Genomic DNA, 57,118 nt, shown 5'->3' on the forward strand with positions numbered 1-57,118 from the left:
ATGACATCCCACAGGGCGCGGGCTTCGGGGGTGAGCCAGCCTTCGATGCGGCTCATCCCGTCGGCCTGCTGGCGGCCGACCCGGAGCTCGCGGCGGCGTCGCAGGGTCTGGTGGTTGGGTTCGGTGCCGTCCTGGTCGATGAACCCCAGCAGGGTCTCGGCGACCTGCTTGAACTGATCCGGACGCAACTCGATCGCGTGGCCGACCAGATCGCGTTCGTAGTCGTCACGGCGCGCGGCCGACACCCAGACCGGCAGCTTCCGGATGAAGTCCTGGATGACCCGCACATGCGCAACCCCGATCTCGCCACGCGTCACCGCTTCCGCGGTATGCGCCAACTCGGTCTGCACGCGTTCCCCGTGAATCGTGTAGCGGGGACCCAACTGGGCGGCGTCGGTGATCCGGTTGCGGGCGTCGGTGGGGGTGATGCGCAGGTGGTTGGCCAACACCTCCCGGATCGAGGTGGCGCCCAAAGCGTGGGGGTCGGCGCCGATCAGGCGTGCGGTCAGCCGGTGCTCCACGGCCGGCACCGCCCAGACGGCTTGTTTGATGCGGTCGAGTTCGGCCACCACCTGCGGATCGGTCAGGTCGTCAAGCGAGGCGGTGTGCAGGTCGGCGACCGCCGCCCGCAGACGGTCGACCGCTGCGCTGAAGCCCCCATCCATGTCTCGAACATTAGTTCGAGGGTCCGACAAAGCCTGCCGCTGCGTGACGGCTGAACCAGTGTGGTGCAGGAGGTTTGCCCACCCGGCGCGACGACTTCCGCGCCGGGGTCGAGTGAGCAGCTACATCCGGCCCTCGCGGCGCAACAGGTCCGCCGCGCTCATGCCGCCGCCACGGCGCTTCTGCTCCTCCGGAGCGTTGAGCTTCTCCGTCGACTCGGGATCCTGCTGTGCCGGGATCTTCGTCGTCGCGTCACTGTCCTCCGGCTGGGCCGGCCGCTGCACCGGGATCGCCGTCGTGGGCTCGTTGCCCTCGGGTTCGGGCTTCGGTCCACCGGCCCGCATGGCCGTCGTCGACTCGGCCGACGGCTGCGGGGGCCGGGGCGGCCGGGGCGGCTGGCCGCCACCGGGACCCGACGGGCCGCCCGGACCCGCGGGGCCGCCGCGCAGCTCACCGAGCCAGGACTCGATCTCGCGTTCCTCGCGCTTCGGCGCCGGACCGGTCGGCCGCGGAGCCCGCTGCGTGGTCGCGGTGTTGACCGCACCGCGCACCGCGTTCTTCGCCATCGAGAACCGCGTGGTCGGCGGCTCCTGCCCGGACGCGGGCCGGTTGGTCGGGATCCGGCTCGTGCCGGCGACCGAGGGACCGTTCAGGCGCGGCGGACCCGGGGGGATGCGGGTCGGTCCGACCCGGCCCTCGATACCGGGATGCGTCGGATCGTGCGGGGGACGCGGCCGCGGCGGTACCGGAGCGCCGGCGCCGACGAGGGCCTGATCGTCCGCGGGGTCGCGGACGGCGGGCCGTTTGCGCTCGTCCGGCAGTTCGGTCTCGCCGAGACCGAGCCGCTCCTGCAGTCGCTTCATCCAGCGCGGCGCCCACCAGCAGTCGTCACCGAGCATCTTCATGATGGCTGGCACCAGGAACATCCGGATGATCGTCGCGTCCAGCAGCAAGGCCAACAGCAGGCCGAACGCGAGGTACTTCATCATCACCAGATCGGAGAACACGAACGCGCCGGCGACCACGGCCAGCACCAGCGCGGCGCCGGTGATCAAGCGGCCCGTGGTGGCCGTGCCGACCCGGATGGCCTCCGCCGTGGACAGCCCGCGTTCACGGGCCTCCACCATGCGGGACACCAGGAACACCTCGTAGTCGGTGGACAGACCCCAGATGACCGCGATGATCAGGCCGATCATCGGCGCCATCAGCGGCTGCGGCGTGTAGTTCATCAGCCCGGATCCGTGCCCGTCGACGAACATCCACGTCAGGATGCCCATCGTCGAGCCCAGGGTCAGCGCGCTCATCAACGCGGCCTTGATCGGCAGCACCAGCGAGCCGAACGCCAGGAACATCAGGATCGTGGTCGTGACGATCAGGATCGTGACCATCAACGGCAACCGGTCGAACAGGCTGTGGATGCTGTCCTGTTCGAGCGCCGGGGTGCCGCCGACCCACACGGAGACCCCGCGCGGTGGGGACAGGGCCCGCAACTCGTCGATCTTCTGGGCGGCGTCGTTGCGGTTCTCCAGACCGTTCTGGATCACCCGGACCGACGGGTCCTTGGAGCCGCCCTCCTGGACCGACCGCTCCTGCCACATCTTCGACGGATCGTTCTCCGGATCGATGAAGCCGTTGATCGACATGGCCTTGGCGCGCATGTCGGCCACCTGCTGGTCGGTGACCGGCTCACCGTTGTCGTTCTTGAGCACGATCGTCAGCGGCTCGGTGCGGAAGCCGGGGAAGCTGCGGTCGAAGTCCTCCTGCGCCTGCCGGACCGAGTTGTCCGGGGGCAGGTACTTCTCGCTGATGCCGCCCAGGGACAGCTGTCCCAGCGGGATGACCAGCAGGATCATCACGATGATGATCGGGAAGGCGAAGGCGCCGGGGCGCTTCATTACGCGGGTGACGAGCTTGCCCCAGAATCCGCGCTCCACCTCGGCGCGGGTCTTGGTCTTCTGGGTCTTGTCCGACAGCCAGTTCAGCCACCACACGATGGGGCGACGAGCCAGTGGCACGTACCGCGCGAGGGCGAGGCCGAAGGTGACGATGACGAGGAACAGCACGATGCCGAGCAACATGCCGTAGACGCCGCTGCCGATGACGTCGTCGTTCCGCAACGCGGTGATGCCGTAGGCCATGGCGCCGTAGAGCGCCGTGTAGCCGAGGACCAGGCCGATCAGGGCCAAGTGGGCGCCCTGCTCACCCGTCTGCTTGATGCGTCTGCGGGCGATGTGGCCGAGCGCGATGCCCACGGGCGGCACCAGCAGCCCCAGCGGAATCGACGCGATGGCGAAGGTGTTGGTCTTCTGCACCGCCGGGTCCGACGCGATCGGGTCCGGTTGGGCGAACTTGATCAGCGTCCGGACGCCCAGCGCGTCGACCCTCGGCCCGAGGATGGCCAGGGCGGCGGCCAGCACCGTGATCGACAGGATCGCCGCCAGCATGACCGAGGCGATGATCGCGTAGGTGATCGACTTGAGGAAGCCCTGCGGGAACAGCAGCAGCGGGACCGACGAGGCGACCAGGATCACCGCGGAGAACATCACCGTGCGGCCGGAGGTCATCACCGTGCGGCGTATCGCCGCCTCGGTGTCGTACCCCTCGGCGAGCTCCTCGCGGAACCGGCTCACCATGAACAAGCCGTAGTCGACGGCGATGCCGAGGCCCATGAGCGTCACCACCGGCTGGGCGAAGAAGTGCACCGGGATGAACTCGGCGGCCAGGCGCATGATGCCCAGCGCGCCTGCGATGGTGAGGCCGCCGATCAGGCCCGGCAGCGCGGCGGCGATGACGCCACCGAAGACGAAGAACAGAACCACGCAGACCAGCGGGATGGCGGCGACCTCGGCGCGCTTCTGGTCCTCGCCGATGCTGCCGGTGAGCTCGCTGGCCAGCGGGTTGAGGCCGGCCAGCTGGATGTCGCCGTCGTTGATCTCCTGCAGGGCGGGTTCGACGACCTGGTAGTTCTTCAGGATCTCGTCGTCGGTCTCGCCCTTGAGCGGGATGCTGACGAAGGTCTTCGACAGATCCTCGGTCTTCATCTGCTGCACGGTCTCGCTGGCGGCGTCGGGTGCGCGCAGCCAGCCGACCCAGCTGACCACCTGGTCCGGATGGTCGGAGACGAAGCTGTCGAGCTGGCCCACGACTTCGCGCTGCCACTCCGGGTTGTCGACCTTCTCGCCGTCCGGCGGGGTCAGGATCGCCACGACGTGGCTCGTGCGGTCGCGGCCGTACACCTCGTCGCCGGCGACGGAGGCCTGCACCGACTGGCTGCCCTCGTCGTAGAACCCGCTCTGCGTGACGTGGTTACCGAGACTGATCCCGTAGATGCCGCCGCCGAGGCACAGCGCCACCATGACACCGATCACTATGTACCGATATCGGTATACGTTTCGACCCCACCAGGCGAACACGTAAGCTCCTTACCAATTCATGTCGACCGCGCTGTGGCCACAGTTGTCACACACGCGAGGTCAGCAGCGCGGACAGCGGCCGGAACGGCTGCAGCCATGCTCCCTGCTCAGGCAGCGAATCGAGTCCGATCCGCGGCAACGGCTCCCGGAAAACACCAGGAATGTCTTCCAGATCGACGAACTCCAAGGTATCCGACGCTAGCGCCCAGCTCGCATGTTCGCGAAATCCGAGCACCTGCACGGGGATCCCCTCGCGGGCGATCTCTTCCAGCGGCAACCGGAACGCCTGACCGTCAGCCGAGGCGACCAGCACGGCGGCCAGCCCCTCGCGGCGGCGCAGCGCGATGTGGTCCAGCATGTCGCTGTCCACGTCGCTGTCCTCGTCGATCTTGGGTTTGGCGAAGACCGCGAAACCCACGTTGCGCAGCGCCTCCACCCAGGGCCGGACGACGTCGGCGCTGCCGGGGGCGATGTTGGTGAACACCGTCGCCTCGGGTTCGAGGGTGACGTCCTCGCGGCCGGCGGACAGGTCCGCCGTGCGGGCGAGCAGCCAGCGACCCAGCGCGTCGAACCGCGGCCGGTGCGCCGCGGTCGGCCTGCCTCCGATGATCGAGCCGAGACCCATGTCGAGGTTCGGCGCGTCCCACACGAGCAGGACGCGCTGCGTGCCGGCGGGCGGACCTGCGGGCGGCGGTGGCGGTGCGACCTGCGGGATGTCCTCGGTGACGCTCACGGCGCCTTCTCCCAGAGAAGTTCGGTGACGTCGGGACCTGCCAGGGCCTTGCGCTCGTACTTGGTGACCGGCCGCTGTGTGGAGATCGGCAGGTCGGCGCCGGCGCTGACCCTGCGCAGGAGCGGTTCGGCGTCACCCACCTCGGCGATCTGCTCGGCGTAGCCGGAGTGGTCGGTGGCCGCGTGCAGGATGCCGCCGGGCCGCAACCGGTCGGCGATCAGCGCCACGGTCGACGGCTGCAGCAGCCGGCGTTTGTGGTGGCGGGCCTTCGGCCAGGGATCGGGGAAGAACACCCGGACGCCGGTCAGCGAGCCGCTCGCGAGCATGTGCTCGAGCACGTCGACGCCGTCACCGCGGATCATCCTGATGTTGCGGACCCCGGCCCGGTCGATGCCGGTGAGCAGCTGGGCGAGGCCGCGCCGGTACACCTCCACCGCGATGACGTCGATGTCCGGCTCGTCCTGCGCCATCGCCAGCGTCGAGGTGCCAGTGCCCGAACCGATCTCCAGCACCAGCGGGGCGGTCCGGCCGAACCACGCCGTGGTGTCGAGCAGCGCCGCGGGCCGGCCGTCGTCGTCGCGGGCCTCGGTGCCCAGCTCGGGCCACCGCCGCTCCCAGGTCTCCTGCTGCCCACCGGACAGCGCCGAACGCCGCGACCGGAAGCTGGTCACCCGGCGGTGGCGGTGCGGTGAGGGAGAGTCGTCCCCGGCCGGGTCATGGGCCGGTTCACCGGCGGTGTGAAGCGCCGGCCCGCCGGCGGTGTCGAGCGGCGGCCCACCGGAGCTGTCCGACTCGCGCGCGTGCATCCGTCCATGGTGTCTCATCGGTGATGGACCACCCCCATCGTGGTACAGATTGATACCCAACAGTTGCCTTCGGCTGGTATGCCAAACATCCGCAAGTGAGGCGCCCCGACGGATGCCACGATTTCCCCGGGACCCGAAAGCCGTGACGGGTCGACAGAGGGAGGGTGCGGCCATGTTCGCTTTCGTCGACGTGCTGACACGCTTCGCGCAGGAGTACGGGGACACCGCGGTGTCGGCGCTGGCCGCCAGGGCGGGGGCGCCGCTGCGGATCGCGGTCAGCGGCCGCGCCGGGGTGGGTCGCACCACGCTGACCCGCGCGCTGACCGGTGCGGGGCGTCGCGCCTCTCTCGCCGGTGACGGTCGCGTCGGTCACCCGGACGTCGTGGTGGTGGTCGTCGCGGAAGCGGTCAAACCGGAGGACGTGTCGTCGGTCGCGGCGTGGCGCGGCGCGGCCGTGCCCGTGCTGGTGGTGCGCAACAAGGCCGACCTCGCGGGGCCGATCCCGCCCGGTCCACTGCGGCGCCTGCTCGCCGGGACGCCGGTGGAGCCCGCGGTCGCGCTGCTGGCCGACGTCCGCCTCGACACCGGCGACCTGAGTGCGCTGCGGACGCTGATCGAGCACCCGGCCGATCTGCGCTCGCCGGACGCCTTCCTCGACGGCGCCCACCCACTGCCTCGCGAGGCGCGCCTGCGTCTGCTGCGCACCCTCGACCGGCGCGGCATCGCGTACGCGGTGCGCGCGCTCCGGGACGGCGCCGACCCGCGGGACCTGCCCGCGCTGCTGCGCGAACTGAGCGGGATCGACCGGGTGCTCGGCCGCGTCGACGCCCTCACCGCACCGGTGCGGTACCGCCGGGTGCGCTCCGCGGTCACGGAACTGCAGGGCCGCGCCGCCGGCGACGAGCGGGTGGCGGAGTTCCTGGCCGGCAACGACGTGGTCCTCGCGGTGATGACCGCGGCGGTCGACGTCGTGCAGGCGGCGGGACTGGAGGTCGACCGCGGCGACGATGCCGCCGCGCACCTGCGCCGGGCGGTGCGGTGGCGCGGCTACAGCCGCGGCCCGGTCGGCCCGCTGCACCGCGCGTGCGGCGCCGACATCTGTCGTGGCTCGCTCCGACTGTTCGAGCGTCGCCGGTGACCGCTGCCCCCGACCCGGTCGCGGCCGCGGACGCCGTGGTCACCGCCGTGGACCCCGCCCTGAGTTCGCCGGGGGTGCGCCGCAGCGACGCCGTCCTGGTCACCGGTCCATGGCTGGCCGGGGTCAGCAGCCTGATCGCGGTTCTGCGCGCCCGCCTGCCGGAGGTGTCGTTCGTCGAGGCCGACGAACTGCCCCCAGGCGCCGCACCGCTGGCCGTGGTGTTCGCCGTCTCGGCGGTGTCCGCGCTGGCCGACTCCGACTGCGAACTGCTCGACCTGGCGGCCGAGCACACCGACTGCGTGATCGGCGTGGTCACCAAGATCGACGTCCACCTCGACTGGCGTGAGGTGCTGGCCGCCGACCGCGACCGGCTCGCCGCGCACCGCCCGCGCTACGCCGGACTGCCGTGGGTCGGGGTGGCGGCCGCCCCCGAAGACGGCGACCCTGCGGTCGACGATCTGGTCGTGCTGCTGCGCGGGATCCTCGGCAACACCGAGGTGGTGCGTCGAAATCGCTTGCGAGCGTGGGAGAGTCAACTCGAGAAGGTGATCGCGCGCCATCGTGCCGACGGTGACGGCGCCGACCGTCAGGCGCGGGTGTCGGCGTTGCGGTCCCAGCGCGACGAGATCCGCCGCGAACGACGGCTGGAGAAGTCGCAGCGCACGATCGCGCTGCGAAGTCAGATCCAGCAGGCCCGCGTGCAGTTGGCGTACTTCGCGCGCAACCGCTGCGCGTCGGTGCGCGGCGAACTGCAGGAGGACATCGCCGAACTCGGCCGACGGCGGCTCACGGGCTTCGAGGACGTCGTGCGCGGGCGCGCCGCCGAGGTGATGGCCGAGGTCGACGACGGCATCACCACCCACCTCGCCGCCGTCTCCGCCGACCTGCACCTGGACCCGGCGCCGCCGCCCACCGAGCCGGTCGCCGCACCCGACTTCGCCGGGCCGCCGCTGCGGGGCCGTCGCCTGGAGACACGGCTGATGATGCTGTTGGGGACCGGCTTCGGGCTCGGGGTCGCCCTCGCGGTGAGCCGCCTGTTCACCGGGGTGGCCCCGGGCCTGGCGGTCGCCGGCGTGCTCGCCGGTGCGGCGGCCGGTCTGGCGGTCGCGTTGTGGGTGGTCGGCATCCGCGGCCTGCTGCACGACCGCGGTGTCCTGGACCGCTGGGTCGCCGACGTCACCGCGACGCTGCTGTCGGCGGCCGAGGAGGCGGTCGCCACCCGGGTGCTGGCCGCCGAGGCGGCGCTGACCGCCGAGCTGGCCGCCGTGGAAGAGGCCGACGCCGATTCCGCCGCCGTACGGATCGCCGACATCGACGCCGAGCTGCGGGAGCACGCGGCCGCCACGGCCCGCGCCGCGGCCGTGCGAGACCGTCGGCTGCCGGGCTTGCTGCGCGTCCTGGAGGCCGTCCGCGCCGAGTTGTACGACAAATCACCCGACGAATTCACCGATGCGAGCGAACGAAATTCCGGAAAATCCGTCGGTTACTGATCGGTACGTGCGTTATTTGCTTTTCTGAATCGTTCCTGTGAGTCATCGGACATAGATCCGAATTCCTTCGGGTATGTCACCCACGTTAACCTCGGGAACAAGGGACGACCGTGATCGCCGTTGATCTCGTTCTTCGGCGTCATCGTGGGCCTGCGTCCTGGCGGAACCTAGTGCAGGAAGATGCAGGAGAATCACAGTATGACTTCAGCCACCATTCCGGGTCTGGACACCGCTCCGACGAAACACGAAGGACTGCTGGCCTGGGTTCGGGAGGTCGCCGAACTGACCCAACCCGATCGTGTGGTGTTCGCCGACGGTTCCGAGGAGGAGTGCGCACGACTGACCCAGCAGCTGGTCGATGCGGGCACCTTCAAGAAGCTCAACGACGAGAAGAAGCCGAACTCCTACCTCGCGCTGTCCGATCCGTCGGACGTGGCTCGGGTGGAGTCGCGCACCTACATCTGCACCGAGCGCGAGGTCGACGCCGGTCCGACCAACAACTGGATGGACCCGGCCGAGATGCGCGGCATCATGACCGACCTGTACCGCGGGTCCATGCGCGGCCGGACCATGTACGTCGTCCCGTTCTGCATGGGGCCGCTCGACGCCGAGGATCCCAAGCTGGGCGTCGAGATCACCGACTCCGAGTACGTCGTCATCTCGATGCGGACCATGACCCGCATGGGGCAGGCCGCCTTGGACAAGCTGGGCACCGACGGGTTCTTCGTCAAGGCGCTGCACTCCGTCGGCGCCCCGCTCGAGGCCGGCCAGCAGGACGTGCCGTGGCCCTGCAACGACACGAAGTACATCACCCACTTCCCTGAGACCCGCGAGATCTGGAGCTACGGGTCGGGTTACGGCGGCAACGCGCTGCTGGGCAAGAAGTGCTACTCGCTGCGGATCGCCTCGGCGATGGCGCACGACGAGGGCTGGCTCGCCGAGCACATGCTGATCCTCAAGCTGATCTCGCCGGAGGACAAGGCGTACTTCGTCGCCGCGGCGTTCCCGTCGGCGTGCGGTAAGACCAACCTGGCGATGCTGCAGCCGACCATCCCCGGCTGGCGCGCCGAGACCGTCGGCGACGACATCGCCTGGATGCGGTTCGGCAAGGACGGCCGGCTCTACGCCACCAACCCCGAGTTCGGGTTCTTCGGCGTCGCGCCGGGCACGAACTGGGACTCCAACCCGAACGCGATGAAGACCATCGCCGCGGGCAACACCGTGTTCACCAACGTCGCGCTGACCGACGACGGCGACGTGTGGTGGGAGGGCCTGGAGGGCGAGCCCGACCACCTGATCGACTGGAAGGGCAACGACTACATCCTGCGGGAGACCGAGACCAAGGCGGCGCACCCGAATTCGCGGTACTGCACGCCGATCTCGCAGTGCCCGACGCTGGCGCCGGAGTGGGACGACCCGCAGGGCGTGCCGATCTCGGCGATCCTGTTCGGCGGTCGCCGTAAGACGACGGTCCCGCTGATCACCGAGGCGCGCGACTGGCAGCACGGCGTGTTCATCGGCGCCACTCTCGGCTCGGAGCAGACCGCCGCCGCCGAGGGCAAGGTCGGCACCGTCCGTCGCGACCCGATGGCGATGCTGCCGTTCCTCGGCTACAACGTGGGCGACTACTTCCAGCACTGGATCAACATCGGCAAGCAGGCCGACGAGTCGAAGCTGCCGAAGGTGTTCTTCGTCAACTGGTTCCGCCGCGGCGACGACGGGCGATTCCTGTGGCCGGGCTTCGGTGAGAACAGCCGCGTGCTCAAGTGGGCCATCGAGCGCATCGAGCACAGGGCCGACGGTCGCAGCACCCCCATCGGCATCGTGCCGACGGCCCAGGACCTCGACCTCGAGGGCCTCGACGTCGACCCGGCGGACGTGGACGCCGCGCTCGAGGTCAAGCCCGAGGAGTGGCGTGAGGAACTGCCGCTGATCGAGGAGTGGTTCGAGTTCGTCGGCGAGAAGCTGCCCACGGGTATCCGCGACGAGTTCGACGCCCTCAAGCACCGCCTGGCGTAGTTTTTTTCACCGCGAGCGTGCGTGTCGGATCATCGACACGCCGCTCGCGGTGTGTTTTCTGCGCACGTTCGCGCTCGTCGACGGGTGTGCTCGCTGCCACAGTCGGGCTCTTGACACCTGTCAATTCACCCCTAGTACAGTCAGCACATGCAGATCCGTGACACCGCCGTCGCCACCCCCGACAAGCCCGCCGTCATCATGTATCCCGCCGGGACCGTCGTGACGTTCGGTGAGCTCGAGGCGCGGGCGAACCGGTTGGCGCACCTGTTCCGCGATGCCGGCCTGGTCGAGGGCGACGCCGTCGCGATCCTGATGGAGAACAACGAGCACATGCACGCGGTGATGTGGGCCGCGCGCCGCGCCGGGCTGTACTACGTGCCGATCAACACCCATCTCACCGCGCCCGAGGTGGCCTACATCGTCGACAACAGCGGCGCCAAGGCGATCGTGGGGTCGGCGAAGCTCGCCGAGACCCTGAGCGGACTCGGCGCCGAACTCCCGCACGGCCTGCCGTCCGTCCTGCTGATCGTCGGAGCCGATTCGTCGGCGACGGGTGCCTCCGCCGGCGAACTCGACGGCTGGCAGAGCTACCCCGAGTGCGTGGCCGACAAGCCGGACACCCCGATCGCCGACGAGATCGAAGGCGATCTGCTGCAGTACTCCTCCGGCACCACCGGACGCCCGAAGGGGATCAAACGCGAACTACCGCACGTCCCGCCCTCGGAGTCGCCCGGGATGATGGCCGCGCTGGTCGAGTTCTGGATGCACCCCGGCGCGGTGTACCTCAGCCCCGCCCCGCTGTACCACACCGCGCCGTCGGTGTGGTCGATGCAGACGCAGGCCGGCGGTATCACCACCGTGGTGATGGAGAAGTTCGACGCCGAGGGCGCGCTCGACGCCATCGCCAAACACAAGGTGACCCATGGTCAGTTCGTGCCGGTGATGTTCACCCGGATGCTGAAACTCCCGGAGGAGGTGCGCACCTCCTATGACGTGTCGAGCCTGGAACGGGTCATGCACGCGGCGGCTCCGTGTCCGGTGGAGATCAAGAAACAGATGATCGACTGGTGGGGCCCGATCATCGACGAGTACTACGCCTCCTCGGAGGCGCACGGTTCCACGCTCATCACCGCCGAGGAGTGGCTGACGCACCCCGGCTCGGTCGGCAGGCCGCTGACCGGCGTCCTCCACATCGTCGGGGAGGACGGCAGCGAGCTGCCGCCGGGGCAGGCCGGTGAGATCTACTTCGAGGGCGGCTACGACTTCGAGTACCTCAACGATCCGGAGAAGACCGCCTCGTCACGGCATCCGCTCGGCTGGAAGACCGTGGGCGACATCGGATTCCTGGATGAGGAGGGCTATCTGTACCTCACCGACCGGCGCCACCACATGATCATCTCCGGCGGGGTGAACATCTATCCGCAGGAGGCCGAGAACATGCTGGTGACCCATCCCAAGGTGATGGACGCCGCGGTGTTCGGTGTCCCCGACGACGAGATGGGTCAGAGCGTCAAGGCCGTGGTCCAGACCGTCGACCCCGCCGACGCCACCGATGCCTTCGCCGAGGAACTGATCGCCTGGCTGCGGGATCGGCTCGCGCACTACAAATGCCCGCGTTCGCTGTCGTTCGAGCCGCAGCTGCCCCGCACCGACACGGGCAAGCTCTACAAGCAGGAGCTGATAAACAAGTACTCGTGAGCGATCTGGTCGAACTGGGCGGTGGCATCCGCGTCGCCGTCGAAACCCCCTGCGACGACGCCTCGTTCACGCTGACCGAGGCGCCGTCCGACGACCGGCGCGTGGTCACGGTCGCCTCGGTGGCCGACACGCTGGCCGAACTCGACGAGCGCTGCCGTCGGTGGCCGCAGGCCGCGGCCGTGTGCGACGACGTGCTGAGGGCCTTCGATCCCGCGCGGTCCACGTTCGCCGGCGTGATCACCGAATCGCTGGCCTACTCGACGCTGCAGTCGGGGCGGGAGTTCGCCCGCTGGCTCGCCGAACGCGGCCCGGCCCGGGTGCCGGAGACACCGGATCCCGTTGTGATGGCACGCCACGACGGACGCCTGACCATTCGCTTCAACCGGCCCGGCCGCCACAACGCCTTCTCGACCCGCGCCCGCGCCGCACTGCTCGAGGCCCTCGAGGTGGCCCGCCTCGATCCCTCGGTCGAGGAGGTGGTGCTCGGCGGTGTCGGCCGATCCTTCTGCAGCGGAGGCGATCTCGCCGAGTTCGGCAGCTTCGAGGATCCGGCCTCGGCCCACCTCGCCCGGACCCGGCACAGCCCGGCGCTGGTGCTCGACGAGGTGGCGGCACGTCTCGGCCGCAGTTGCCGCGCACACGTGCACGGTCAGGTGCTGGGCAGCGGATTGGAGATGGCGGCCTTCTGCGGGTGGCTCGTCAGCGCCCCCGACGCGGTGTTCGGCCTCCCGGAACTGGCCCTCGGCCTGATCCCCGGCGCGGGCGGCACGGTCAGCATCACCCGCCGCATCGGACGGTGGCGCACCGGCTACCTGGTGCTCTCCGGGCGCACGATCGATCCGGCGACCGCACTGCGCTGGGGCTTGATCGACGCCGTCGAGTGACGGATACGGGGCGAGGAGCGCCCGGGGGGATGGGCGCTCCTCGCGTTCCGGGGAGGGTCGGTACCGACCCGTCCGCAAGTATCTAAACGGGTGTGGACCCGTTTTGGTTCCGATGGCAGTGATTTGTTGATCGAACGGAAACCGCCACCGCAGTCAGCGCTGGCGCGCCGGCCGCACGATCACCTCGTTGACGTCGACGTCGTCGGGTTCTCCGACCGCGTAGGCGACGGCACGGGCGATCGCCTCCGGCGGGATCGCGGCCGCGCGGTACGCCCGCATCGCCTCGGCGGCGCCCGGGTCGGTGATGGTGTCCGCGAGCTCGGATTCGACCACCCCGGGTGAGACGGTCGTGACGCGGATCGAGGGGTCGGACTCCTGCCGCAGCCCCTCGGTGATCGCCCATGCGGCGTACTTGGTCGCGCTGTAGACCGCGGACGTCGGCACCACCTCGTGGGCGCCGATCGACGCCACGGTGACGAAGTGTCCGCCGCCGAGCCGGTGGAAGTGCGGCAGGGCCGCGGCGATGCCGTGCAGCAGACCACGGACGTTGACGTCGATCATCGCGTCCCACTGGTCGACCAGCAGGGCGTCCAGACGCGAGAGGGGCATGATCCCGGCGTTGTTGACGATGACGTCGATGCGGCCGTGGGTCTCCACGGCGCCGTCGACGAAGGCCGCCGTGTCGGCGCGGTCGGTGACGTCGAGCCGACGCACCGACAGGCTGCCGTGCTCGAGATCGGCGGTGTTGTCGGCGAGTTCGCGCAGGCGGTCCTCCCGGCGCGCGCCCGCGACCACGTGGTGGCCGGCGCGGGCGAGGTGGGTGGCGACGGCGGCGCCGATGCCGCTGCTGGCTCCGGTGACGAGGATGATCTTCGAATCGGTCATGGATCCCAGCTTCGGGCGGTGCGCGGCGCGCAACCAGGTTGCGGTCTGCCTGGGTGCGCCACACCCAGGCAGACGCCGCGGCGCGCCCCTATCGTGGGGACATGTCCGATCTGGGTGACTATCTGCGCAGCCGGCGGGCGCAGGTGCAGCCCGCCGACGCGGGACTGGTGTCGACGGGCACCAGGCGGGTGCCCGGGCTGCGCCGCGAAGAGGTGGCGTGGCTGGCCGGGCTCAGTGTGGACTACTACGTGCGGTTGGAGCAGGGCCGGGAGCGTTCGCCGTCGGCATCGGTCCTCGACGCCCTCGCCGCGGCACTGCGCCTCGACCACGACGGCCACCGGCACCTCTTCCGGTTGGCCGGTCTGGCGCCGCGGCTGGAGACCGTGACGACCTCCGAGCGGGTCGACCCGGCGCTGCTGAGGTTGATGACGGCCTGGCCGGACAACCCCGCCCTGGTCTACAACCGGGCCTACGACGTCCTGGCGGCGAACCCGTTGGCGCACGCGCTGTTCGGCGACTTCGGATCCGGCGGCAACCTGATGCTGCTGGTGTTCGGGGAGCCCCGAGCACGCGAGTTCTACGTCGACTGGCAGGACGTCGCCGACAACGCCGTCGCCGGATTCCGGTTGAACCACACTGCGGCGCCCGCGGATACACGCGTCCGGGCGGTGCTCGCCGAACTGCTGACCCACAGCGCCGAGTTCCGCACTCTTTGGGAGCGGCACGATGCCCGCGGTAAGTCGTTGACGCGCAAGGTGTTCCGACATTCAGACGTCGGGGTGCTCGAGCTGACGATGCAGACGTTCGACGTGCGGTCCGCGCCCGGCCAGGAACTGGTGGTGTACGACGCCGAACCCGGCAGCCCGAGTGCCGATGCGCTCGCACTTCTCGGCAGCATCGCCGCCACCGCCGCGGCCGCCGAGTGATCTCGCGTCAGCTCGAGCGGCGCAACGTCACCCGGTAGGTGTACTGCTCGGGAAGGAAGTGGCTGACCGACAACTCGACCGGCCGGTCCGCCTCGTCGGAGTAGAGCCGGTCGACGCGCAGCATCGGGTGCCCCGGGGCGCAGCCGACCGCATCGGCGACCGCCTGGTCGGCCGTTGCGACCGTGATCGACTGCGCTGCTTGGGCGATCGGTGCGGTGAGGTGCGGTTCGAGCAGCCCGATGACGGTGTGCGTGCTCACCGCACCGGTTCTGAGCGCCTCGTCACCATCGACGTGACCGGCGACGTCGGGCGGCAGGTGCACGGTCGTCGACACGAATGGCACGCCGTGGCCGGGCGGTCCGTGCAGCCGGCGGAAGACCACCGTGTGCACAATGTCGTCGTCGAGGCGCAGCCGGCTCGCGGCCTGGACGTCGACGCACCGACCGAGCCCGCGCACCACCTCCATCGTGGTGTCCTGGGACAGGCTCATCAGATCCTCGATGGAGCCCAGTTGACGCAGATAGCGGCCGGTCTCGCGGGCGTAGGTGCCCCGCCCCGGAACCCGGTACACCACCCCCTCGGCCACCAGGTCCTGGAAGGCCCGCCGCACCGTCTGACGCGAAAGGCCGTGCCGGGCGACGAGTTCGGACTCGGTGGGCAGCCGGACGCCGCCGCGGTAGCGGCCCGCGGCGATGTCGCGGCGCAGCTGGTCGCGCAGCGCCCGGTAGGCCGGCTCGGCTTTGATCGCAGGCTCCTAGATCCCGCCCCTGGCCACCAGCTGGGCGGCGATCACGTTGCGCTGGATCTCGTTGGTGCCCTCGCCGACGATCATCAACGGGGCGTCTCGGAAGTAGCGTTCGACGTCGTACTCGGTGGAGTAGCCGTAGCCGCCGTGGATGCGAACGGCGTTGAGCGCGATCTCCATCGCGACCTCGGAGGCGAAGAGCTTGGCCATCCCGGCCTCCATGTCGGCGCGCTCCCCGCTGTCGTAGCGTTCGGCGGCATAGCGGGTCAGCTGCCGGGCGGCGGTCAGCTTGGTCGCCATGTCCGCGAGGTAGTTGCCGATCGACTGGTGCTTCCAGATCGGTTGTCCGAAGCTCTCGCGCTCCTGGGCGTAGCGCAGCGCATCCTCGAGCGCGGCCGTGGCCACCCCCAGAGCGCGTGAGGCGACCTGGATGCGGCCGGTCTCCAGTCCCTTCATCATCTGCGCGAAACCCCGGCCGGGTTCCCCGCCGAGGATCGCCGACGCGGGCACCCGGCAGTCGTCGAAGACGAGCTCACAGCTCTCGACGCCCTTGTAGCCGAGTTTGGGGAGGTCGCGCGACACCGACAGCCCGGTCGAGCCCTGGTCGACGAGCACCACCGAGATGCCCCTGTGCCGCGGCGTGGCGGCCGGGTCGGTCTTGCACAACAGCGCGATCAGTCCGGACCGGCGGGCGTTGCTGATCCAGGTCTTCGACCCGTTGATGACCAGGCCGCCGCCCTCCGAGGGCGCCGCGGTGGTGGTCATGTTCTGCAGATCGGATCCGCCGCCCGGTTCGGTGAGCGCCATCGTCGCCCGGATCTCGCCGGTGGCCATACCGGGCAGGTAGGTGCGTTTCTGTTCCTCGGTGCCGAACAGCGTCAGCAGTTTGGCGACGACGGTGTGCCCGCCCATCGCACCCGCCAGGCTCATCCAGCCGCGGGACAGCTCCTGGGTGACCTCGACGTAGCAGGGCGTCGACACGGGAGAGCCGCCGTACTCCTCGGGGATCGCCAGGCCGTAGATGCCGATGCGCTTCATCTGCTCGATCCACGCCTCGGGGTAGTCGTTGGCGTGCTCGACGTCGCGCACGGTGGGTTTGACGTCGCGGTCCACGAACGTGCGGACCGTGTCGACCAGCATGGTCTCTTCTTCGCTCAACCGGCTCATGGATCCCCTCGTAAATGTACGGCCATATTGACACAGCGAACCGAGCACTGCCAGCATGTGCGGCTGTGACTTTGTACGGCCATATCGCCGGGGGGCCCTACTTCGACGACCTCACGCACGGGCAGGTGTTCGATTCGGCGCCGACGATGACGCTGTCGGCGGGGGCCGCCGCGGTGCACCAGTCGATCCTCGGCGACCGCCTGCGGCTGGCGCTCGACGCCGAACTCGCCGCCGCGGTCACCGGTGCGACCGCCCCGTTGGCCCATCCGGGCCTGGTGTGCGACGTGGCGATCGGCCAGTCGACGCTGGTGACCCAGCGGGTCAGGGCGAACCTGTTCTACCGCGGGCTGGCGTTCCACCGCTATCCGGTCCTGGGCGACAGCCTGTTCACCCGCACCGAGGTCGTCGGGCTGAAGCAGAACTCAGCGAAACCGGGCCGCGCGCCGACGGGGTTGGCGGCGTTGCGGATGACCACCGTCGACCAGCTCGGCCGGCTGGTGCTCGACTTCCACCGCTGCGCGATGCTGCCCCTGCGCGACGGCGCCCCCGACACCGGCCACGCCGACGACCTGTCGGCCATCGGCGCGGACACCCCGACACCCGATCCGGCAGCGGACTGGGACGCGCTGGCCTACCGGACGCGCGTGCCGTCCTCGTCGTTCGACGCCGGGCTGGTCGGCACGGCCCTGCGCAGCACCGCCGACGTGGTCAGCAGCGCGCCGGAGCTGGCCCGGCTCACCCTCAACATCGCTGCCACACACCACGATTCGCGTGTCGGCGGCGGCAGGCGGCTGGTCTACGGCGGGCACACCATCGGGCTGGCGCTGGCGCAGGCGACGCGCCTGCTGCCCGATCTCGTGACCGTGCTGGCGTGGGAATCGTGCGATCACACCGGCCCGGTGTACGAGGGCGACACGCTCTACAGCGCCCTGCACGTCGAGGGCGCCAGGCCGCTGCCCGGCGGGCGTGGCGAGGTTCTGGACCTGCGGTCGCTGGTGTACGCCGTCGACGACCCGGCGGACCGCCCCGCACTGGACTGGAAGTTCTCGGCGCTCCACTTTTGAGCGCGAGCAGACAGAGAATCGCGTGCTGGCCACCGGTTTCGCGCGATTCTGCGTCTGCTCGCGGGGTGCCGCAAGCCGCGCGGGACAATGGAGCGGTGAGTGTATTCGCGATCCCGGCCGCGGTGCTCACGCACGCCACCCGCACCGCCGAGGCGCTGCCGGTCGAGGTCGACATCCCGGAACTGCTGACGGGGCGCGCCGCACTGCTCGGCCTGCCCGCACCCGGGCTGATCTCGGCGGGTGGAGCGTCCCGGCTGATGCGGGCGCGCGACGGGTGGTGTGCGCTCACGCTGTCCCGGCCCGACGACGTCGCCGCGGTCCCCGCCCTCGTCGAGGCCGACGGCCTCGGCCCAGACCCCTGGCGGGCGGTGGGCGACTGGGTGGCCACCCGGTCCGCGGACACCGCCGTCGAGCGGGCCCGTCTGCTCGGCATGCCCGCGGCCGTGCTCGCCGAGACGGCCCCGGCGCAGCCTGTCGTCACCCGGATCGCCGCCCCGGCCCCGCCGCGTCCGTGGGCCGATCTGCTGGTGGTCGAGCTCGCGTCGATGTGGGCCGGACCGCTGCTCGGCCGGGTGCTCGCCCGGGCGGGGGCGGCCGTCGTCAAGGTGGAGAGCCCGTCCCGCCCGGACGGCACCCGCGGCGGCGCACCCGAGTTCTTCGACTGGATGAACAGCGGAAAACACTGCATCACCGTCGATTTCGACCAGACCTCGGAGCTGTCGAGTCTGCTCGCGGCGGCGGATGTGGTGATCGAGGGATCCCGGCCCGCCGCATTGGCGCGGCGCGGTCTGGGACCGCACACCGCCCCGTCGCCCGACGGCCGGATGTGGGTGCGCATCACCGGCCACGGCGCCACCGGGCCGGGTGCGCAGTGGGTGGCGTTCGGCGACGACGCCGCCGTGGCGGGCGGTCTGGTCGGCGGGTCCGACTCCGGACCGGTCTTCGTCGGTGACGCGATCGCCGATCCGCTCACCGGTCTGGCGGCTGCGCACGCGGTGACCGAGTCGCTGCGCCGCGGCGGCGGCGAACTCATCGAGGTCTCGATGGCGGCGGTCGCGGCGAACCACGCTGCGCTGGCCGACACCGGTGTCGTCGAGGTGCCCGCCTGCCGTCCCCGTCCGTCAAAGCCCGCGCCGGGTCTGGGCGCCGACAATGCCGCGGTTCGCCGCTTACTCGAAAGCCGCGCAGCCACATGTTGATTCAGCGTGCCACCCTGCTCGACGGGTCACGCGCGGACATCCGGGTGACGGAGCGCGTCGACGAGGTCGCCGCGAGCCTGACGCCGGCGCGAGGTGAGACGCTGCTCGACGCGCAAGGCGCCACGGTGATCCCGGGCCTGCACGATCACCACGTCCACCTGCACGCCGCCGCGGCCGCGTTCGACTCGGTGCGGGTCGGACCCCCTGACGTGCGGGACCGCCACGGACTGGCGCGGGCACTGCGGGGCGCGGTACCCGGCGACGACGGCTGGATCCGTGCGGTGGGCTACCACGAGGCGGTGGCGGGATTCCTGGACCGGGCGCTGCTCGACGAACTGAACCCGGCGGTGCCGGTGCGTGTGCAGCACCGGAGCGGGGTGATGTGGACGCTGAACTCCGCGGGGCTCGAACGCCTCGGCCGAAGCGGTCACCCCGACGGCAGGCTGCTCAGCGCGGACCCGCGGTGGGGCGCCGAGCTCGGGCGCCGGACCGTCCCCCTCGGTGAGCTCAGCAGGCGGCTCGCATGCCGCGGCGTCACCGGATTCACCGATGCCACACCCGATCTCGATGTCGGCGCGGTGGGGCAGTGGAGTGGGGAGATCGTGCAGCGCCTGCACGTCCTGGCGCCGGGTAAGCGGATCCTGCACGACGACAAACTCGACCTCGACGAGCTCACGTCGTGGATCGCCGGCCGCCACGGCGACGGCGTCCCGGTCGCGGTGCACTGCGTCACCGCCGCCCAACTCGTCGTCACGCTCGCCGCGCTGCGGTCGGCCGGTGTGCACCCGCGCGACCGGATCGAACATGCCGCCGTGGTGCCCGACGACTGTGTCGCCGATCTGGCGGGCCTCGGCGTGACGGTGGTGACCCAACCCAACTTCGTCGCCGAGCGCGGCGATCAGTACCGCACCGACGTCCCGGCGGGGGAACACCACGAACTGTGGCGCGTGGCAACACTTCTCGATGCCGGGGTCCGGGTGGCCTTCTCGACCGACACCCCGTTCGGTGACGGCGACCCGTGGGCGGCCATGAGGGCGGCCGTGCGTCGCCGAACGCCGTCCGGGGACACCCTCGCCCCGCACGAATGTGTCGACGCAGCAACGGCTCTCGACCTGTTCCTGGGGTCCGCCGAGCACCCCGCGACACCGCGTACCGTCGCGCCGGGCGAACCGGGTGACCTGTGTGTCGTGGAGGGCTCCCCGCGCGATGTGCTCGCCGACCTCGACGGAGATCGGGTGCGGGCGACGATCGTCACCGGTCAGCTGGTATGGCGGTGGTCCACCGCGTAAGCCGCGACGACGGCATCCGTGTCACCGCCGAGCTGCAGGAACTCCTGATCGAGCAGTTCGGCGAGGCTGTCGACGGCGATCTTCATCAGCCGCCCCGCCGTGCGGACGGTATCCCGTTCGCCGGCCATCGCCTCGGCGGCGAGCTGGGTCGCGTACTCCAGTGAAGCCGCCAGGGACGCATCGGTTTCCAGGTCGCGGAAGTAGTAGGTGGCGCTGTACTGGGTGAAGTCGTTCCGCGCTTCGACGATGCCTGCCGCCAGCGAGGTGAGGACCTCGATGGGGACACTGTCGATCGGCAGCACAGGATCGCCGTCGCGCGCCCGCCGCAGTGTCGACAGCTGCAGTGCCAGCACGCGGCGGCGGTGTAGCGCCGGGTAGATCTCGAGCACCCACGACACGGCCGCGGTGAGCAGCATGAAGCCGAAGAGCGCCTCGACGGGGGCGGCGAGCCGCAGCGTCACCGACGTCGGGACGACATCGCCGAAGCCGAGCGTGCCGATGGTCACCAGCGACAGGTACAGCGAGTCGACGAGGTCGTGCCGCTCATTCGGATTCAGCTCCGTGCCGTACGCGAACCCTTCGGGCATCTGCGCCCAGTAGATGAGCGTCCAGCCGGCGACGGCGATGACACCCCAGGCGAGCACGACCATGGCGATGCCGAGCGGCCCGGTCAGCGAGGCGATCCGGCGCTGAGCGGGTAGGAGACCGAGCAGCCGCCAGATCAGCTTCATCACCATCGGCGCGATACTGCCGTGACCGATCGGATGGAACAGCGTGTGGAAGACGTCCCGCACGATGACGGCGACGAGCGCGATGCCGGCCACCGTGGCTGTCCACTCCATATACGGCGTCTCTCCTACGGCCCGACGCGTGCACGCACGCTTCCCGAGATCAGTCCTCCTTGCGGATCAGCCGTCCGAGCGCTTCGCGGTCGGACGCCAACAACTCCTCGATGCGCGCGCGGTTGACCTCGGCGACGATGATCTCACCGACGTCCTTGTGCACATCGCTGAAGATGCCGTGGGACTTCATCTTCTCGGTCTGGTAGATGTTGTCCTCCGTGGGCGTCACGTAATACACCGCTTCGGCCTTGAAGCGGTGGACGAGCCACAGGTGGATCAGCGTCATCAACCGCTTCTGGCGCAGCTTCTCGGCGTAGGTGTTCTGGTCGCGCACCGTCAGGATGCTGCGGCCGTACCGGTCCTTGATCGGGTCGACCAGTACGTCGGCCAGTTTCTCCTGGCCACCGTCGCGCTCGCCGTAGATGCCGAGTTCGAGCACCTCACCGCCGGCACGGCGGGGGCGAAGCTGAACCCGCAACTTCTCGCCGAGCTGATAGTGCTCGCTCCACAGCGCCAACCAGTCCTCCAGCAGTTTCTTGGGCACCTCGGTCTGCACCAGGTGCTGATGCTGGGTGGAGCCCTTGCCCATCGCCTTGGTGGTGGCCGTGCGGCCGGACGACGCGAGCAGCGCGGCATCGCTGCGCGGCCCGCCGACCAGCGTCTGCGGTGTGCGGTAGGGCGATTCGACCAACCGCATCTTGCGCTGCAGCCGCGCGAGGGCGAGCATGCCGTCCTGCCGCAGTGCGGTGGCGAACTCCTCCGAGGCGACACCGTCGACCTGATGTCCGCCGTAGGTGATGAAGTTGAAGACGAACCCCATCTTGCCGAGTTCCTCGGGGAACGCCCGCATCTCGTCGTCGGTCATCCCGGTGGTGTCCCAGTTGAACGACGGGGACAGGTTGTAGGCGAGCATCTTGTCGGGGAATTCGGCGTGGACGGCCTCGGCGAACTCCCTGGCGTCGGCGAGGTCGGCGGTCTTGGTCTCCATCCACAGGATGTCCGCGAACGGGGCGGCGGCCAGCTGCTTGGCGATCGCGTAGGGGATGCCGCCGCGGAGTTGGTAGTACCCCTCGGGCGTCTTCGCCAGCTCACAGTCCCACTCGACGTCGACGCCGAGCTCGCGGGCCTTCCTCCCGGCGGTGTACAGCGAGGCCCGCTTGGCGAACCGCTGCCACTCGTCGACGCCCATCGCATACGCCTCGCCGTCGCGCTCGGCGAACTCCAGCCGGGCGGCCACCGCCTCGGCGTAGGTCTTGAGCCCGGCGTCCTCCTCCCAGGCGGCGATGAACTGCGATTCGACGTCGTCGTAGAGCGCATCGTTGCCGGGGTCGCCGTCGGACCGCCACTGATCGGCCGCTTTGGCGATGACCTCGGCGATGCCGTGGCGTTCGAGCCAGCCCCGCGCGGTCTCGTACTCGCCGTCGGGCAGCCAGTAGAGCAGGTGGCCGTTCAGCGCGGTCACCCCGGCGTCGTAGAAGCTGCGCATCATCGCCAGGAAACACGACTTGTAGGACGGGATCGACAGATTCGTCGCGCCGAGCAGGAACGGTTGATCGCGTTCGTCGGCGCGGCTGTCGATCAGGTTGGCCGCCTCGGCGTCGGTGCGGGCGACGATGATGCCCGGCACGCCCATGATGTCGAGCTGGAAGCGGGCGGTGTTGAGGCGTTTGATCTGTTCGTCCGACGGCACCAGCACCTTGCCGCCCTGATGTCCGCACTTCTTGGTGCCGGGCCGTTGGTCCTCGATGTGGTACCCGGGCACCCCGGCCTCGACGAAGCGGCGAATCAGGTTGCGCACGTGCGGATCACCACCGTGCCCGGTGTCCGCGTCGGCGATGATGAACGGCCGGAAGTCGATGGGTGGCCCCGCTGCGTCCCGCTGTTCACTGCTCATCCGCTGCCGGAGGTAGTGCTGGTTGCGGTCGGCGGTGAGCAGTGCGCGCACCAGACCGGCGGCCTCGTCGGGCACCTGACTCAGCGGGTAGCTCGCCAGGTCCGGACCGGGGTCCTCGTCGGTGGAGCCCTTGGCGGAGGTGGCCCAACCGCCCAGGTAGATCCCCTCGATGCCGACCCGTTTCATGGTCACGGCCTGACCGGGCGAGTACGGACCGAAGGTGGTGATGCTCTTGCCCTGGGAGAACAGCTCGCGAAGGCGCGGGTAGAACGCCTTGGCCGCCTCCCGGGCCACGGTGTAGTCGACGGGGATCGTGCCGCGCTGTTCGACGACCTGCCGGGCCGTGTAGAGGCGGGTGATGCCCTCGAACCGCGGGCTGTCGAAATACCGCTGCGTGTCGGCGACCTCCTCGTCGAAGGACGCTGTCGCCTGAGATTCCGCGTGGATGGTCACCGTGCGCTCCTCGTTGAGCCGTGTGCGTCGAGGACCCGGAATTCGAGATCCTCCATGTGCCCGACGATACGACGGTCGGTCCGCGCGGGTGGTTACGTTGGACCAATGAAGGTTCAACGATGAAACTCACCGGATACACCGCACTCGTGACCGGCGCCAGCGGCGGGATCGGCGAGGAATTCGCCACCCGACTCGCCGCGGACGGCACCAATCTGATCCTCGTCGCCCGGCGCACCGATCGGCTCGAGGAATTGCGCACCAGGCTGCGCGAGCGCCACCCCGGGATCGACGTCGACGTCCTGTCGGCCGACCTTGGGGTGCCCGGGGCGGCCGCCTCGCTCGTCCAGCAGGTCGACGCCCTCGGGCGTCGCGTCGACGTGTTGATCAACAACGCCGGCATCGGCCTGCACGGCAGCTTCGCCGACCAGGACCCGGCCGCCAACGCCGCCCAGATCCAGCTCAACTGCGTCACCCTGGTCGAACTGACCGGCCACTTCCTGCCGGCGATGATCGCCGCCGGACGCGGGGTCGTGCTCAACGTCGGGTCGACCGCCGGCTTCCAGCCCGTACCCAGCATGGCGGTCTACGGCGCGACCAAGGCGTTCGTGCTGTCGTTCTCCGAGGCGCTGTGGCAGGAGACGCGCGGGTCGGGCGTCAAGGTGTTGACGCTGTGCCCGGGCGCCACCGAGACGGAGTTCTTCGACCGCACGGGCAAGAGTTTCATGACGCGCGGCCGTCAGAGTTCGGCGCAGGTGGTGGACACGGCGCTCAAGGCGCTCGACCGCCCGTTCCCGACGGTGGTGTCCGGTCTGCACAACCGCATCCTCGCGCTCGGCTACCGGATCGCCCCGCGGCCGGTGCTGGCCATGGTCTCCGAGCAGCTGATGAAGGCGACCGGGCAGGGTTAGACGGCGAGCTGGCTCTGGAGTTTCACCGACGCGGTGTTGGCGTCGGGGCCGTTGCCGAGCCCCTTGCCGATGCCCCTGCCCTGCGCCGTGACGGCGAGGTAGATGCGGTCACCGCGGAACAGGTCGCGGGAGAACTCGCACGGCGTGCCGGCGCTGTCGTAGGTGACCCGGGTGATCAGCAGCAGCGCGGATTTCGGCTTCACCCCGAGCAGCGACGCCTCCGTCGTGGTGGCGTTGACCGCCTCGATCCGCTCGTCCGCCCGGCCCGGCACCAGGCCGTAGCGGTTCTCGAGGACCTCGTAGATCGAGCCGCCGAGTTGCTGTTCGAGCAGCCCGGGGAACGCCTCGGCAGGAAACTGGGCGAGTTCCAAGGAGATCGGTGACCCGTCGGCCAGCCGGAGCCGTTGGATCTCCACCACGAAGTCGGTGGGCTGCAGCCGCAGGGCGGCCTGGGTGGCGCCGTCGACCGCCGCGATCTTCGTCGACAGCACCCGGGTGCCCGCGACGTATCCCTGGTTGGCCAGGAACGCCGGAACCCCGACGACGTCGGCGAGGTTGCGCTCTACCTGGCCGTGGCTGATGAAGATCCCGCCCGCGCGCCCGATCACCCGGTGCACCATGCCGGCCTCTTCCAGGGCGGCCAGCACCTGCCGCAGGCTCGACCGGCTGGTCCCGTAGCGGTCGGCCAGATCGCGTTCGCTGCCCAGCTTGGCGCCGGGGACGCCGGCGTTGATGTCGGCCACGATCCGGCGCCGCAACTCCTCGCTGTGCGTCGGCACCGGCTGACCTCCCAATGTCGAGGTGATGTCGAAACGAATTGGTAGAACCAATTCTAGCGGCCCCCGTCGGCCGGGACGGTTACAACTCGGCGATCGCCTGATGGGACTCGGGCAGGATCTGCCCGCCGTCGACGATGAGGCTCTGGCCGGTGATGTAGCCGGCCTCGTCGGTGGCGAAGAACAGCGCGGCGTTGCCGATGTCGGCGACACTGCCCAGGCGCCCCGCGGGGATCGCGGCGGCCATCTGGTTCATGTAGTCCTCGCCCATGTCGACCAGGCCCTCGGTGATGATGTTGCCCGGCAGCACCGCGTTGATGGTGATCCGCTTGGGCGCCAGTTCCATTGCGGCGGTACGGATAAAGCCGAGCTGCGCGGACTTGCTCGCCCCGTAGTGCGACCAGCCGGGGTATCCGGTGACCGGTCCGGTGATCGACGAGGTGACGATGACGCGCCCGCGCCCGCCTGCCGCCAGCGCCGACAGCGCGGCCTGCACGATGTAGACGGTGCCCTTGAAGTTCACCGAGAGCACCTGCTCGATGTCCTCGGGGGTGAGTTCTTCGAGCCGACCGGACGGGAAGATGCCGGCGTTGGCGCAGACGATGTCCAGCCCACCGTGGCGCTCGACGGCGGTGTCGACCACGCGTCGGCAGTCGGCGGGGTCCGCGACGTCGGCGGCCAGCCCGCTGACCTTCCTCGGCTTACCGGACAGATCGGCGACCGTCGTGTCGATGTCGGCCTGGTTGCGTCCGGTGATCAGCACGTCGACACCGGCGTCGGCGAAGACCTCGGCGATTCCTCGGCCGATGCCCTTGCTGCCGCCGGTGACGATCGCGGAGCGGCCCTGCAGTGAAGTGAACATATGGGGGTCCTATGGGTCGCGGGGTGGGGAGAAGGTGATGGGTCAGGCGAGTCGTCGGCCGTTGGTGCTCAGATAGCGTTCGGCGAGCGCGCAACTGCCGGCGGCGTAGCTGATGGCCTTGGTCTTGGATTCCCTGGAGTGGCTGTGGGTGCCCATCCAGGCCAGCAGCAGCAGCCGCCGCAGGAACACGAACGAGGCCAGCATGTCCTCGTCCGCGGTGGTCATCGGGCGCCTGCTGCGATAGCCCTCCACCCAGGATGCCTGCCACTCGGGCAGCGCCGGATCGTCCTCGATGAACGACACCGCGGTGCCGAAATCGTAGAAGAACCAACCGAACCCGCAGTCGTCGAAGTCGATGACCGTGATCGTGGGCGGGTCGACCAGCAGATTGGCCAACCGCAGGTCGGCGTGGATCAGCCCGTAGCGGTCCGGTCCGCTGCCGTACTCGGCCAGACGCTGCCGCAGCAGTTCCTGGGCGCGTTCGAGCAGATGCCGTTCCTCGGAGCCGACGCCTTCGGCGTCATGCCAACGTCCCCAGCGGGGTCGTGACCCCAGGCAGTGCTCCCAGTCCCAGGCGAAGCGCCCGAACCCGGGCGGCCGGGTCCAGGACCGGGAGTGGTCGTGCAGAGCCGCGGTGATCGCGCCGAGCGTGCGGAAGTCCTCCAGCGTCACCGACCCCTCGTCGGGTTCGGCGCCGCCCACCATGCCGAAATGCACGACGTGCCGGGCTGTCCCGTTGTGGTCGACGGTCACGACGCGCCTGCCGTCCCGGGTGGGCAGCACGGTCGGGACCGTGACGTCGCTGTCGCGGCGCAGTGCTTCGAGCCAGTCGAGTTCGGACTCGATCTCGTGTGGGCGGTGGTAGTTCTGCCGGTGCACCCGCAGGATCGAGCAACTCTGGTCGTCGGCGCACTCGACGAGGTAGGTGGCGTTCTCCGACAGGTTCAGCAGCCGCAGGGTCGAGTTCGCCGGCAGGTCGTAATCGGCCAGCGCCCGCTCGGCGACCTCGACGTCGTCGGCGATGACCTCACCCATCAGTGATCGCGTCCTTCGATCGCGGCGAGCACCGAGGTGATGCGGTCACGCGCGGTGGTCACATCCTTGACCGAACCGCCGATGTAGAGGCGGCCGGCCGCACCGATCATCTGCACGTCGACCACCGTAAGGCCCGGTGCGGCCCGTTCGGCCTCGTTCGCGGCCACGGCCGCGAACAGGGCCGGGGTCATCTCGTAGACCAGCAGCGACTGACCGGGCAGGATCATCGACGCCTGCCGATTGCGGTTGAGGATCACCGCGTGCTGATCGGTGATGTTCTCGATGATGTCGTGATAGAGCACCCGGGGCCGCAGTTGGTCGCTGGCCTTGTTGCCGGTTCCGGTGAGGATCGCTTCCCCGGCCCGGCGGACGTCGGACAGGCTGGCCGAGTGGATCTCCAGCACCCCGAACTGCCGCTCCACGTAGAGGATTCCGGGCTGGATGCCCGGCACCTCGCGCAGCGCGAGGTCGATCACCCGCTCGATGGCCAGCGCCGGGGACACCTCGACGATGAGCGCGTGCTCACCTTCGTAGGGCGGGTATCCCCTGGCGCGGGTCGGCGTGCCGAGATAGGCGGCGAACTGCCGTTGCAGATCCTCCACCAGCAGGTACACGCGGATGTCGGTGCGCGTCCCCGATGCCGTCGCGGGCATGGCCGTCACTTCCTTCGAGATGGTGCCGAGAGCGTGCGGCAGTGGGGTTACTGAGCGTTGACGGCGAAGTGTGCGCCGAGTTCGCTGTGCGGCCGCGGGATGACGTGGACGCTGACGAGCTCGCCGACCTGCGACGCCGCCTCGGCGCCGGCTTCGGTGGCGGCCTTGACCGCGCCGACCTCACCGGTGACGATGACCGCGACGAGGCCGTCGCCGACCTGCTGCCGGTCGGTGATGCTGACGTTGGCCGCCTTCACCATCGCGTCGGCCGCGGCGAGCGCCGCCACGTAGCCCTTGGTCTCGATGAGACCGATTGCGTTGCTGGGCATTGTTTCTCTCCTGTATCTCTTGTCGATCTCGTGGTGTCCGTCAGCGCGCTTCCGCGGAGCCGGGGTCGTCGATGGAGCCGATGATCAGTGCGTCGACGGGCGGTGGGGTGCCGGTGAACCAGTTGGCGGCCACCGAACCCTGGGCGATCAGCACCCGTTCGCCCAACCCGCTGCCGAGCACGTCGAACGCGATCATCCGGCTGCCGGAGCCGTCGACCTCGACTTCGAGGAAGGCGCCCGCGGGAATGCCGTCGATCCGGCGGGTGGACCACACGTTTCCGGTCACGGTCGCGGCGATCATCTGCGCTTCTCCTTCTCGATGGACACCCCGAGTGCCCTGGCCTTCTCGCGCGCCAACGGCGTGAGCACCGCGCGGGGTCCGAGCACCAGGGAGGCGCCTGCGGTGGCGAGGTCGGCGATGTGCCGTTCGGTGACGGCGCCGCTGTCGATGCGCTGGGTCTGGCCCCGGCCACCCGTGGTGGCGCCGGCCAGCCGGAAGCTCAGCCGGCCCGCTTTCAGATCGGCCCGGCTCTTGGGGTTCTCGAACAGTTTGAGCAGGGCGCGGACGAAGGCGTCCAGGTCGCGGTCGGTGGTCAGGCGCACCGACTCGGTCCGATGCTTACCGTCGGCGGCCAGCGGGCCGGTGGGCGTGACGCCGATCTGCTCGGCCACCGTCTGCACGGGCGGGGACGCCGGCGCGGGCGGGGGCGCCTGCACGGGCGGGGGCGCCGGTGCGGGCGCCCCGCCGTTCTTCCCGGCCAGGTCCTTGACCGCCTCGCGGACGACCTCCCTTACGAGAGAACGCAATTCGGCACGGTCGATCGTGCTCACGCGGTGCTCCTGGCGAGGGCGTCCCGGGCGGCCTCGGCGGCCTGGCGGATGTCGGCCTCGGTGCCCGACAGGTAGACCCGGCCGGTGGCGCCGATCATCCGGAAGTCGACGACCTTGATGTCGGCGGCCTTCTCGGCTTCGTTGGTCGCCAGGATCGCGTACGAGGCCGGGGCGACCTCGAGGACGAACAGGGATTCGCCGGCGAGCACCATCGAACCGATCTTGTTGCGGTTGATCAGGAACGCGTGCTGGTGGTCGATGCTCGAGATGATGCGCGAGGCCAGGATCGTGGGCCGCACCGCGGAATCGGCGTCCTGGTCCAGGGATTCGAGCGCGGCGTCGGCGGCCGCCTTGACCGCACCGGTCTCACCGTGGAACTCGAGATAGCCGAACTGCCGCTCCACGACCAGGATCCCGGCCTTGACCTCGGCATGCTTGAGCGCGACGTCGGTGATGCCCTCGATGTCCAGGCCGGGGGCGACCTCGATGATCTGGGCGGCCATGTCGGCGCGCGGCAGCGCACCCTTGATCCAGGTGCCCAGGTACGACATCGTCTGCGGCTGGAGCCGGTCGATGAAGATGAAGGAACGCAGTTCAGCCACGACTCACCTCTTGATCAGTTGTGCGAGCTCTTCGACGACCAGCGCCCGCAACTCGGCCCGCAGGGCCTCGATGCTCGGGTCGGCCGCGCGGCGCACCGCCTGGCCGCCGCGGGACGGTGCCGTCCGGGGTGTGTCGCGATCGTTGGACGCCCGGGGGTATTCGGGGACCGGACCCGCGGGCGACCGCCACGGGTCGATACCGGCGAAGCTGGGCATGGCCACCCCGGGAGCGCTGTTGTAGGCGATGCGGGCCCAGTTGATCAGGTTGTCGGGGCGCAGGTTCTCCCCGATGGAGCTGCGGCCGACGAAGCCGGTGCCGATCGTCATCGACGGCGCCAGGTTGGTCTCGAGCCCCGAGCTGCCGGTGCTGTTACCGACGTTGACCGACACCCGCAGCACCGGCACCTGCGTGGCGAATTCGGTGATGACCGAGGCGTCCTCGCTGTGGATCGCCGCCGAGTGGCCGGCTCCGCCGATGCGCACCACTGCCCGGGCCGCGCGGACACCGCGCGCCGCGTCGGGCACGGTGGTCATCCCGATGACCGGGGAGAGCTTCTCGTGGGCGAGCATCTCTTCACCGATGACCTGCCCGAACGGTGCGACGAGAACGCGGGTCTTCGGGGTGACCCGGATACCGGCCTGCGCGGCGATCCACGCGGCGTCGCGGCCGACGACATCGGTGTTGAGGTGGCCGTCGGCGAACATGTAGGCGCGCAGGCGATCTGTGGCGTCGGCGTCGAGGATGTGCGCACCGGCACGGGTCATCGCCGAGCGCAGCGCATCCGCGATCGACTCCTCGGCGATCAGCACCGACTCGTTGGTGCACAGCACCGAGTTGTCGAAGGCCTTGCTGTCGACGATGCGCCGGGCGGCCGCGGTGATGTCCGCGGTGGCGTCGACGAGAACGGGGACGTTGCCGGGTCCGACGCCGAGTGCCGGGGTGCCCGACGAGTACGCGGCGCGCACCACACCGGTGCCGCCGGTGGCGACGATGACGTCGGTGCGCTCGTCGGCCATCAATGCCTCGACGAGCGGGATCGACGGTTCCTCGACCACCTGGACGATGCCGTCAGGGGCGCCCGCTGCGACGGCCGCGTCGGCGAGCAGGCGGGCGGCGTCCGCCGAACAGCGTTTGGCCCGCGGATGGGGCGCGACGACGACGGCGTTGCGCGTCATCAGCGCCAGCAGCACCTTGAAGTACACCGTGGAGACGGGGTTGGTCGTCGGGGCCAGGGCCAGCACGACGCCTGCGGGCCGCGGGATCTCGACGATCTTGTCGACCGCGTCCACCCGTGGCGAGACGAAGTCCTGACCCCGGTAGAAGTCCACGATGCCGCGTGAGCAGGCTTGGTTCTTGAGCACCTTGTCCGCGACGACGCCCATCCCGGTCTCGGCGACGGCGTCCGCGGCGAACCGTTCGGCGGCGCCGTACGCGGCGTCGGCCACCGCGGTGGTGATGGCCGCGACGGCGGCCTGGTCGTAGTCGGCGTAGGCGCGGGCGGCCCACCGGGCGCGTTCGAGCATGTGGCCCGCTGAAGCGAAGCTGGTCACGGTCGTCCCTTCCTGGCTGCGGTCTTCGCCCGGCCCACCGCGACCTCGAGCCGGTCCAGCACGTCCTCGCACAGATCGCGGCCCAGCAGCAGACCCGGTTTGAACTGCAGCACACGGGGATCCAGTGTGGAGAAGATCGCCCACACGCCGTTCTCGTAGAGTTCGCGCATCACGAACTTGGCGCCCTCGGGGTGGTCGAACTCCAGCCCGATCACCACGCCGTTCTGCCGGATCCCGATGAACCAGTCCGGGTGGTCGGCCTGGATGCGGCGCAGTCCGGTGTCGAAGATGTCGGCGATGTAGTGCACCATCGAGCGCACCTCGGGTCGGGTGGTGATCTCGAGGGTCTTGATCGCCGCGACACACCCCAGTTCGGCGCCGCCGAAGGTCGAGATGTGGGCGAACCCGTCCTGGTCGAGCCATTGGGCGGCCCGGTCGCCGAGTAGTGCGGCGGTGATCGGGTAGACACCGCCGGACAGTCCCTTACCGGTGACCAGGATGTCGGGTTCGATGCCGTGTTTGGTGATCGCCCACAGCTCACCGGTGCGCATCAGCCCGGTCTGGACTTCGTCGGCGATGTAGAGCGACCCGTACCTCTGGGTCAGGGCGTGGACCGCCTCGAGGTAACCCGGTGGGGGGAGCGGGAATCCGTACGTCGCGGGGATGGTCTCCATGATCACCGCGGCGACGTCGTTGCCGCGCAGTGCCTGCTCCATCGCGGCGACGTCGCCGAACGGCACCTGGATGAACTCGTCGGGCCGGTCGGAGAGGAACAGTTTGGCGAACCGCTCGTCGCCCGTCGCCACGGCCAGGCCGGTGTGGCCGTGGTAGGCCTTGATGATCGAGACGATCTTGCGGCGTCCGGTGGCGTGGCGGGCGCTCTTGAGCGCGATGTCGATCGCCTCACCGCCGCCGGAGCCGAACGCCACCTTCTTGATCGAATCGGGCGCGGTCTCCACGAGGCGCTGGGCCAGCGCCGTGCGGGCCACCGAGGGGAAGTGGTGGTTTCCGACGTCGAAGATCTCCATGCCCTGCGAAACAGCCTGCATCACCTCGGGATTGCGATGACCCAGGTTGTAGGTGCCGCCGTTGAGGTGCATGTCGATGAGCCGGCGACCGCTCATGTCCCACAGGAAGTAGTCCTGCCTGCGGTCGATGACCAGATCGACGCCGGCGTCGGTCCAGAACTGCGTCTTGTCCGGATTCCAGAACGTCTTCGCCCGGTCCAGCACCTGAGTCTTGGACTCGAACGAGAACGTGCCGTAGTCGTACACGCGGCCCACCGTAAAAGGTCGCAACCATTTATGTCAATGGTTCGCTCTTCCGGTTGCGGGGACCTATTGGTAGTGCCAATATACGTAGCGGTCCCGATGTGGCTCAGGCCACACAGGCCTCCCCTTGGCAAGCAGGAAGGCATCCCGTATATGGCGGATCAAGCCGTTACACCAAAGAAAACCCCAGTTCAGGGCGTTCAGCGATTGAAGCGCAACGCCGTGGGCACCCTCGGCGTGATCTTCATGGCGGTCGCCACCGCCGCGCCGATCACCGCAATGGTCGGCAACGTCCCGATCGCCGTCGGCTTCGGAAACGGTTCCCACGCCCCCGCCGGCTACCTGGTCGCGACGATCGTGCTCGGGCTGTTCGCGATCGGCTACGCGACCATGGCCAAGCACATCACCGCCACCGGCGCGTTCTACGGCTACATCTCACACGGGCTGGGCCGTATCGTCGGGATGGCCAGCGGCCTGCTCATCACGATGGCCTACATCGTCTTCGAGGCGTCGCTGATCGGCATCTTCGCGTTCTTCTTCAAGAACTTCCTGTCGTCGCAGTTCGGCATCGACATCCACTGGATCATCCCGGCGCTGCTGATGTTGGCGCTCAACGCGATCCTGACCTACTTCGACGTCAACCTGACGGCGAAGGTGCTCGGTGTCTTCCTGGTGACCGAGATCGTCATGCTCGCCCTCGGCGCGGTGGCGGTGCTGGTCAAGGGGGGCGGGCCGGAGGGCTTCGTCGTGGCCGAGACGCTGAACCCGATCGGCGCGTTCACCCCGGCGGCCATCGCCGGCGCCAGCGCGGGACTGGGCCTGTTCTTCGCGTTCTGGTCGTGGGTCGGCTTCGAGTCGACCGCGATGTACGGCGAGGAGTCCAAGGACCCCAAGCGGATCATCCCGCGCGCCACCATGATCGCCGTTCTCGGCGTCGGCCTGTTCTACGTGTTCGTGTCGTGGATGGCGATCGCGGGCACCGGGCCGGCGAAGGCGCTCGAGTTGGCCCAGAACGCGGACACGTCGTCGGAGATCTTCTTCGGCCCGGTCCGAACCACTTACGGCGAGTGGGCGATCACGCTGTTCAACATCCTGCTGGTGACCGGTTCGTTCGCCTGCGGTATGGCGTTCCACAACTGCGCGTCGCGCTACCTGTACGCACTCGGGCGCGAAGGACTGTCGAGTGGTCTGCAGAAGACCCTGGGCGCGACCCACCACAAGCACGGGTCGCCGTACATCGCGTCGTTCGTGCAGAGCGGTATCGCCCTGGTGCTGATCCTGGCCTTCTTCGCGGCGGGGATGGATCCGTACGTGCACATGTACACGCTGCTGGCGATTCTGGGCACCATGGCCATCCTGATCGTGCAGTCGCTGTGCGCGTTCGCGGTGATCGCCTACTTCCACTTCCACAAGGAACACCCCTCCAGCGCGCACTGGTTCAAGACGTTCCTGGCCCCGCTGATGGGCGGCGTCGGCATGCTCTACGTGGTGTATCTGCTGTGGGAGCACAAGGAGTCGGCGGCGGGTACGGCGTCGGGCACGCTGCTGTTCACGCTCACGCCGTGGATCGTGGTGTCGGTCTTCGTGATCGGCGCGGCGCTCGCCACGTACTTCAAGTACCGCGACGCTCGCCGCTACGAGCTGATCGGACGAATCGTCTACGACGACAGCGAGGTTCGTGACTGATCCTCGGTGAAGGCCTGCCGGAGGGTGTCGCACTGGCTCCGGAAGAACGCCCGCGACACGTCGGCCTTCGGCAGGACCCCGTCGAATCCGTGGAAGGCGCCCTGGACCACCTCGACCTGGCACGGCACGCCGGCGGCCCGTAACCGCTCGGCGTACGCCAGATCCTCGTCGTGGAACAGGTCCAGGGTGCCGACACCCACCCACGCCGGCGGCAGGCCCGCCAGATCCTCCCGGCGGGCGGGCACCGCGACGTCGGGATCGGCGTCACCGAGGTAGGCCGCCCAGCCGAACCGGTTGCTGGCCTGGTTCCACAGCCGGTGTCCCGGACTGTCGAGGCCGTGGCGCTCGACGGTCCGGTCGTCGACCATCGGATACACCAGAAGCTGTGCCACCGGGTCGATCTCGCCGCGGTCGCGGGTGAGCAGCGCGAGTGAGGCGGCCAGCCCGCCGCCCGCGCTGGCCCCGCCGATCGCCACCCGCTGCGGGTCCACCGACGGCAGCCGGGCCAACCACGTCAGCGCGGCGTAACAGTCCTCGACCGGCGTGGGGTACGGATGCTCGGGCGCCAGCCGGTAATCGACCGATGCGACGGTGATGCCGAGTTCGCGGCAGAACCGGCGGCACAGTTCGTCGTCCTGGGCGGCCGTGCCGATGACGTATCCGCCGCCGTGGATCCACAGCAACGCGGGTGCCGGGAGGGGCACCCCCGCCGGCCGGAACAGCCGGACCCGAACCCCCGAGGGCAGCGTGAGCTCCTCGATGTCCTTGGGTGTGCGCTTGCCCTGCAACCGAGTCACCATCCGCATCACCGGAAGTGTCACCGGGGTGACCACCTGCCGGGGGATGTAGCGGGCGACCTTGCGCAGGTCGGGATGGAAGTCGGTGTTCACCACCTGACCAGTAATACCGCACGCAATCAGTTTCAACCGCCGAGTTACTTGAGCAGCGGATCGCGCGGCAACCCGAGGATCCGCTCGGCGATCGTGTTCCGGGTGATCTCCGACGTACCGCCTGCGACGGTCATCGCGCGGTTGCCCAGGTAGGCGCGGGTCAGCAACGGGGTCTGGCTGACCACGGCGGCAGTCCCGGCCAGCTCCATGCCGAGTTCGGTCTGCCGCTGGCACTGTTCGGCCACCAACAGCTTGGTGACGTTGCCCTCCGGGCCGGGTTCGGCCCCGGCGATCGCCCGGCTGGCGCGGCGGAGGTTGAGCAGCCGCAGCGTATGCGCCTCGGCGATCACCGCCCCGGCGCGGAGCACGTGCGCGGCGGCGACATCGGCGGGTGCGCTGTCGAGCAGCGTCACCAGGTCGTCGGCCGAGAAGCCGGTCGGCGCCCCGGAGCCGCCCCCGATGGAGATCCGTTCGTTGCCCAGCGTCGCGCGGGCCACCAACCATCCGCGGTTGACGTCGCCGACCACGTCGGCGTCGGGTACGAACACGTCGTCGAAGAACACCTCGTTGAAGTGCGCGTCACCGGTGAGGCCGCGCAGCGGGTTCACCGTCACCCCGTCGGCGGACATGTCGATCGCCATCATCGTCACACCGGCGTGTTTGGGCGCCTCCGGATCGGTGCGCACCGTCGCCAACCCCCACTGGCACAGGTGCGCCAGGCTGGTCCACACCTTCTGGCCGGTGACCCGCCAGCCGCCCTCGACCCGCTTGGCCGCCGTGCGCACCGCCGCGGCGTCGGATCCGGCGCCGGGTTCGGAGAACAGCTGACACCACATCACCTCGCCGCGCAGCACCGGTTCGACCCAGCGTGCGCGCTGGTCGTCGGTGCCGGCCTGGGCGATGGTCAGCGTGACCCAGCCGGTGATCCCCATGTCCGGGATGTCGACATCGCGGAACTCCTCCTCGATGACCAGTTGTTCGAGCGGCCCGGCCGCGCGCCCCCACGGTTCCGGCCAGTGCGGGACCAGATATCCGGAGTCGACCAGGAAGTCACGCCTGCGGTCGTCCGGCAGCGCACGCCACTCGGCGGCCGCCTCACGCGCTGCCGCCCGGTACTCCTCGGCCTCGGGGGGCAGTGTGAACGAGGCGCCGCGGGCCCGGCCGGTGCGTTGGGCGTCGACGATGTCGGCCAGCGGATCGGATCCCGCGCCGAGCAGCGCGGCGAGCGAGCATGCCCGCCGCAGGTACAGGTGGGCGTCGTGCTCCCAGGTGAAGCCGATACCGCCGTGAAGCTGAATGTTGTTCTGCGCGAGGAAAACCGACGCACGGATGGCGTGCGATGCGGCGACCGCGGCGGGGAACCATGCGCTGTCGAGGTCGTCGGCCCTCGCGGCGTCCCACACCGCCGCGGTGGTCTGCTCCGCGTCGACGAGCATGTTCGCCGCGTGGTGCTTGACGGCCTGGAAGGTGCCGATCGTGCGGCCGAACTGCTCGCGCACCTTTGCGTAATCGACGGCCATGTCCAGACACGCCCAGCCCACCCCGGCCGCCTCGGCCGCACCGAGGATGCGGAACACCGTCCGCGCTCGCCGCGCGGCCCCGGTCAGCACCCGCGCGGGCGATATCCGCACATCGTCGACGGTGACGGCGCCGACGCTGCGGGTGGTGTCGATCCCGTCGAGCGGGGTGACGGTGACGTCCGCCGCGTCGAGCAGCACGACGTCTTCCCCGGCGACCAGGACCAGCAGGTCGGCGTCGGGGGCGCCGAGCACCGCGGGCGCCTCCCCGGTGACCGATCCGTCCGCACCGACGGTCAGGGTGCCGGTCAGGCCCAGCGCGGCGACCGTGTCGCCGCCGGCCAGCCCGGGCAGCAGATCGGCCCGCACGTCGTCGCCGGCGCACCGGTCGAGCACCACCGAGGCCGCCACCGACGGCAGGAACGGGCCCGGGGTGAGTTCGCGGCCCTGTGCCTCGAGCACGATCGCCAGTTCGGCGAGGCCATAGCCGGCTCCGCCGTACTGTTCGGCGACCGCCAGGCCCGTCCACCCCAGGTCAGCGGCCGCCCGCCACAGGTCGTCGGGGTGCGACGACCGTTTTTCGAGCGTGGCCCGGGCGGCGGCCCGTGACCCGGACCGGTCGAGCTGACCGAGTGCCGATTCAGCGAGCGCGATGTGGTCGTCGGTGATCGCCAGGGCGGATTTGCGCACAGCTCGTCCCCTCTTATTTTTCGGGCCGGACGGGCTGACGCTAACCCATAAGGGCCGGTCAGCACAGGTGTGAGCGACGTTACAAAATCGCTGTCGAAATGATGGGTAGACATCTTCACGATCTTGTCGTTTGGGAATTCGCCACAGGGGTACAGTCGCGCCATGACGGTACGACCGGACACCCGGTACCCCGGTCCGACATTGTGGTCTCGCGCAAGGTGGTTGCTCAACGCCAAGCCCGCTGATCACATGCTCGCGATGAGCGTGGCCTCGGCTTCGCTACCGGTCATCGGCAAGCATCTCGAACCCCTCGGCGCGCTGGCGGCGATGGGGGTGTGGGGTTACCGCCAGATGCCCGAGCTGCTCTCGGCGTCGGCCAAGTCGTGGTTCGACCCCGGCAACGCCGAAGTTCGCCAACGCGAGCGCGACCTGACCCACGAGGTCTCCCACCAGGCGCTGCGCGGGGTGGTTCCGGCCGCCGACCTGGCGATCGACTGGCCGGCGCCGGAGAAGGCGCCGCCGCTGTGGAAGACCTTCGAACACCGCCGCAACGTGCACAAGTCCTCCGTGCGCTACGGACCGCTGCCCTCGCAGTTGCTCGACGTGTGGCGTCCCAAGAACCTGCCGACCGAACCGGCCCCGGTGCTGCTGTTCGTCCCCGGCGGCGCGTGGGTGCACGGCAGCCGCCTGCTGCAGGGTTACGCACTGATGTCGCACCTGGCCGAGATGGGCTGGGTCTGCCTGTCCATCGACTACCGGGTGGCACCGCACCACCCGTGGCCGGCCCACCTCCACGACGTCAAGACCGCGATCGCCTGGGCTCGGGCCAACGTGGACAAGTACGGCGGTGACCGCAACTTCGTCGCGATCGCGGGGGCTTCTGCCGGTGGCCACCTCGCCGCACTGGCCGGTCTGACGATCAACGACCCGGAGATGCAGTGTGAGCTGCCGGAGGGTTCGGACACCTCGGTCGACGCGGTGGTCGGCATCTACGGCCGCTACGACTGGGAGGACCGTTCCACCGCCGAACGTGCCCGCTTCGTCGACTTCCTCGAACGGGTCGTCGTGAAGCGCAAGATCTCTCGGCATCCCGAACTGTTTCGCAAGGCATCGCCGATGGCGCAGGTGCACTCGGAGGCGCCGCCCTTCCTGGTGATCCACGGCAGCGGGGACAGCGTGATCCCGGTCTGGCAGGCCCGCAGCTTCGTCGAGAAACTCCGGGCGAAGTCGCGCTCTGTGGTCAGCTATGTGGAGCTGCCAGGCGCAGGACACGGGTTCGACATGATCGACGGGGCCCGAACGGGTTCGATGGCCACCGCAATCGGACTGTTCCTCAAGCAGATTCACAAGAACCGTACTCTGATCGGCGCGCGAGAGGTTATATAGACGCCTCGGGCAGGAGGAGGCGATACGTGAAGCGGCTCAGTGGGTGGGATGCGTTCTTGCTGTACAGCGAGACACCCACGGTGCACATGCACACGCTCAAGCTGGCGGTGATCCAACTCGACGACCTGGGTGGCCGCAGCTTCGGCGTCGAGGAGTTCCGTCAGGTCATCCACAGCCGGCTCTACAAGCTCGACCCGTTCCGCTACGAACTGGTCGACATCCCGTTCAAGTTCCACCATCCGATGTGGCGGGAGAACTGCGAGGTCGACCTCGAGTACCACATCCGTCCGTACCGGGTCGAAAGCCCCGGTGGGCGCAGGCAACTCGACGAAGCGGTCGGCCGCATCGCCAGCACGCCGCTGGACCGCAGCAGACCGCTCTGGGAGATGTACTTCATCGAGGGACTCGCCGACGGCAGGATCGCCGTGCTCGGCAAGATCCACCACGCCCTCGCCGACGGCATCGCCTCGGCCAACCTGATGGCCCGCGGCATGGACCTGCAGCCCGGCCCGCAGCACGACCGCGACTCGTACGCGACCGACCCGGCGCCGAGCCGTGGCGAACTGGTTCGCACGGCGTTCCGCGACCACCTGCGCCAGATCGGCAAGCTGCCGGCGAACTGGCGCTACACCGCGCAGGGTCTGCAGCGGGTCCGCCGCAGCAGCCGCAAACTGTCGCCGGAGCTGACCAGGCCGTTCACCCCGCCCCCGTCGTTCATGAACCACAAGGTCGACGGAGTCCGCAAATTCGCAACGGCCACACTGGCTCTCGCCGACATCAAGCAGACCGCCAAACACCTCGGCGTGACGCTCAACGATCTGGTGCTGGCCATCTCGGCCGGCGCGCTGCGGACGCTGCTGCTGCGCTACGACGGTCACGCCGACCACCCGCTGTTGGCGTCCGTGCCGGTGAGCTTCGACTTCAACCCCGAGCGCATCTCGGGTAACTACTTCACCGGTGTGCTGGTGTGCATCCCGGTCCAGATCGAGGATCCGCTGCAGCGGGTGCAGGAGTGCCACAACGCCGCGGCGTCGGCCAAGGAGAGCCACCACCTGATCGGCCCCGAACTGGTCAGCCGGTGGTCGTCGTACTTCCCGCCTGCGCCGGCGGAGGCGCTGTTCCGGTGGCTGAGCAACAAGGACGGTCAGAACAAGGTGCTCAACCTGCCGATCTCCAACGTGCCGGGCCCGCGCGAACGGGGGCGCGTCGGCGGGGCCCTGGTGACCGAGATCTATTCGGTCGGTCCGCTGACCACGGGCAGCGGTCTCAACATCACCGTGTGGAGTTACGTCGACCAGCTCAACATCTCCGTGCTCTCTGACGGCGCGACCGTCGAGGACCCGCATGAGCTGACCGACGCCATGGTCGAGGCGTTCGTCGAGATTCGTTCGGCCGCAGGGCTTTCCGAAGAGCTGACGGTGGTCGAGACCGCCATGGCGCCGTAGGGGGCGGTCAGCGGGTCAGCGGTGCTGTGCGTGCACCCACGACAGGAACCGTTCGATCGCCGCAGCGGTGTAGTGCCCGCGCGGGGAACCGAAGAAGTCGAAGGCGTGCTGGGCGTGCGGGATCTCCGAGTACGCGACCGGAGCCGTCGACACCTTGCGAAGTTCCTCCACGAACTCCCGGCCCTCCGGAACGGGGATGATCGAGTCGTCCTCGCCGTGCAGCACGAAGAACGGGGGTGCGTCGGGATGGACCTTCGTAATGGGCGAGGCCTCCAGGTACTCCCGACGGTTGCCCCGGTACGGCTTCTTGACGACGAACTTCTGCAGGAACGCGATGAACTGCGGCCGGCCTTCGCCGTCGCCGGAGAACCAGTCGTAGCGGCCGTACACCGGGACCGCGGCCCGCACCGACGTGTCGGCGTCGGCGAAACCGGGTTGCCACTGCGGATCGTTCTGGGTCAGCGCGGCCAGTGCGGTCAGGTGCCCGCCGGCCGATCCGCCGGTGATCGCGACGAAATCGGGGTCGCCGCCGTAGTCGGCGATGTTCTCCCGGATCCACGCCAGCGCCCGCTTGACGTCGACAATGTGGGCCGGCCAGGTGTGGCGCGGGCTGATCCGGTAACCCATGGACACGCAGACCCAGCCGCGTTCGGTGAGGTGGCTGAGCAGCGGATAGGCCTGCGGGCGGCGCATCCCGATGGCCCACGCGCCGCCGGGCACCTGCAGCAGCACCGGGGCGCGGCCGTCGCGTGGGAGGTCGCTGCGGCGCCAGATGTCCGCGGTGTTCGCCCGGTGCGGGCCGTAGCGCACGGTGCCCTTCTTCTCCACGTAGCGCCTGCGCGACCATCCGGTCCGGAAGATGCCGCCGCGGCGGCGCGCGGGTGGGGATTCGGCCGCGACCGACGCGTACCCCTCGCCGAGCGCCTCACGGAGGCCGACCTCGAAATGCGGCTGGGACTTGATGTTTCGATGCTGGGTGAGCGCCAGCAGACCCCAGGTGAGGACTTTGAGCACCAACGCGGCGCGGCCGGTCGGGGTCCTGAAGTGTCCCCGCAGCCCCCGGCGGACGGCGTCGAGCACCGAACCGGTCAGATACAGCGGTGCGAGCTCGGAGGTCGGCCAGCCGAACGCGAATGTCGGTATGGTCACATAACCCTTGCGGCCCAACGGCTGTACCGCGTTGGCGGCGTTGAGCAGTTCAGCGCTCGTGGCGAGCAGCGGCCTGGGCCTACGCACCGCACGGGTCACGCCGCCGAGCATCGTGAAGTCTCTGCGCACTTTGGGATTCGCCACATTCTCTCGGACGTGAAAAAACGGTCCCCCGGGGGTAGCCGGTGCACGGGTGGTCGAAACGCGGTCAGCCCAGCACGGGGAAGCGACGCTGGGCGGCCAGTTCGTCGAGTGCGCGCTGCATGACGTGGCGGACGTGGGCGTCGACCTCGTCGACATCGGGATCCTCGCCGAACTCCGCGACGATGTCGATGGGCGGCAGCACCCGGGTGACGATCTTGGTGGGCAGCGGCAGGTTGACCGGCAGCACCGCCGAGAGCCCGAACGGGAAGCCGAACGAGATCGGCAGGATCTTGGCGCGCAGCAACTTGTCCAGCCGGATCGTCCTGGCCAGCCATTCACCGCGGCTGAGGTAGAACTGACTCTCCTGACCGCCGATGGACACCGTCGGCACCAGCGGCACGCCTGCGTTCAACGCGGCCCGCACGTATCCGGTGCGCCCGCCGAAGTCGATCTTGGACTCGGCCAGCGTCGGCCGGTAGACGTCGTAGTCGCCGCCGGGGAAGACGATCACCACGCCACCCGAGCTCAGCGCTTCGTCGGCGTTCTCGTGGTTGGCGCGGATGAAACCGATCTTGGTGAAGAACTCGGCGGTCGGCCCCGTCATCAACAGGTCGTGCGACAACGTGTAGACCGGCCGGTCGTAGCCGAACTGCTCGTAGAAGCCCGCGGCGAAGACGGGCACATCCATCGCGAACAGGCCGCCGGAGTGGTTCGACACCACCAGCGCGCCGCCCGCGGAGGGGAACTCTTCGAGGCCCCGCATCTCGGCGCGGTGATAGGTCTTGAGCAGCGGCCGCAGCACGCCCATCACCCGTTCGGTGAATGCCGGGTCCCATTTCGCGATGTCCGACGACGGCACGGCTCTCCCCTTCGGGTCGAATTGAAACGTGTTCTAGTTTGATGGTACCCAGGGCGACCGCGCTTTCCCAACCGCGCGCCTGGTTATCGTGCGGTCCCGGTGGGCACCCGTAGCGTATGGCTACCCGTGACGAACTCCCGCTGAAGGACTACGACCAGCTGGCGCTGCCCGATCTGCGGCATCGCATCCGCTCGCTCGACGAACCCCAGCTGCGGACGTTGTTCGACCACGAGACCGAGCACGGCAACCGCATCCCCGTGCTCGAGGTCCTGCACGCCCGGCTCAAGGAACTGCACGGCGGCGCCGAGCCGTCGGGCGGTGACCAGTCCAACGCGCCCGGGGTGAGCGGCGCCGCGGGCGGTTCGCGGGTGCAGGAATCGACCGCGGCCGAGGCCAACACGCCGCTGCGCCACGGCGTCGCCAACCAGACCCCGTAGCGCGGCAAGCCCTGAGAGGCGCGTAAGACTCTCGTCAGCACTCCTTGCGTTTGTCGCTACCGCAGGCTGTGAATCTCACGTTCACCATCCGCCTGTTCGCGCACCTCACCAGGAGTGACCATGAAAGTCTCCGCCCGTTCCTATCTCATCGCCGGTGTCTCCCTTGCCGGCGCGGGCCTGATCGTCGGCGGGTCCAACGCCCCCGTTCTCGACACCACCCGGGCCGACGTCACCGTCGCGCCGATGGCGGCCACCAGCACCGCCTCCCCGGTGGACGGGCCCACGGTGGGCTCCGCGGCGGCCGCCTCCGGATCGGTCACGGCGGCGTTCGTGGCACCCGCGCCGGAACCGGACGACACCGCCCGCATCGCGCTTCCCGACGTCGGCGGCCTGGACCCCGACGAGGGCAGGCCGGGTATCCAGCTCAGCCTGCTCACCGGCACCCCCAACCTCGGCTACGGCAACGAGGGGCTGTTCAACGCCGGGGTGAACAACACCGGTGACTTCAACATCGGCGGCGACAACGACGGTGACTTCAACATCGGCACCGGCAACGTGGGCGACTTCAACATCGGCTACGACAACGACGGTGACTTCAACATCGGTGGCGACAACGAGGGCGACTTCAACGTCGGATTCGACAACCGCGGCGGCGAGCGCAACTTCGGCGTGGGCAACACCGGCTCGTACAACGTGGGGTTCTTCAACACCGGTGAGTTCAACTTCGGCGTCGGCAACAACGGTGTCGGCAACGTCGGATTCTTCAACACCGGCAACTACACCGTCGGCGCCTTCAACGTCGGCATCCGCTACGCCGGGACCCCGGGCATCAGCACCGGCCGCACGGCCGACACCCCCGACGAGGATCTGAGCACCAGCGCACTGAGGACCACCGCCGCCCACGACGACGAGGACACCGGCGACGAGAACCTCAGCCGGAGCGGCCGCAACGTCGGCGCGTCGAATGACGGCGGCACCGACAACGGGGCCGGCGACAACTCCGGCGACAACGACACCGCCAAGGCGTCGGACACCAAGGGCAACGGCGGCGACGACGATTAGTCGGCGATCACGCGGGCTAGCATCGGCCGCGTGAGCAACGAAGCCAACAGTGAAGACGTCGTCCTCGTCGAGCAGCGGGATCGCATCCTGGTGATCACCATCAACCGGCCCAAGGCCAAGAACGCGGTCGACGCCGCGGTCAGCCGGGGCCTGGCGGATGCGATGGACCGGCTCGACGGGGACGCCGGCCTCTCGGTGGGCGTCCTCACCGGCGCCGGCGGAAGCTTCTGCGCGGGAATGGATCTCAAGGCGTTCGCGCGCGGCGAGCGGGTCGACATCGAGGGCCGCGGGCTTGGATTCACCGAGCGTCCGCCGGTCAAGCCCCTGATCGCGGCCGTCGAGGGTTACGCGCTGGCGGGCGGCACCGAGCTGGCGCTGGCCACCGACCTGATCGTCGCGTCCCGCGAATCGGCGTTCGGCATCCCCGAGGTCAAGCGCGGTCTGGTCGCCGGGGGTGGCGGACTGCTGCGACTGCCTCAGCGCATCCCCTACGCGATCGCGATGGAGCTCGCCCTCACCGGCGACAACCTGCCCGCCGAACGCGCCCACGAACTCGGGTTGGTCAACGTGCTGGCCGAACCGGGCGGTGCGCTGGAGGCCGCGCTCGCGCTGGCCGGGCGTATCACCGCGAACGGGCCGCTGGCGGTGGCCGCGACCAAACGCATCATCGTCGAGTCGCGCGGCTGGAGCCCGGAAACGCAGTTCGCCGAACAGATGAAGATTTTGATGCCGGTGTTCGCGAGCAACGACGCCCGAGAGGGGGCCGTCGCCTTCGCGGAGAAGCGGCCCCCGAGGTGGACCGGCAGCTGAGACACGTATTCACCGGCCACATCGCCGGGTTCGGGACCGAGGCCGGCGTGCGGATCGTCGTCGGCAGATGGTCGACGTCGCCGCTCGGCGCGTTCACCGACGTGATGGTGCAGCAGCCCGACGAACAGCGCGTCCTGCTGGCCCCGGACGCCGCGGTGGCCGACTTCGTCGCCTCGACCTATCACTTCGACCGGGTCGAGGTGGGGCCGGTGGCCGCGACGCTGAGCAGCGACCGGCTGACCGTGCGCAGCGCGGCACTCGAGGTCGACGTGTCGATCGGCGGACCCGCGCCGCTGGACCGGGTGCTGCGGCTGGTGCCCGGCCGGCTCGCGACGGCGCCGTGGTGGCTGCGGGCCATCGACCCGGTGGCGTCGCGCCTGGTGCGTGGCGTGCACACCGCGGGCACGGCGGGCAACGGCCGCCGGGAGTACTACGGGGTGCGGCGCTCCCGCCGCATCACCGCGGTGAAGGGCCGCTACCGGGATACGGATCTGGTTGCCCTACAACCACTTCGACCTCCGGTGAACTTCGGATTCGCCTCCGCGCCCGCCGCCCCGCAGCTCGTCTCGGTCACCACGACGATCGTCGAGGCCGGTTGACGTGTTTTTCCGGCGCCGGTCGCGGGCACAGTGACGGCATGGACACGGTGAAACGACTCCGGCACGCCCAGCAGCGACTCTTCACGGTGCAGCGCCGGCTGTGGCTGGCGCAGCTCGCGATGTGGCCGACGCTGATCGTCACCGGGGTGGCCGCCGCGGCCGGTGTGGTGTGGCTGCTGCGCAGGCGCTCCGCCGGCGGCAGGCACGAACTCCCGGAGTCTCCCGGTGCGCACCGGGTCGAGACCGTCGCAGAACACGACGGGCAGGGGGTCATCCCCGGGTGAACGCTCACATCCGCGCGTAGCGGGTGAGCGCGAAGCTGTAGAGACCGTAGGCGGCGAAACCCGCCGCGGCGACCGCGATCAGCACCGAACCGCCCGGCATCTGCCCGAGCGCCTTGACCGCGCCGTCGAGTCCGGTGGCCTTCGACGGGTCGGCCCGCACCGATGCCACGATCACCAACAGCCCGGCGACCGCGAGCACCACGCCCTCCGCCACGTGTCCCAACACCCCCAGCACCGTGAGCAGTCGGCCGCCGGAGATGTTGAGGTCATCGCGGAATCGCCGCGACGCCCCCTTGAACGCGAAATAGCAGCCGACGGCGATGACGCCGAGACCGATCAGCGCAAGCACCGCCTTACCCTCCGGCGTGCGCATCAGCCACGTGCTCAGGCCCACACTCCGCTCGGCGCTGGAATCGCGGCTGCCGAGCGCGAACTGCACGGCCATCGCCGCCACTGCGGCGTACACCGCCGCCAGCCCGAGCGCCTTGAGCCGGTTGACCATGAGGAAGTCGTCGGGGTCCGGATTCGGCTCGTGGTGCTCGCCGGGATGCAGACCGAGAATCGTCTCCGCCAGCCGCCACAGCGTCAGCGGCACCAGGGCCACCGCGACGCCCCACAGCGCGATGAAACCCCCTTTCGTCGCCGCGAGCGTGGCCAGCGCACCGGACTGGTCCGCGCCGTCACCGTTGCCGGATCCGATCGCGATGCGAAAGATGATGTAGGCGATCAGCAGATGCAGGACGCCGTTGATCAGGTATCCGGTGCGCGCAGCGATCTGCGCCCCCCGATGATTCGTCGCGACCCGAACCGCACCGGCGGCGCCGGTCTCGTCTGTCACCGCCGGTGGACTCGGCTCAGTACCCGCGTGGCCGGCGACGCGACCGGAAGGCGTCTTTGACCTTCTCCCCGGCGTCCTTGAGATGCGCTATCCGCTCGTCGCCGCGGCCCCGCGCCCGCATGTTGGGATCGCCGACCGCGCCGCCGGCGCCTGCCCGCATCCGACCCTGCAGTTGCTGCAGCTTGTTCCTCGCCTTACCGCTGAAACCCATGTCGTTGCCCTCGTATCTCGGTGTCCCGGTCGTCGAGACGCTCGAATGGGGGTTACCCGTTCCGGCGTCGCGGCATCGCGGAAATCGAGACGAGGTTGACCTCAACCGCGCTCGAGGTCACACCATGGAGGTCATGACCGACACCGCGGCGTACCTGAACAGGATCGGCCACCGGGGCACGGCGGACCCGACCCTCGACACGCTGCGGGCCCTGATTGCCGCACACAACCGGTCGATCCCTTTCGAGAACCTCGACCCGCTGATGGGAACACCGGTCGCCGACCTGAGCGCGGACGCCTTGACCGACAAGCTCGTGTACCGGCGGCGCGGCGGCTACTGCTACGAGCACAACGGGTTGATGGGTTATGTCCTTGAGGCACTGGGTTTCGGCGTCGAGCGGATCGCCGGGCGGGTGGTGTGGATGCGCGACGACGATGCGCTGCCCGCCCAGACCCATCAACTGCTGGCGGTGACGGTGCCGGACGCGGACGGCCGCTTCCTGGTCGATGTCGGCTTCGGCGGGCAGACGCTGTCCTCGCCGATCCGCTTCGAGACCGGCGTCGAACAGCCCACCAGACACGAGCCCTACCGGATCCGCGACCACGGCGACGGTTACGTCCTGGAGTCGCTCATCCGGGGTGAATGGCGTCCGCTGTACCTGTTCACCGACCAGCCGCAGCCGCTGATCGACCTCGAGGTCGGCAGCTGGTACGTCTCGACGCATCCCGCTTCGGTGTTCGTGGTGGGCCTGACCGCCGCGCTGGTGACCGACGAGGCGCGGGTCGACATGCGGGGCCGCCACCTCACGGTGCACCGCGCCGAGGGCAGCGAGCAGACCCGGTTCGACACCGCCGCCCAGGTCGTCGACGCCCTCACCGGGCGGTTCGGCATCGACGTGACGGACCTCGGCGACCGCGCCGACGTCGAGCAGCGCATCGGCGACGTCCTCGACCGCTAGCTACGGCGCGACCAGCACGTCCCACGGATCGCCCGACGACAGCGCGAGCCGCCCCAGCTCGCGGGCGTACCGCGCGGGGGAGCCGAAATCGTCGACCCAGCCGCGGGCCCGCATCGTCGACAGCCACAGCGGGTGCTCGACCGTCACCCCGATCGCCCCGTGCAGCTGATGGGCGATCGTCGTGACCGGTTCGACGGCGCGCCCGACGGTCACCTTGGCCACCGTCACCGCGTACTGCGTTGCCGGCGCGGCGAATCCGTCCTGGACGGCCGCCGCGACGGCGAGGTCGGTGGTGGCACGGGCGCGTTCGATCTCGCCGGCCATCGCCGCCAGCGCGTGCTGGACGGCCTGGAACCTGCTCAGCGGCCGGCCGAATTGGACCCGCTCCCTGGTATGGGCGGCGGTCAGGTCGGCGGCGGTGTCGAACGCCCCGATGGTTTGGACGCACCGCGCCCACGCGCCCCGCCGTATCAGCTCGTCGGCCAGCGCGACATCCACCAGCGCGCAGTCGTTCTCGGCGACGTCGACGCCGACCTCACCGCGGGGCTCACCCGCCAGGTCCACCCCGTCGACGATCACGGGGTCGTCGAGCAGCGCGACGTGCAGGCCCCGGTCCGTGCGCACGGCGGCCACGACCGTCGCATCGCGCGGCCACGGTACCCGCCGCGCGGTCCCGACCACCCGTCCGTCGCGAACCGCGCCGTCGCACACGGCGACGGTCAGCGGACCCGACGCGGGCACGTCGAGGCCGGCGGCACCGGCCAGCCATGCGGCCAGCAGGTCGGTCTCGGCCACCGGGACGGCGGCGCTGCGCCGCGCGAGGCCGGCCATCACGATCGCCGACTCCGCCGGCCCGGCATCCTCGGCGGTGGTCAACCGGCTCAGACCGGTCTCCTCGAGGTGCCGCCACAGATCGGTGTCGAAAGTCTCCGGGCGGGTGTGCCGGCCCATCCGCGCGTCGTACGAGCGACGCGCGAGATCGTCGACGAGATCCCGTAATTCGTCGCTCATCGCACCCCTCGGCTCTTCGCGCAAGCGCTCATCTGGTCTCTCGGCTCTTCGCGCAAGCGCTCATCTGGTCTCTCGGCTCTTCGCGCAAGCGCTCATCGCACCCCCATCCCGCGGGCGACCACTCCCCGCAACACCTCATTCGTCCCGCCGCGCAACGTGAACAACGGCGAGTGCAATCGGCCCGTCGCCAGCAGGCCGCGCAGCCGCTCTGCCTCGGGCGCGTCGTCGTCGAGGTAGGCCAGCAGATCGGCGACGATCTCCACCGAATCCTGTTCGAAACGGGTGCCGAGGTCCTTCACCAGCGCCGCCCTGGTGTTCGCGTCGCGGCCCGCGGAGAGTTCGCGGGCGACGGAGATCGACAGCTGGCGCAACGACACCATCCGGGCCATCAGATCGCCCACCTCGGCGGCGGTGCGATCGTCGACCCGGCCGCGGCCGAGGGCGGCCACCGCTTCGAAGACCAGCGTCGCCGTGGACAGGATCCGTTCCGGACCGCTGCGCTCGAACCCGAGTTCGGCCGTCACCTGGTGCCAGCCGTTCCCGATCTCGCCGAGCACGTCGGCGTCCGGCACGAACACCCCGTCGAACAGCACCTCGTTGAAGTGGTGTTCGCCGTTCATCAGCACGATCGGGCTGATCGTCACCCCGGGTGAATCGGTCCGGACGATGAACTGGCTGAAACCCGCGTGCCGGTGGTCGGGGTCGACGGGCGCGGTGCGCGCCAGCACCACGACCTGGTCGGCGACGTGGGCTCCGCTGGTCCACACCTTCGTCCCGTCGACCCGCCAGCCGCCGTCGACCCGCGTGCCGCGGGTGGCGACCGCCGCGAGGTCCGAACCGGCGCCGTGTTCGCTCATCCCGATCGCCGAGGACAACCGGCCCGCGGCGATGCGGGGCAGCAGCCGCCGACGCTGTTCCTCCGTGCCGTACGCCAGCAGTCCTGGCGCCACCTGGCGGTCGGCGATCCAGTGCGCCGCCACGGGTGCGCCGTGCGCCAGCAGTTCCTCGGTCACGACGTAACGGTGCAGATGTCCCAGCCCGTGCCCGCCGAACTCGACGGGGATGGTCAGCCCGACGAACCCGGCCTCGGCCAACCGCACGCTGAACGCCGGATCCCACGCAGCCAGCCAGCAGTCGACGGCGGGCTGCCAGCCGTAGGCCGCGCGATCGGCGGCCAGAAACCCCCGGATCGACGTCCGCAGCGTCGCCAGGTCGTCGTCGTTGGCGCACAGCGCCTCGAATTCATTCACTGGCGGGCGAGTCTAGTGAGCACGCACGCAGCAGGAATCGTCATGTCCCTCTGGGCGGGCGGCGGCCATACTCGGATCGTGAATGAGCACGCCACGACACCGGCGCGGCGCGACCGGTTACGCGAACTGCTCGACGCCGTCGTCGACGCGTCCAACACCGAAGTGGGCGACATGGCGCGCAGCAGCTACGCCTCGGAGTTCCACTTCTCCCGCGAGGTGCGCCGGCTCACCGGGGAACCACCGGCCGCGCTGCGCCGGCGGATCATGCTCGAACGCGCGGCCTGGCGGCTGCGCCGCGGTGAGGCCGTCGCCGCCGTCGCCGCCGACGAGGGTTGGTCCTCGCCCGAGGTGTTCTCCCGGGCCTTCCGCCGGACGTTCGGCGTGCCGCCCTCACGCGCCGGCGATGTGGAGTTCCGGGTGCCCGCACCCAACGGGCTGCACTTCCATCCGCCGCAGTCGCTCTGGCTCGACGGCGACGGCTCCGACAAGGAGCCCGACCCGAGCCGGCTCATGGTGGCCCACGACATCGCCGACACCGCCTACCTCATCGACCGCGCCCGGCTATTGGGTGACGGGCAGTGGCGCCAGGAGGTGTCACCCGGTCAGGTGGTGCTGCACTGGGACGGCCCCGAACCCAGCGTGGCTGCGGTGCTGGGTGCGCTGGTGTGGACCAAGGAGGTGTGGCTGGCCACCATCGAGGGACGCGATTTCCCCGCGCGTGACGGGTCCCTGACGGCCGACGAGCTCGCTGCCCGGCATGCGGACATCGGAAAGCGTTGGGCCACTATGGTTTCGGAGTACTCGGCGGCCGGGAGGATGGGTGACACCGTGATCGACGCGCTGTGCGATCCACCCGAGTCGTTCCAGCTCCACGGCATCGTCGCGCATGTGCTGACGTTCTCGGCGCACCGACGTGGTCTGGCCCGGTCCATGCTCGCCGGGCTGGGCCTGCCGACCGAACAGGGAGATCCGTTGGACTGGATGAGGAGGCACTGAGTTGGCGACCGTGTACTACACCGCGTCGAGCCTGGACGGCTACATCGTCGACGGCGACGACAGCCTGGACTGGCTGATGTCCCGCGACATCGACCCCGACGGACCGTTCCACTACGACGCGTTCGTCGACACCGTCGGTGCGCTGGTGATGGGGGCGGCCACCTACGAGTGGATCGTGAAGAACCAACCGGGCGAATGGATGTACGCCCAACCGACCTGGGTGGTGACGCACCGGCCGGACATCGTCGCCGCCGGGCACCCCGTGCAGACCTTCGCCGGGGAGGTGACCGAACTGCATGCGACGCTGGCCGCCGCGGCCGGCGACAAGGACGTGTGGGTGGTCGGGGGAGGGGACCTGGCCGCGCAGTTCGTCGCCGCGGGTCTGGTCGACGAGATGATCGTCAGCTACGCGCCGTGCACGCTCGGCGGCGGTTCGCGCGTCCTGCCGGTGCGGTCGGAGTGGCGACTCGTCGAATCGGCGGTGAACCGCGAATTTCTCTGTGCGCGTTGGCGGGCGGCGTGAACCGCTCAGCCGGTGCCCGCGGGTATGCCGTTGCGGCGGATGAATTCCCTTGACTTGAGCAGGAATTCGAGCTGGGTGTGCACTTGGCGCAGCGGGTCCAGGTCGCGGGTGGTCCGGCACAGCACGACGGCGCCCTCGAGGGCGGCGATACTCGTGGTGGCCAGCGACGCGGCCTCGGCCTGCTCGCATCCGTCGACCTCGAAGGCGCGCGTCAGCGCATCACGCCAGTGACCGAAGATCGCCCCGGCGACCGAGGTGAGTTGCGGTCCGTCCTCGGACGAACCGATCGCCGCGGCGACCACCGGACAGCCCGCGGTGAAATCGCTGTCGGCCAGGACCCGGTCCCAGAACTCGACGAAGTGGTCCACCAGGTACTGGCCACCGTTCGCGGCGGCCTCGTCGATCAACTCGGTGATCGACTCGCCGGCGTACTGCAACGCCTCCGCGACGATCTGACTGCGCCCCTCGGGGAAGTGGTGGTAGACACTGCCGCGCGGCGCCCCGCTGCGCTGCAGGACCTCGTCGATGGTGACGCCGGCGGCGCCGCGCTCGCGGAGCACCTCGGCGGCGCCGATCAGCATGTTGGTGCGCGTGGAACCGCGCTTGGTGGGGGCTTTCTTCATCTTCGGTCAGGCGACACGGGACGGGCGCTGCGGCGTCGCTCGCCAGGCGAGCCCGCGCGGAGAGAAGAGGAGGCGGCGTCGACTCGGTAGGTGGCGGACGAACCGCAAACCGACGATGTTGAGTTCGACCACCCACATGACGTGCCTCTTTCTCTATGACCGAAAGCATAGAACAGCAGAAAAAATGGCACAACCTGACACCTCGCAGCCCGGGATTGGCGTCCGAATATGGGTGTGTGCATAATGATCTCCGGCGCCCGCCCCGGCGGCCCCGGGGCGAGCGTCACACCAACGTCGACAGTGCTAAAAAGGGCTCCCACCCGCAGGTGGGAGCCCTTTTTTCGGCCCTGGGCTACTCGGGGGTGTAGCCGAACGGCAGCAGCGTGCTCTTGGCCTGGCAGTACTGTTCGATGCCTTCCGGGCCGTTCTCGCGGCCGATGCCGGAGTTCTTGTAGCCGCCGAACGGCGCACCCGGGTCGAAGGCGTACATGTTGACCGCATAGGTGCCGGTGCGGATCTTGCTCGCCACCTCGAGGGCCTTCTTGTTGTCCGTGGTCCAGACGCTGCCCGCGAGCCCGTACACCGAATCGTTGGCGATGCGGATCGCGTCGTCCTCGGTGTCGTAGGGGATCACCGCCAGCACCGGCCCGAAGATCTCCTCCTGGGCGATGGTCATCGAGTTGTCGACGTCGGCGAACACCGTCGGCTGCACGAACCACCCGCCCTCCAGCCCGTCGGGACGTCCTCCGCCGGTGACCACCCGGGCGCCCTCCTCCTTGCCCTTGGCGATGTAGCTCTCCACGCGTTCCCGCTGCTTCTCGCTGATCAGCGGTCCGATGGCGGCGTTCGGGTCGTCGGGCAGGCCGACGGGCATCGCGGCCACGAAGTTGGCGAGCTTCTCGACCAGCTCGTCGTAGCGCGACCGCGGCGCGAGGATGCGGGTCTGCGCGACGCAGGCCTGACCGGAGTTCATCACCCCGGAGAACGCGAGCATCGGCAGCGTCGAGTCCAGGTCGGCGTCCTCGAGCACGATCGCCGCCGACTTGCCGCCCAGTTCCAGCGTGCACGGCTTGAGCTTCTCGGCGGCCAGCTTGCCGATCTCCTTGCCGACCGCGGAACTGCCGGTGAACGTGTACTTGTCGATCTCGGGGTTCGCGGTCAGCGCACGCCCGGTCTCCGGGCCGCCGGGCACGATCGAGAGCACGCCCTCGGGCAGTCCGGCCTCGAGGAACATCTGCGCCATCGCGAACACCGACAGCGGCGTCTCGGCGGCGGGCTTGAGCACGATCGTGCACCCGGCCAGCAGCGCCGGGCCCAGCTTGTTGGCGGCGAGGAAGAACGGCACGTTCCAGGCGGTGATCGCGCCCACCACGCCGATCGGCTCCCGGGTGACCAGCGTCTGGCCGTAGATGCCGTCGCGGATCTCGCTCCACTGGAACTTGTCGGCAGCGCCGGCGTAGTAGGTGAACGCCGACATCGCCGCGCCGTACTGCATGATGTCGACGATCGTCTGGGGCTGACCCGTCTCGGCGGCGAGCAGGTACTTGAGTTCGGCGCCGCGCTCCTCCATGAGCTTCACCGCGGCGCCGAGCACCGCGGCGCGCTCCTCGGGCGACATCCTCGGCCACGGCCCCTCGTCGAAGGCCTTGCGCGCGGCGGCGCATGCGGCGTCGACGTCGGCCTCGGCCGCCATCGGGACCTGGCCGACCTTCTCACCCGTCGCGGGGGAGAAGACGTCGATCACCTCGTCGGTCGACGGTTGCACCCACTGGCCGCCGATGAAGAGCTTGTCCCACGTCGTCTTGTGAGCTGTCTGCACGGTCTGTGTCATGGACGTCACACTACCGACTGGACGCCAAAACGAGAACCTGTTGCAGTCAGGGCCGCAGGACCAGCACCTGATTACTCACCACGAACTCCCGCAGACCTGGCACGGCGTCGGTCCACCACGCCCATCGCGGGTGGTAGCGGGGGAATGCGGCGATCAGCGCGCCGGTGCTCGCCGCCCAGTCGAGGCCGTCGCGCGCCGTGACCGCGAACAGTGACGAACCGTAGTCGTTCTTCGGCCGGTGTCCGTGCCTGCGGGCGTACCGATCGGCGGCCCTGGCCCCGCCCAGATAGTGCGTCAGCCCCATCTCGTGCCCGCCGAAGGGGCCCAGCCAGACGGTGTAGGACAGCACCGCGAGGCCGCCGGGCCGGGTGACGCGCAGCATCTCGTTGCCCAGCCGCCAGGGGTGGCGGACGTGTTCGGCGACGTTCGAGGACAGGCACACATCGACGCTGCCATCGACGAATGGCAGCGACAGACCGGAGGCGCGCACGTACCGGCCGGAGTGCGCGGTGGCCGCGGGACCCATGCCGGATGTCGCCGCCCGAGCGGCTCCGGCGTGCGCCTCCCGCGGGTCCGGTTCGACGCCCACGTACTCCATCCCGCGACGGGCGAAGGCGGCGGCGAAGAACCCGGGTCCGCCGCCGACGTCGAGCACCGTGCGGCCACCGGGCGTCGTCCCCGTCGCGCCCTGCCAGAGGTCGGCCACCATCGCGGCGGTGTCGTCGGCGAGCGCCCCGTAGAAGCGGGCCGGGTCGGACTGCTCGAAGCGGAAGTCGCCGAGCAACCGGACCGACCGCGACAGCGTCGCGCGTCGGGCGAACAGCTCGGTAGCGGACACGCGACCGACCCTACGCAGCGGATAGGCTGGCCGACGATGTCTGCCCGGCTGTCCGCGCCCGCCCTCCGTTCCGTCCTGCTCCTGTGCTGGCGGGACACCGGTCACCCCCAGGGGGGCGGAAGCGAGATGTACCTGCAGCGCATCGGCGAGCAGCTGGCCGCCTCGGGTGTGCGGGTCACGCTGCGCACCGCCCGCTACGCCGGGGCCGCGCGCCGCGAGGTGGTCGACGGTGTGCACGTCAGTCGTGGCGGCGGCAGGTATTCGGTCTACCCGTGGGCGCTGCTGGTGATGGCATTGGCCCGGGTCGGGCTCGGTCCGCTGCGCGGGGTGCGCCCCGACGTCGTCGTCGACACCCAGAACGGGCTGCCGTTCCTGGCCCGGCTGGTCCACGGCCGGAGGGTGGCGGTGCTCGTGCACCACTGTCACCGCGAGCAGTGGCCGGTCGCCGGTCCGGTGCTGGGCCGGCTCGGCTGGTTCGTCGAGTCGGCGGTGTCGCCGCGCGTCCACCGGCGGGCGCAGTATGTGACGGTGTCGCTGCCGTCCGTGCGCGACCTGACCGACCTGGGCGTGGACGGCGCGCGGATCGCCGTGGTGCGCAACGGGCTCGACGAGGCGCCGGCGTCGACGCTCACCTCGCCCCGGTCGGCGACACCGCGGATCGCCGTGCTGTCGCGGCTGGTGCCGCACAAGCAGATCGAGGACGCGCTGGACGCGGTGGCCGCGCTGCGGCCGCACGTGCCCGATCTGCATCTCGACGTACTCGGCGGCGGGTGGTGGCAGCAGAAGCTGGTCGACCACGCCCGGCTGTCGGGGATCTCCGATGCGGTCACCTTCCACGGGCATGTCGACGACGCCACCAAACACGAGGTGCTGCAACGCAGTTGGGTTCACGTCCTGCCGTCGCGCAAGGAGGGCTGGGGGCTTGCGGTGACCGAGGCGGGCCAGCACGCGGTGCCGACCGTCGGCTACCGCTCCTCGGGCGGGCTGACCGATTCGATCGTCGACGGTGTGACGGGTCTGCTGGTCGACGACCGGGACGAACTCGTCGATGCCCTGGGGCAGTTGCTCGGCGACCGCGTGCTGCGCGAACAGCTGGGGGCGAAGGCCCAGGCTCGCAGTGTCGAGTTCTCGTGGCGGCAGAGCGCATCGGCGATGCGCGAGGTGTTCGACGCGATGCTCGAGGGGCGGCACGTCAGCGGCGTGGTGTAGCGCTCCGCGGTTGGGTAACGCTACGGCGCACATCGGCCCCGAGATCCGCCGCTGCGTCACGCAAGTCGGCGCAGCGCACCGGCGAGCAGCGAGCCCACCAGCAGCGCCAGCCACGCGGCGTGCGCCGCGATCAGCAGCCCCCGGTCCGGTGAGCCCGGACGGTCCCCGCCGACCCGGTACACCGCCAGCTCGTCGTCGCGGTACGCGACTGGCAGATCCAGTGCGGCACCACGTGATTCGACGACCACCCAGCCCACCCCGGCGTCGGCCAACTTCGCGACCGGCGCCCCCCGCGTGACGAGGTCCTGCACCGCCCGCGCGCGCACGCCCTCACCGGGCACCGTCGTCCCGCCGATCACCAGGTCACCGGTGCTCAACACGTCGGCGCGCACCCACCGCGGCAGCGGGTCGAGCACCGGCGCCTCGCCCGCCCACGAGAACTGACGCATACTGTCGGGCGGCAGCACCGCGACCGGTCGCGGATCGGCGTTGATCACCGCCGCCGCGGCCGCCCAGCCGGGCGGATACTGCACCGCCCGCAGCTGTCCACCGACTCCGAACGCCAGGTCGGGCAGCACCGCGATCAACGCCGCACAGCACACCGCCCCCGACACCGCCGGAGAGACCTTCCGCAGGGCGAGCACCGCACCCGCACCGGCGACGGCGTAACCGGGCAACGCCAACGCCACCCACTTCTGTCCGTCCCGCAGCACGCCGAGCCCCGGCAGCGCCCGCACCGTGTGTTCGAGCACCGCGAGCCCCGGACCCGTGGCCATCAGCGCGGGAAGGACCACCGCCGCCGCGGCCAGGACCAGCAGGGGCAGAGCCTCACGCCGCCGCCACACCACCGACACCCCGGCCGCCACCACCGCGAGCAGCACGGCCGTCGCCACGACGGCGAAGATTGTTGTGCGCGAGCCCGGTACCGCATCGGCGTTCCAGATGCCGCCGAGCCCGGCCAGACTGCCCAGCGTCCCGAGACCCGGCTCGGCCCGCGCCGCGAACGCCGGCAGCCCGGCGGCGGGCGACACGGCCAGTGACCCGGACACCGCCGCCGCCACCAGCCACGGCAGGGCACCGACCACCGCCGTCGCGAGCGCCGCGCCCAGCACGGCGACCCGGCGGCGGCCCTCACCCGGCGCGCACACCGAGACCACCGCCACCGCCGCCGCGAGCAGCAGCCCGGTCGGGGTCAACCCGGCCAGGGCGATCCAGAACGGCAGCGGCCACCACGGACCGGACCCGTCGCGCAGCCGCAGCACCGCATGGGCGACCCACGGCAGGCAGCCGTATCCGACCAGCAGACTCCAGTGCCCCTGCAGCAGGCGTTCGGCGACGTAGGGATTCCACACCGCGACGGTGACCGCCACACACTGCCCGGCCACGCCCGCCTCGGGCACCACCGTCGACGCCAGCCGCGCCGCACCCCACCCGGCCAGCCAGAGACCGGCCACCAGCAGCGTCTTGACCACCACGCCGCCGTCGAGCACGTGCGACGCCAGGACCATGAAGAAGTCCTGCGGCAGCGCGCGGGGCGCCGCCTCGGAGAGCCCCAGCGCCGCATCGGACAGATGCGACCGCGGCGTCGACACCGCGTCACGCAGCAGCAGATACCCAGGCGCCAGCAGCGGCGCGGTCACGATCAGCGACAGCGCCAGCGCGTAGACCGGCGGGAGGTGGCGGGAGATCAGACCGGTCTGTCGGGCGGTAGATCGGTCGGCCGCTGGGCCGGCAGTTTCTCGGTCT

54 protein-coding genes (1 of these 54 cut by a window edge) are annotated in these 57,118 nt (G+C 69.9%); 22 read left to right on the top strand and 32 right to left on the bottom strand.

Annotation, left to right across the window (positions count from 1 at the left end):
* The 4 genes from AU196_RS19305 to trmB all read right to left on the bottom strand — a co-directional run.
* Positions 1 to 665 (bottom strand): DUF222 domain-containing protein (locus AU196_RS19305; protein ID WP_157546512.1); only part of this gene is annotated, 665 nt, incomplete at its 3' end.
* Between the two features lie 120 nt (positions 666 to 785).
* The gene (locus AU196_RS19310) at positions 786 to 4,076 is read right to left on the bottom strand and encodes an MMPL family transporter (protein WP_059096682.1); all 3,291 of its coding nucleotides are present in this window, start codon (positions 4,074 to 4,076) and stop codon (positions 786 to 788) included.
* A gap of 46 nt (positions 4,077 to 4,122) precedes the next feature.
* Positions 4,123 to 4,791 (bottom strand): NYN domain-containing protein, encoded by a 669-nt coding sequence (locus AU196_RS19315; RefSeq protein WP_231737657.1) that lies wholly within the window; start codon positions 4,789 to 4,791, stop codon positions 4,123 to 4,125.
* A 14-nt stretch (positions 4,792 to 4,805) separates the two neighbouring features.
* A complete protein-coding gene (gene trmB / locus AU196_RS19320) occupies positions 4,806 to 5,633 on the bottom strand; it encodes a tRNA (guanosine(46)-N7)-methyltransferase TrmB (protein ID WP_059096684.1) in 828 nt (275 codons plus the stop codon).
* A gap of 154 nt (positions 5,634 to 5,787) precedes the next feature.
* Between trmB and AU196_RS19325 the strand changes: the two genes are divergently transcribed.
* From AU196_RS19325 to AU196_RS19345, 5 genes are all read left to right on the top strand, one after another.
* A complete protein-coding gene (locus tag AU196_RS19325) occupies positions 5,788 to 6,753 on the top strand; it encodes a hypothetical protein (RefSeq protein ID WP_231737650.1) in 966 nt (321 codons plus the stop codon).
* On the top strand, positions 6,750 to 8,243 hold the full coding sequence (locus AU196_RS19330) for a hypothetical protein (RefSeq protein WP_059096686.1): 1,494 nt from the start codon (positions 6,750 to 6,752) through the stop codon (positions 8,241 to 8,243). Before AU196_RS19325 ends, AU196_RS19330 begins: the two co-directional genes overlap by 4 nt.
* A 198-nt stretch (positions 8,244 to 8,441) precedes the next feature.
* Positions 8,442 to 10,262: a phosphoenolpyruvate carboxykinase (GTP) gene (locus AU196_RS19335; protein ID WP_059096899.1), complete on the top strand. Its 1,821-nt coding sequence runs from the start codon at positions 8,442 to 8,444 to the stop codon at positions 10,260 to 10,262.
* Positions 10,263 to 10,409: 147 nt separating this feature from the next.
* A complete protein-coding gene (gene fadD4 / locus AU196_RS19340) occupies positions 10,410 to 11,960 on the top strand; it encodes a fatty-acid--CoA ligase FadD4 (protein ID WP_059096687.1) in 1,551 nt (516 codons plus the stop codon).
* Positions 11,957 to 12,844 carry an enoyl-CoA hydratase/isomerase family protein gene (locus AU196_RS19345; protein WP_059096688.1) on the top strand — a complete coding sequence of 296 codons (888 nt, stop codon included), beginning with the start codon at positions 11,957 to 11,959 and terminating at the stop codon, positions 12,842 to 12,844. Before fadD4 ends, AU196_RS19345 begins: the two co-directional genes overlap by 4 nt.
* Positions 12,845 to 12,997: 153 nt before the next feature.
* Here AU196_RS19345 and AU196_RS19350 read toward each other — a convergent pair whose 3' ends face one another.
* Entirely contained in the window at positions 12,998 to 13,729 is a 732-nt protein-coding gene (locus tag AU196_RS19350; protein WP_059096689.1) for an SDR family oxidoreductase, read from the bottom strand.
* Positions 13,730 to 13,830: 101 nt separating this feature from the next.
* Here AU196_RS19350 and AU196_RS19355 point away from each other — a divergent pair, with 101 nt between their 5' ends.
* Entirely contained in the window at positions 13,831 to 14,655 is an 825-nt protein-coding gene (locus tag AU196_RS19355; protein WP_197415846.1) for a helix-turn-helix transcriptional regulator, read from the top strand.
* 7 nt (positions 14,656 to 14,662) lie between these two features.
* Here the strand turns inward: AU196_RS19355 and AU196_RS19360 are convergent, their stop codons facing one another.
* Together AU196_RS19360 and AU196_RS19365 are read right to left on the bottom strand one after the other, a co-directional pair.
* Entirely contained in the window at positions 14,663 to 15,400 is a 738-nt protein-coding gene (locus tag AU196_RS19360; RefSeq protein WP_082695796.1) for a GntR family transcriptional regulator, read from the bottom strand.
* Positions 15,401 to 15,409: 9 nt separating this feature from the next.
* Positions 15,410 to 16,567 carry an acyl-CoA dehydrogenase family protein gene (locus AU196_RS19365; RefSeq protein WP_059096692.1) on the bottom strand — a complete coding sequence of 386 codons (1,158 nt, stop codon included), beginning with the start codon at positions 16,565 to 16,567 and terminating at the stop codon, positions 15,410 to 15,412.
* 65 nt (positions 16,568 to 16,632) lie between these two features.
* On the opposite strand from AU196_RS19365, the gene AU196_RS19370 reads away from it, so the two are divergent.
* The 3 genes from AU196_RS19370 (at position 16,633) to AU196_RS19380 (ending at position 20,119) form a co-directional block, all read left to right on the top strand.
* Positions 16,633 to 17,631: a hotdog family protein gene (locus tag AU196_RS19370; protein WP_082695797.1), complete on the top strand. Its 999-nt coding sequence runs from the start codon at positions 16,633 to 16,635 to the stop codon at positions 17,629 to 17,631.
* A gap of 95 nt (positions 17,632 to 17,726) precedes the next feature.
* On the top strand, positions 17,727 to 18,830 hold the full coding sequence (locus AU196_RS19375; RefSeq protein ID WP_059096694.1) for a CoA transferase: 1,104 nt from the start codon (positions 17,727 to 17,729) through the stop codon (positions 18,828 to 18,830).
* Positions 18,824 to 20,119: an amidohydrolase family protein gene (locus tag AU196_RS19380; RefSeq protein ID WP_059096695.1), complete on the top strand. Its 1,296-nt coding sequence runs from the start codon at positions 18,824 to 18,826 to the stop codon at positions 20,117 to 20,119. Before AU196_RS19375 ends, AU196_RS19380 begins: the two co-directional genes overlap by 7 nt.
* Here the strand turns inward: AU196_RS19380 and AU196_RS19385 are convergent.
* Positions 20,089 to 20,961 (bottom strand): potassium channel family protein, encoded by an 873-nt coding sequence (locus AU196_RS19385; protein WP_059096696.1) that lies wholly within the window; start codon positions 20,959 to 20,961, stop codon positions 20,089 to 20,091. The genes AU196_RS19380 and AU196_RS19385 overlap by 31 nt on opposite strands.
* A 49-nt stretch (positions 20,962 to 21,010) precedes the next feature.
* Entirely contained in the window at positions 21,011 to 23,308 is a 2,298-nt protein-coding gene (gene aceA, locus AU196_RS19390; protein ID WP_059096697.1) for an isocitrate lyase ICL2, read from the bottom strand.
* A 119-nt stretch (positions 23,309 to 23,427) separates the two neighbouring features.
* On the opposite strand from aceA, the gene AU196_RS19395 reads away from it, so the two are divergent.
* Positions 23,428 to 24,216 carry an SDR family NAD(P)-dependent oxidoreductase gene (locus AU196_RS19395; protein WP_059096698.1) on the top strand — a complete coding sequence of 263 codons (789 nt, stop codon included), beginning with the start codon at positions 23,428 to 23,430 and terminating at the stop codon, positions 24,214 to 24,216.
* On the opposite strand, the gene AU196_RS19400 is transcribed toward AU196_RS19395, so the two are convergent.
* The 10 genes from AU196_RS19400 to AU196_RS19445 form a co-directional block, all read right to left on the bottom strand.
* Entirely contained in the window at positions 24,213 to 24,995 is a 783-nt protein-coding gene (locus tag AU196_RS19400; protein ID WP_059096699.1) for a GntR family transcriptional regulator, read from the bottom strand. The genes AU196_RS19395 and AU196_RS19400 overlap by 4 nt on opposite strands.
* A gap of 79 nt (positions 24,996 to 25,074) precedes the next feature.
* The gene (gene fabG / locus AU196_RS19405) at positions 25,075 to 25,854 is read right to left on the bottom strand and encodes a 3-oxoacyl-ACP reductase FabG (RefSeq protein ID WP_059096700.1); all 780 of its coding nucleotides are present in this window, start codon (positions 25,852 to 25,854) and stop codon (positions 25,075 to 25,077) included.
* A gap of 42 nt (positions 25,855 to 25,896) precedes the next feature.
* Positions 25,897 to 26,889: a phosphotransferase enzyme family protein gene (locus AU196_RS19410; RefSeq protein WP_059096701.1), complete on the bottom strand. Its 993-nt coding sequence runs from the start codon at positions 26,887 to 26,889 to the stop codon at positions 25,897 to 25,899.
* Positions 26,889 to 27,542 carry a hypothetical protein gene (locus tag AU196_RS19415; protein WP_059096900.1) on the bottom strand — a complete coding sequence of 218 codons (654 nt, stop codon included), beginning with the start codon at positions 27,540 to 27,542 and terminating at the stop codon, positions 26,889 to 26,891. The genes AU196_RS19410 and AU196_RS19415 overlap by 1 nt, the downstream gene beginning before the upstream one ends.
* 47 nt (positions 27,543 to 27,589) lie before the next feature.
* Positions 27,590 to 27,871: a BMC domain-containing protein gene (locus AU196_RS19420; RefSeq protein WP_059096702.1), complete on the bottom strand. Its 282-nt coding sequence runs from the start codon at positions 27,869 to 27,871 to the stop codon at positions 27,590 to 27,592.
* A gap of 40 nt (positions 27,872 to 27,911) precedes the next feature.
* Positions 27,912 to 28,172, bottom strand: coding sequence for a EutN/CcmL family microcompartment protein (locus AU196_RS19425; RefSeq protein ID WP_059096703.1), 261 nt, complete (start codon positions 28,170 to 28,172; stop codon positions 27,912 to 27,914).
* Complete coding sequence (locus AU196_RS19430) at positions 28,169 to 28,702, bottom strand: hypothetical protein (protein ID WP_059096704.1); 534 nt, start codon at positions 28,700 to 28,702, stop codon at positions 28,169 to 28,171. The genes AU196_RS19425 and AU196_RS19430 overlap by 4 nt, the downstream gene beginning before the upstream one ends.
* Complete coding sequence (locus AU196_RS19435; RefSeq protein WP_059096705.1) at positions 28,699 to 29,304, bottom strand: BMC domain-containing protein; 606 nt, start codon at positions 29,302 to 29,304, stop codon at positions 28,699 to 28,701. Before AU196_RS19435 ends, AU196_RS19430 begins: the two co-directional genes overlap by 4 nt.
* A 3-nt stretch (positions 29,305 to 29,307) precedes the next feature.
* Positions 29,308 to 30,828, bottom strand: a complete 1,521-nt coding sequence (locus AU196_RS19440; RefSeq protein WP_059096706.1) for an aldehyde dehydrogenase family protein — start codon at positions 30,826 to 30,828, stop codon at positions 29,308 to 29,310.
* Between the two features lie 23 nt (positions 30,829 to 30,851).
* Positions 30,852 to 32,129: a class-III pyridoxal-phosphate-dependent aminotransferase gene (locus tag AU196_RS19445; protein ID WP_059096901.1), complete on the bottom strand. Its 1,278-nt coding sequence runs from the start codon at positions 32,127 to 32,129 to the stop codon at positions 30,852 to 30,854.
* Between the two features lie 150 nt (positions 32,130 to 32,279).
* Here AU196_RS19445 and AU196_RS19450 point away from each other — a divergent pair, with 150 nt between their 5' ends.
* Entirely contained in the window at positions 32,280 to 33,812 is a 1,533-nt protein-coding gene (locus tag AU196_RS19450; protein WP_059096707.1) for an APC family permease, read from the top strand.
* Here AU196_RS19450 and AU196_RS19455 read toward each other — a convergent pair.
* Positions 33,785 to 34,705 (bottom strand): alpha/beta hydrolase, encoded by a 921-nt coding sequence (locus tag AU196_RS19455; RefSeq protein ID WP_059096708.1) that lies wholly within the window; start codon positions 34,703 to 34,705, stop codon positions 33,785 to 33,787. The genes AU196_RS19450 and AU196_RS19455 overlap by 28 nt on opposite strands.
* Before the next feature lie 41 nt (positions 34,706 to 34,746).
* Positions 34,747 to 36,909 (bottom strand): acyl-CoA dehydrogenase family protein, encoded by a 2,163-nt coding sequence (locus AU196_RS19460; protein ID WP_059096709.1) that lies wholly within the window; start codon positions 36,907 to 36,909, stop codon positions 34,747 to 34,749.
* A gap of 162 nt (positions 36,910 to 37,071) precedes the next feature.
* Here AU196_RS19460 and AU196_RS19465 point away from each other — a divergent pair, with 162 nt between their 5' ends.
* Positions 37,072 to 38,295, top strand: coding sequence for an alpha/beta hydrolase (locus AU196_RS19465; protein WP_059096710.1), 1,224 nt, complete (start codon positions 37,072 to 37,074; stop codon positions 38,293 to 38,295).
* 26 nt (positions 38,296 to 38,321) lie between these two features.
* Positions 38,322 to 39,740, top strand: a complete 1,419-nt coding sequence (locus AU196_RS19470) for a WS/DGAT/MGAT family O-acyltransferase (RefSeq protein ID WP_059096711.1) — start codon at positions 38,322 to 38,324, stop codon at positions 39,738 to 39,740.
* Between the two features lie 15 nt (positions 39,741 to 39,755).
* Here AU196_RS19470 and AU196_RS19475 read toward each other — a convergent pair whose 3' ends face one another.
* Both AU196_RS19475 and AU196_RS19480 read right to left on the bottom strand, forming a co-directional pair.
* Positions 39,756 to 41,000: an alpha/beta hydrolase gene (locus AU196_RS19475; RefSeq protein WP_059096902.1), complete on the bottom strand. Its 1,245-nt coding sequence runs from the start codon at positions 40,998 to 41,000 to the stop codon at positions 39,756 to 39,758.
* Positions 41,001 to 41,097: 97 nt separating this feature from the next.
* Positions 41,098 to 41,841 carry a lysophospholipid acyltransferase family protein gene (locus AU196_RS19480; protein ID WP_059096903.1) on the bottom strand — a complete coding sequence of 248 codons (744 nt, stop codon included), beginning with the start codon at positions 41,839 to 41,841 and terminating at the stop codon, positions 41,098 to 41,100.
* Positions 41,842 to 42,008: 167 nt separating this feature from the next.
* Between AU196_RS19480 and AU196_RS25645 the strand changes: the two genes are divergently transcribed.
* The 5 genes from AU196_RS25645 (at position 42,009) to AU196_RS19505 (ending at position 45,084) form a co-directional block, all read left to right on the top strand.
* Positions 42,009 to 42,329: a DUF8129 domain-containing protein gene (locus AU196_RS25645; RefSeq protein WP_059096712.1), complete on the top strand. Its 321-nt coding sequence runs from the start codon at positions 42,009 to 42,011 to the stop codon at positions 42,327 to 42,329.
* 120 nt (positions 42,330 to 42,449) lie between these two features.
* Positions 42,450 to 43,391, top strand: a complete 942-nt coding sequence (locus AU196_RS19490; RefSeq protein WP_059096713.1) for a pentapeptide repeat-containing protein — start codon at positions 42,450 to 42,452, stop codon at positions 43,389 to 43,391.
* A gap of 21 nt (positions 43,392 to 43,412) precedes the next feature.
* The gene (locus tag AU196_RS19495; protein ID WP_157546515.1) at positions 43,413 to 44,201 is read left to right on the top strand and encodes a crotonase/enoyl-CoA hydratase family protein; all 789 of its coding nucleotides are present in this window, start codon (positions 43,413 to 43,415) and stop codon (positions 44,199 to 44,201) included.
* The gene (locus tag AU196_RS19500) at positions 44,198 to 44,800 is read left to right on the top strand and encodes a hypothetical protein (RefSeq protein ID WP_059096904.1); all 603 of its coding nucleotides are present in this window, start codon (positions 44,198 to 44,200) and stop codon (positions 44,798 to 44,800) included. Before AU196_RS19495 ends, AU196_RS19500 begins: the two co-directional genes overlap by 4 nt.
* Before the next feature lie 38 nt (positions 44,801 to 44,838).
* Positions 44,839 to 45,084, top strand: coding sequence for a hypothetical protein (locus AU196_RS19505; protein ID WP_059096715.1), 246 nt, complete (start codon positions 44,839 to 44,841; stop codon positions 45,082 to 45,084).
* Between the two features lie 4 nt (positions 45,085 to 45,088).
* Here the strand turns inward: AU196_RS19505 and AU196_RS19510 are convergent, their stop codons facing one another.
* Entirely contained in the window at positions 45,089 to 45,922 is an 834-nt protein-coding gene (locus AU196_RS19510) for a DUF1206 domain-containing protein (protein ID WP_059096716.1), read from the bottom strand.
* Between the two features lie 16 nt (positions 45,923 to 45,938).
* Positions 45,939 to 46,133: a CsbD family protein gene (locus tag AU196_RS19515; protein ID WP_059096717.1), complete on the bottom strand. Its 195-nt coding sequence runs from the start codon at positions 46,131 to 46,133 to the stop codon at positions 45,939 to 45,941.
* Positions 46,134 to 46,266: 133 nt separating this feature from the next.
* On the opposite strand from AU196_RS19515, the gene AU196_RS19520 reads away from it, so the two are divergent.
* On the top strand, positions 46,267 to 47,091 hold the full coding sequence (locus AU196_RS19520; protein WP_231737652.1) for an arylamine N-acetyltransferase family protein: 825 nt from the start codon (positions 46,267 to 46,269) through the stop codon (positions 47,089 to 47,091).
* Here AU196_RS19520 and AU196_RS19525 read toward each other — a convergent pair whose 3' ends face one another.
* Positions 47,092 to 48,102, bottom strand: a complete 1,011-nt coding sequence (locus AU196_RS19525; RefSeq protein WP_059096719.1) for an acyl-CoA dehydrogenase family protein — start codon at positions 48,100 to 48,102, stop codon at positions 47,092 to 47,094. It lies immediately after the preceding gene.
* A 92-nt stretch (positions 48,103 to 48,194) separates the two neighbouring features.
* Entirely contained in the window at positions 48,195 to 49,352 is a 1,158-nt protein-coding gene (locus AU196_RS19530) for an acyl-CoA dehydrogenase family protein (protein WP_059096720.1), read from the bottom strand.
* A gap of 42 nt (positions 49,353 to 49,394) precedes the next feature.
* On the opposite strand from AU196_RS19530, the gene AU196_RS19535 reads away from it, so the two are divergent.
* Both AU196_RS19535 and AU196_RS19540 read left to right on the top strand, forming a co-directional pair.
* The gene (locus AU196_RS19535) at positions 49,395 to 50,348 is read left to right on the top strand and encodes a helix-turn-helix domain-containing protein (protein WP_502687272.1); all 954 of its coding nucleotides are present in this window, start codon (positions 49,395 to 49,397) and stop codon (positions 50,346 to 50,348) included.
* A gap of 1 nt (position 50,349) precedes the next feature.
* Entirely contained in the window at positions 50,350 to 50,871 is a 522-nt protein-coding gene (locus tag AU196_RS19540; RefSeq protein ID WP_059096721.1) for a dihydrofolate reductase family protein, read from the top strand.
* Positions 50,872 to 50,876: 5 nt separating this feature from the next.
* Here the strand turns inward: AU196_RS19540 and AU196_RS19545 are convergent, their stop codons facing one another.
* The 3 genes from AU196_RS19545 to AU196_RS19555 form a co-directional block, all read right to left on the bottom strand.
* Entirely contained in the window at positions 50,877 to 51,494 is a 618-nt protein-coding gene (locus AU196_RS19545) for a TetR/AcrR family transcriptional regulator (RefSeq protein ID WP_197415847.1), read from the bottom strand.
* Between the two features lie 352 nt (positions 51,495 to 51,846).
* Positions 51,847 to 53,325 carry an aldehyde dehydrogenase gene (locus tag AU196_RS19550; RefSeq protein ID WP_059096722.1) on the bottom strand — a complete coding sequence of 493 codons (1,479 nt, stop codon included), beginning with the start codon at positions 53,323 to 53,325 and terminating at the stop codon, positions 51,847 to 51,849.
* 46 nt (positions 53,326 to 53,371) lie between these two features.
* On the bottom strand, positions 53,372 to 54,163 hold the full coding sequence (locus tag AU196_RS19555) for a class I SAM-dependent methyltransferase (RefSeq protein WP_059096723.1): 792 nt from the start codon (positions 54,161 to 54,163) through the stop codon (positions 53,372 to 53,374).
* A gap of 36 nt (positions 54,164 to 54,199) precedes the next feature.
* On the opposite strand from AU196_RS19555, the gene AU196_RS19560 reads away from it, so the two are divergent.
* A complete protein-coding gene (locus AU196_RS19560; RefSeq protein WP_059096724.1) occupies positions 54,200 to 55,372 on the top strand; it encodes a glycosyltransferase family 4 protein in 1,173 nt (390 codons plus the stop codon).
* A 56-nt stretch (positions 55,373 to 55,428) separates the two neighbouring features.
* Here the strand turns inward: AU196_RS19560 and AU196_RS19565 are convergent, their stop codons facing one another.
* Entirely contained in the window at positions 55,429 to 57,060 is a 1,632-nt protein-coding gene (locus tag AU196_RS19565) for an MmpA family trehalose lipid delivery protein (RefSeq protein WP_502687273.1), read from the bottom strand.
* A protein-coding gene (gene pgfA, locus AU196_RS19570; RefSeq protein ID WP_059096726.1) for a cell envelope lipid trafficking protein PgfA crosses the window boundary here: on the bottom strand, positions 57,060 to 57,118 show its final stretch. The gene runs 1,144 nt beyond the window's last position; the window shows 59 of its 1,203 coding nt (coding positions 1,145-1,203); its start codon lies off the right edge, out of view — the gene reads right to left on this strand; its stop codon occupies positions 57,060 to 57,062. The genes AU196_RS19565 and pgfA overlap by 1 nt, the downstream gene beginning before the upstream one ends.

The organism is Mycobacterium sp. IS-1742 (genome assembly GCF_001500125.1).
Classification (GTDB): Bacteria; Actinomycetota; Actinomycetes; order Mycobacteriales; family Mycobacteriaceae; genus Mycobacterium.

What these genes read in the sequence shown, in the direction of transcription:
- trmB (WP_059096684.1), bottom strand. Translation starts at nt 5,633, where the DNA reads ATGAGACACCATGGACGGATGCACGCGCGCGAGTCGGACAGCTCCGGT.
- AU196_RS19325 (WP_231737650.1), top strand. Translation starts at nt 5,788, where the DNA reads ATGTTCGCTTTCGTCGACGTGCTGACACGCTTCGCGCAGGAGTACGGG.
- AU196_RS19335 (WP_059096899.1), top strand. Translation starts at nt 8,442, where the DNA reads ATGACTTCAGCCACCATTCCGGGTCTGGACACCGCTCCGACGAAACAC.
- fadD4 (WP_059096687.1), top strand. Translation starts at nt 10,410, where the DNA reads ATGCAGATCCGTGACACCGCCGTCGCCACCCCCGACAAGCCCGCCGTC.
- AU196_RS19350 (WP_059096689.1), bottom strand. Translation starts at nt 13,729, where the DNA reads ATGACCGATTCGAAGATCATCCTCGTCACCGGAGCCAGCAGCGGCATC.
- AU196_RS19355 (WP_197415846.1), top strand. Translation starts at nt 13,831, where the DNA reads ATGTCCGATCTGGGTGACTATCTGCGCAGCCGGCGGGCGCAGGTGCAG.
- AU196_RS19365 (WP_059096692.1), bottom strand. Translation starts at nt 16,567, where the DNA reads ATGAGCCGGTTGAGCGAAGAAGAGACCATGCTGGTCGACACGGTCCGC.
- AU196_RS19380 (WP_059096695.1), top strand. Translation starts at nt 18,824, where the DNA reads ATGTTGATTCAGCGTGCCACCCTGCTCGACGGGTCACGCGCGGACATC.
- AU196_RS19385 (WP_059096696.1), bottom strand. Translation starts at nt 20,961, where the DNA reads ATGGAGTGGACAGCCACGGTGGCCGGCATCGCGCTCGTCGCCGTCATC.
- AU196_RS19395 (WP_059096698.1), top strand. Translation starts at nt 23,428, where the DNA reads ATGAAACTCACCGGATACACCGCACTCGTGACCGGCGCCAGCGGCGGG.
- fabG (WP_059096700.1), bottom strand. Translation starts at nt 25,854, where the DNA reads ATGTTCACTTCACTGCAGGGCCGCTCCGCGATCGTCACCGGCGGCAGC.
- AU196_RS19410 (WP_059096701.1), bottom strand. Translation starts at nt 26,889, where the DNA reads ATGGGTGAGGTCATCGCCGACGACGTCGAGGTCGCCGAGCGGGCGCTG.
- AU196_RS19415 (WP_059096900.1), bottom strand. Translation starts at nt 27,542, where the DNA reads ATGCCCGCGACGGCATCGGGGACGCGCACCGACATCCGCGTGTACCTG.
- AU196_RS19420 (WP_059096702.1), bottom strand. Translation starts at nt 27,871, where the DNA reads ATGCCCAGCAACGCAATCGGTCTCATCGAGACCAAGGGCTACGTGGCG.
- AU196_RS19425 (WP_059096703.1), bottom strand. Translation starts at nt 28,172, where the DNA reads ATGATCGCCGCGACCGTGACCGGAAACGTGTGGTCCACCCGCCGGATC.
- AU196_RS19440 (WP_059096706.1), bottom strand. Translation starts at nt 30,828, where the DNA reads ATGCTCGAACGCGCCCGGTGGGCCGCCCGCGCCTACGCCGACTACGAC.
- AU196_RS19450 (WP_059096707.1), top strand. Translation starts at nt 32,280, where the DNA reads ATGGCGGATCAAGCCGTTACACCAAAGAAAACCCCAGTTCAGGGCGTT.
- AU196_RS19465 (WP_059096710.1), top strand. Translation starts at nt 37,072, where the DNA reads ATGACGGTACGACCGGACACCCGGTACCCCGGTCCGACATTGTGGTCT.
- AU196_RS19475 (WP_059096902.1), bottom strand. Translation starts at nt 41,000, where the DNA reads ATGCTCGGCGGCGTGACCCGTGCGGTGCGTAGGCCCAGGCCGCTGCTC.
- AU196_RS19480 (WP_059096903.1), bottom strand. Translation starts at nt 41,841, where the DNA reads ATGGGCGTGCTGCGGCCGCTGCTCAAGACCTATCACCGCGCCGAGATG.
- AU196_RS25645 (WP_059096712.1), top strand. Translation starts at nt 42,009, where the DNA reads ATGGCTACCCGTGACGAACTCCCGCTGAAGGACTACGACCAGCTGGCG.
- AU196_RS19490 (WP_059096713.1), top strand. Translation starts at nt 42,450, where the DNA reads ATGAAAGTCTCCGCCCGTTCCTATCTCATCGCCGGTGTCTCCCTTGCC.
- AU196_RS19505 (WP_059096715.1), top strand. Translation starts at nt 44,839, where the DNA reads ATGGACACGGTGAAACGACTCCGGCACGCCCAGCAGCGACTCTTCACG.
- AU196_RS19515 (WP_059096717.1), bottom strand. Translation starts at nt 46,133, where the DNA reads ATGGGTTTCAGCGGTAAGGCGAGGAACAAGCTGCAGCAACTGCAGGGT.
- AU196_RS19520 (WP_231737652.1), top strand. Translation starts at nt 46,267, where the DNA reads ATGACCGACACCGCGGCGTACCTGAACAGGATCGGCCACCGGGGCACG.
- AU196_RS19525 (WP_059096719.1), bottom strand. Translation starts at nt 48,102, where the DNA reads ATGAGCGACGAATTACGGGATCTCGTCGACGATCTCGCGCGTCGCTCG.
- AU196_RS19535 (WP_502687272.1), top strand. Translation starts at nt 49,395, where the DNA reads ATGTCCCTCTGGGCGGGCGGCGGCCATACTCGGATCGTGAATGAGCAC.
- AU196_RS19545 (WP_197415847.1), bottom strand. Translation starts at nt 51,494, where the DNA reads ATGAAGAAAGCCCCCACCAAGCGCGGTTCCACGCGCACCAACATGCTG.
- AU196_RS19550 (WP_059096722.1), bottom strand. Translation starts at nt 53,325, where the DNA reads ATGACACAGACCGTGCAGACAGCTCACAAGACGACGTGGGACAAGCTC.
- AU196_RS19560 (WP_059096724.1), top strand. Translation starts at nt 54,200, where the DNA reads ATGTCTGCCCGGCTGTCCGCGCCCGCCCTCCGTTCCGTCCTGCTCCTG.